This window comes from Clostridioides sp. ES-S-0001-03, assembly GCF_020676075.1.
GTDB lineage: Bacteria > Bacillota > Clostridia > Peptostreptococcales > Peptostreptococcaceae > Clostridioides.
In genome coordinates, this window is record NZ_JACVWJ010000003.1 from 230,685 (window position 1) to 288,355 (window position 57,671).

Below are 57,671 nucleotides of genomic sequence, written 5' to 3' on the forward strand. Positions count from 1 at the left end.
TAGGAGCAAGACCTCAAAAAGCTATGATTGCAAAAAAAGCTAGTGAATTTTTATCTAATAATGAAATTAATGAAGCTAATATAGATAGGGCAATAGAAATAGCTTCAGAGGAATTAACATTTGGTTCTAATATGAGAGCATCTAAAGACTATAGAAAAGCTATGAGTAAAGTACTTTTAAAAAGAGCTATAATGGAGGTTATTTAATGTTAGTAAAGCTTAATATAAATGGAAAAATGAAAAATATTGATATAGAGCCAGAAGAATATTTGGTTGATACCTTAAGAAAAGTTGGCAATTTAAGTGTAAAAAGGGGTTGTGATACAGGTTGTTGTGGTCTCTGTACAGTTTTAATAGATAAGAAACCTACATTATCTTGTGCGACATTAACCTTGAGAGTTTTAAATAAAGAGATAACTACAATTGAAGGTTTAGAAAATGAAGTTAAAGAATTTAGTGAAGTTTTGGTAAAAGAAGGAGCTGAACAATGTGGTTTCTGCTCTCCTGGTTTTATACTTACTGTACTTGCAATGAAAGATGAGCTTAAGAACCCTACAGACGAAGAAATAAAACATTATTTAACAGGAAATTTATGTAGATGTACAGGATATATGGGACAGTTAAGAGCTATCAAAACTTATCTGGAGGTAAAGTAGAATATGAATATAGTTGGAAAAGGAATTGAAAAAATAGATGGAATGAGTATAACAACAGGAAAACCTGTATATACTGATGATTTAGCAGCAAAAGATGCTTTAATAGTAAAGATACTTAGAAGCCCTTATGCTTATGCAAAGATAAAAGATATAGATACATCAAAGGCAGAAATGGTTGATGGTGTTGAATGTATTTTAACATATAAAGATGTACCAAAATCTAGATTTACACTTGCTGGTCAAACCTATCCAGAGCCATCACCTTATGATAGGCTAATTCTTGAAGATGTTGTGAGATATGTTGGTGATGAGGTAGCTATAGTTGCAGCTATAGATGAAAAAAGTGCAGTTAAAGCAATGAATCTTATAAAGGTAAATTATGAAGTACTAACACCTGTTTTGAATTTTGAAGAGGCAATCGGAAATAAAACTATAGTACATGATGAAGATAGACATTGTAATTTTGAAATAGGTATGCAGAGAGAAAAGAATATAGTGTCACATCATGACTATACAAAAGGTGATATAGAAGAAGTATTAAGTAATTGTGACATAGTGATTGAAGAAACATATTATACTCAAGCTCAAGCCCATGCAATGATGGAGACGTATAGATCATATAACTATTTAGATCATGCTGGAAGACTAGTTGTAGTAAGTTCAACTCAAATACCATTTCATGTTAAAAGACATCTATCCCGTGCATTAGAACTACCAGCTAGTAAAATTAGAGTTATAAAACCTAGAATTGGTGGTGGCTTTGGTGGTAAACAAACTGCTTGTGTTGAGATTTTTTCAGCTATTGTAACTTTAAAAACAGGTAAGCCAGCTAAAATAATATATGATAGAAAAGAAACTTTTAATTGTTCGACTAGTAGACATGCAATGAAACTAAAAGTTCGACTAGGTGCTACTAATGATGGAATAATAAAGGCTATCGATATAAATGCACTTTCAGATACAGGAGCATATGGAGAACATGCTTCTACAACTATTGGCTTAGTTGGGGAAAAGACTTTACCAATGTATAATAAGGTTGAGGCAACAAGATTTATCGCAGATGTAGTTTATACTAATAAAATGCCAGCAGGTGCACTTAGAGGGTATGGAGCTTCTCAAGGCTGTTTCGCTGTTGAATCAACTATAAACATGTTAGCTGACAAATTAAAAATGGACCCAACGGACTTGAGATTAAAAAATGTAGTAACACAAGGTGAAACTACCTTTGCATATGGAAAAACTTTAAATAGTGTAGACTTAGTAAAATGTATAAATAAAGGGAAAGAACTTATCGGATGGGATGAAAAATATCCTTGTAAGCATCTTGAAAATGGAAAAGTTAGAAGTGTGGGTATGGCAATTACTATGCAGGGTTCTGGTATACAAGGGCTTGATAAATCTTCAGCTGAAATAAAACTAAATGACTGTGGAGACTATACACTTATGATAGGTTCTACTGATATGGGTACAGGAAGTGACACAATTCTAGCTCAAATGGCTGCTGAAATTCTTGAGACAAGTATTGAAAATATAACAGTTATATCAGCAGATACAGATTTGGTCCCATATGACCCAGGTTCATATGCTTCAAGTACCACTTATGTAACTGGGATGGCAGTAGTTAAGGCAGCTCAGGATTTAAGGGATAAAATAATATCTGCTGGAGCAACTAAACTAGGTGTAGATAAAGACGAATTAGAATTTGATGGTATAAAATTAACTAGTAAAGAATGCAGTACTTCGTTATTTGACATAGCAGTTGACTCTACAATTGGACCAAATACTAATCAATTAATAGGTCTCGCATCTCATGGTAGTCCAGTATCACCACCACCTTTTATAGCTGGTTTTGCAGAAACTGAAATTGATAAAGAAACTGGAAAAGTTGACTTATTAAATTATGTAGCCATAGTGGACTGTGGAACAGTTATAAATAAAAACTTAGCAAAGATACAGGTTGAAGGTGGAATTGTTCAAGGTATTGGAATGGCAATGTTTGAAGAAGTTAGATATACAGAAAAAGGTAACATGGATACAAACACATTTATGCAATATAAGATTCCAGCTAGATGTGATATTGGAAATGTGGAAGTTGATTTTGTTGAAAACTATGAGCCAACAGGACCTTTTGGAGCTAAATCTGTTGGAGAGGTTGTTATAAATACACCTTTACCAGCAATACAAGAAGCTGTTTTTAATGGTGTTGGGGTTAGAGTAAATACACTTCCTATTACACCTGAAAAAGTTTTTATGGAAATGAATAAGTAAGTATTTTATACAGATTTTAGACTAGTTTTACATGTTAAACAACCAGTTATGTCATACCTGTTGAAAGATATTTAATAAGTAGTTATTATAATATTATGAAACTTTACTTGTAAAATATAAAATTAACTAAGGGGATGATGTTTTGGCTGGAAATCTAAATAATATGAGAGCAGTAAATAATTTTAGAGGAGATAATAACATTTTAGAATGTTTAGTCAGCTTTGAGGGTCGTTCAATAAGTCAGAGAAAAGCAAGGGTATTTTTTAAGGAAATGAAGAATCAAATAGAAATCGACTTCGTAGAAGAAGAAATTTCTAAACTTGTTGAAAATGTTGTTTTAAATACATCATATCAAGAAATGTTATATGATGAAATAGAGAAACAGCTGGAAATTGATTGTGTAGGAACTTGGATGATATTATCTAAATTAAAAGATGCTAGAGTTCATTGATTTTAAAATAAATTATTAGAGCCTAATTTTAAGGCTCTTTTTTAATGTTTTTAATTAAGATATAAACTTATTTTAATTTATATATATGATAATTATAACATATATTTAAAATCTAACTATTTAATTTTATATGTATTCTATTGTATAATATAAATTAGATTAATAAAATAGTTCGTTAAAATAATTTATTTATTTTAAATTATTGTTTAAGTTTATAAATTTTGTATAAAATAAAATTATATTATTAATTTTTAGCAATAAAATTTTCACTAGGAGAGATATATGAGAAGAAATAGTACCAATATAGCAGTAACAGCAGTTGTTACATCAATTTATGCAGTTTTAACTTTATCATTAGGATTTATAAGTTATGGACCAATACAATTTAGGATAGCCGAGATTATGATGCTTCTAGCATTTTTAGATAAGGGATATATAGTAGGTCTTACATTAGGTTGTTTTTTAGCCAATGTAATAGGTCCATATGGTGTACCTGATATAATTTTTGGAACATTTGCCACATTTGTAAGTGCAAGTTTAGTGTATATTACTAGAAAGTTAGGCGGTCAAAATAAAAGCACATTAATTATAGCTTCTATATGGCCTACTATCATAAATGCAATTGTAGTTGGATTAATGTTAAATATATTTTTTGGACTTCCTCTAATATTATCGATGATACAAGTAGGTTTTGGAGAATTTGTAGTAGTAACCTTGGTAGGAGTACCATTCTTTTGTTTTTTAATGAAAAAATATAGAAATATCATTGATATTAAGTTTTAGAGTGCAGAAAGTTATTTTGTAGATTAAAAATTAGTGTGAATTAAGAATAGTATTATTATAAGGGGGATTTTATTTGTCAAAGATAAAGAGATTAACTGATGTTTGGACATATATTAATGATAGACAAAAGTTTACAATCAAAGAGTTGTCAGAGAAGTTTAATCTTTCAACTAAAACTATTCAACGATATTTAATAGAATTAAATGAAATGGGGCTTCCAATTAAAGCAGAAAAAGGTAGAAATGGAGGTTATAGGGTATTAAATAATAGCTATATACCTCCTGTTATATTTACAGAAAAAGAAGTTATGTCTATAGTTTTTGCATTTAAGTCACTACAAGTTTACAATTTTTCACACATAAAAAAAGAAATTGATTCTATAATTAAAAAAATAAATTATAATCGTGAAAGTAGTGCAAAAATAGGTATAAACAACATTGAAAAATATATTGAGTTTATAGCTAATTATAAAAATATTGATGCCAATATTGTGACTGAATTTTTCAGGTCTTCATCAAACTCTTGTGTTTTAAATATCAAATATAAATCTGGAAATCAGTTGCTGGAGAAAAAAATATGCCCAATAGGTATATATTTAAATGAAGGATTTTGGTTTTCACCAGTGTATGACTATGAAAGTGATAATATTATACTAATACGTATAGACAAAGTACTGGAAATTGAAAAAGTAGGAGAGTCTAAAAAAGCATGTATAAGTTTGAAAAGTTGGCTAGATTCAGTATATAGCAAGTTAAATGAAGAGATGGCAATTACTAAGAAAACTAGTGAAATTGTTCATTTGCATGTATTACTCACAAAAGAAGGTATTTCTAAAATAACTAGAAGTTTTTTAGATTTGGATATAGAATTAAATGAAAATGGAAGTGGAACAATTAGTAAATTTATAAAGTATGAAGAAATAGATTGGTGGATATCTACATTATTTTCAATAGGAAAAGATGCTAAAGTTATAGAACCAAAATTTATGAATAAATTACTTTATGATAGGGCTAAAGAGTTAAAATATTTTTATGAAGAAAATATGATATAATATTTAAAAATGTTAAAATTAAATAATTATTAAGGAGATATATATTATAATGGAAAGTTTTAATAAGAATGCTAAGATAATTGGTATTGGAGCTAAAGGTATTAATATAATAAATGAAATAGAAGAAAAAGTAAAAATAAATATGGATATAGAAAAAATTACTATGAATCAAGAGGTTGAAAAAGAATATGTTAGAAGTCTTTTAGATGGAGTTGACATATTATTTTTAGCATATTCAACTGAAGATAAACAAAGTCGAGAAGTTATAAAAGCTATTTCATACATGTCTAATGAAAGACGAATTTTATCTATAGGTATAAATTCTTCAGAAGAAGAAAATAAAGATGACTTAGGAATTAATAGAGAATTTAAAGTCAATGAAAATAGTATTTTAAAATTTGTTGATTTGATGAATGTTATGATAGAATCTATTTCAGACTCTTGTATGATAAATATAGATATAACTGATTTAAAAGAAGCTATTATAAGTGATAAAGGGATTAAGTATTCTTTTGAAGAATTTGAAGATTCAAAACAGCACAGTGAAATAGTAGATATTTTATTTGAAAATATGGAACATTTTGGTGAAGAATTTATTGGGAAAAAAGGTATAGTTTTTGTTGAAGGAAATGATAAATTTTCACTAGTTGAATTAAATGATTTGATGAATAATATTCAAAGTAAGGTAGAAGAAGGCTATGAAATAATATTTTCTTTATACTTAAAAGAAAATTTAGATGGAAAGATTAAAGTGGGAATGTTATATAATTAATGTATTTTAGATATTAAGGAGAAGTATATGTCTGAAAATATAAATGTTACAGAGTATTGGCTAATGGAAGAATTTTTTTATCAAGAGACAGATACACCACAAATTTTTAAAGAAGAAAGCATAATTGCATTGGGATTTGATATAAAAATAAATTTAAAAAAAGTGCTTAATATGGGAAAAAAATCTGAAAAATACATTAATGAGAACTGTAATGACAAAGATTTTATAAAAAAATTTATTTCAGTTAAAAAAGGAGATTATTTTCTATATAAGGCATATCAAAATGTAGAAGGAAAAATTAAGTATAGTGTTCTTATTGGTATTGTTGAAGAAAGTTTTGAAAATGGTTATGAATTAAGTCATATCTTGGGTCATACATTACCTATAAAATGGATGTACACATTTGATACAGTTTTAAATTGTAAAATATATACGAGTGAGTTTTATAAATTAAATAATGAAGATATAAATACATATTTAGACATTATTAAATTGCAACATAATAAATCATTAAAAAAAAGAATAGAAGAAAATGACAATAATAAATGGTACCTAAAAAACTATTATTATATAGATGTAGATAAGTGTGTAGAGAATGAAGAACTGTTTATTCAACCTACTAATTTAGAACAATTAGAAAACTTGAAAAATATAAATACAGATGATTATATTCTAGTATATAATAGCGAAAAAGTAAGTTACGAAAATGACCATACAATGAAAAGCTTATTTGGTGTTTGTCAAGTTAAAGAGGGTTTTGATAAAGACAAAATAACTACTTCAGAAGGTGGATGTTTTTTACCTGTAGAATGGATAGAAAATGAAAAAGAGAATATTGATGGAAATGCATGGGTTATCTTTGAAAATAATAATTTAGTTGAAAAATATATAAAAAGATGTATTAATAAAATTCCATTAAATACCATACTTTATGGTCCACCAGGGACGGGTAAAACATATAATGCAAAACAAATAGTTTATAATTTAATAAATGAAACTAGTTTAAAAAATAATGATTGTACAAGTTATGTAGATTATAAAAATAATGTAGAATTTTGTACTTTTCATCAATCATATGGATATGAAGAGTTTATAGAAGGTCTCAAATCCGATGGTGAAGGTAATTTTAAGCCAGAAGATGGTATATTGAAGGAAATATCTATAGAAGCATGTTACGATGGGTTGAAACTTGAAAAGAAGCTAAATCTTGAGTTAGAAAAAGATACTTTAACTATAGAAGATGTAAAGGCAAGAAAAAAGATGTTGGTGCTTGATAATATAGAAGATGTCGAGAACTTTAATTTTGAAGAATCAGAAAACTATGTTTTAATAATAGATGAAATCAATAGAGGAAATATATCTAAAATATTTGGGGAATTAATAACATTATTAGAAGATGATAAAAGACTTACTAAATCAAATCAAACTATCGTAAAACTACCATATTCAAAAGAAAGATTTTCTCTACCTCCAAATTTATATATAATTGGTACTATGAATACATCAGATAAATCCATAGCTCTTTTAGATATAGCTTTGAGAAGAAGATTTGCTTTTGAAGAAATTATGCCAGACTATGATTTATTGTCTGTTGTAGATGGAATAGATGTTAAAAATATGCTATATACAATTAATAAGAGAATAGAGTTTTTATATGATAGAGACCATGTTATTGGACAGGCCTACTTACTAAATGTAGAAAATATTGATGATATAGTGGCCGTATTTAGAAAAAAAATAATACCACTTCTTCAAGAATATTTCTATTATGACTCAGAAAAAGTAGGACTTATTTTAGGTGGTATAGGTAAAAATGAAAAGGACAAATATATTGTTTATAAGGAAGAAATCACAGCATCTAAATTATTTAAAAATAATAATTCATCAATAATGGAAAGTAAAGTTAATTATTGTATAAAACGAAATATATCTATTGAGGAGTTAAAAAATATATATGAGTAAAAATATATATGTAAAGGAAACTTATGAATGGATAAAAGTAGGTAATGGTGAAAATGAACTTACAGAAACTGAATATGAAAAATTACTTAAATATCTGGATAATAATAATGATGTGTTAAAGAGTAATATAATAGATATCAGATATAAAAAACTGAGATTCATAAATTATGTAGGTGTTATATATTTTGAAAATGTAATATTGGAGATACTTCCAAAGCTGTCATTAAGTAATGATATTGTAAAAGATAGAGAAATGCTATTACAAATGCTTTCTACATGTAATAAGATTCCAATTATAATAAACGAAAATATAAAATCAAGTTTAAAAAATTATAATCTCATGAATTTTTTTGTTATGTATTTTATTGAAAGTATGCAAATGCAAATTAAGAGAGGGATTTATTTTGAATATATAAATAAGATAGATAATTCGAATGTTGTAAAAGGCAAGATATTAATAAGTAAATATGCAAGAGAAAAAAATATATCTCCAATGAAAATAAAATGTGAATATGATGAGTATAGCGAAAATAATTTTTTGAATCAAGTTTTAAAAAAGGCATGTATATCTATATTATGTAAAGTAAATGACAATTTAATTCAAAATAAGATAAAAAAAATTTTGAGTTATTTTTATAATGTGGACTTAGTTTATATAAATAGAGAAGAACTATTGGATTACAAATTTTATAAAAATAATGATAGATTTAAAGATTGTTACTCATTGGCGAAACTTATACTTTTAAATTTATCGATGGATAACAGCGAAAATAATCAAGATGCATTTTCTATATTATTTGAAATAAACATTTTATATGAAGAATATATCGGAAACTTAATAAAAAATATATGGAATAATGAATTTAGAGAAACGTATATACAAGATAAAAGTAAATTTCTTTTAAAAAATGAGCAAACAGGAAAGAAAACTTTTAATTTAAGACCAGATATAGTTTTATATGATTCAAAATATGAATCTGAAATCATAATTGATACAAAATGGAAAGCTATTGAAGTGGATTCAAATATCTTCTATAGATCAAGTGATATATATCAGATGTATGCATATATAACATCTTATGAAAATGCAAAAAGGTGTATATTATTATATCCTTGTATTAAAAAAGATAAAAATTATAGCTCTTGGAGATTATTGGAGTCGTTTAAAGGTAAATTTATAGAAGCAAAAACTGTAAGATTGGATAATATAAAAAACACCATATCTGATTTGAAAAAAATAATTTTTAATTATAAATTTTAAAAATAAGAATTATAAAAATAATAAAAATACATTGTATAAAGCAATAAACAATTTTATAGCATATAAGAACTATAAAAAAATAATAAATGAAAATTTTTGTAAACTATTTTAGATGTTAAACATGGCACTATAATTGCTTATTTAGCATAGAATGCTTGCAAAATAAAGAAAGTATACCTGCTAAATTGAAATTTAAGTAGGTATATTTTTTCTTAAGCTTCATTTGAAAATTAAAATATTATTGTAAAATTATAACTAAGCTTTTCTGTTATGATATAATTAAATAGATAATTTAAATGATGATTATATATAATACTTATTTGGAGTTGATATTTTATGGATAAACACAGTGATTCAGTAATGTATGGTGGAATGGAAGTATACAATATTTGGGGAACAACAACAGTAGACTCTATAATTGGGGAGTCTGATGTAATGCTTGCTCTTAAAAATAGAATTTGTAAAATTGGAAATAGTGATTCTACTGTAGCGATAACTGGAGAAAGTGGCACTGGAAAAGAGTTAATAGCAAGAGCCATTCATCTCGCAGGAAACAGAGGGAATAAAACATTCGTTGCTATAAACTGTGCTGCTATACCAGAGCCCTTGCTAGAAAGTGAACTTTTTGGGTATACAAAAGGAGCTTTTAGTGGGGCAGATTCAAAAGGCAAAATTGGTAAATTTGAATTAGCTAATGGAGGAGTTGTATTTCTAGATGAGATAGGGGATATGCCAATTCAATTACAATCAAAGCTTTTGAGAGTGTTACAGGAAAAGAAGTTTACAAGAATAGGTTCAAATGAACTAATTGATATAGATGTTAGAATTATATCAGCTACTAATAGAGATTTATTTGAGTTGGTTAAAGAAAATAAATTTAGAGAAGACTTATATTATAGATTGAATGTAATACCTCTAGAAGTACCTCCTCTTAGAGATAGAGGAGATGATATACAAATATTAATAAATAATTTTATAGATAAATATTCAAGGAAGATGAAAAAAAATGTATACCATATAGAGCCAGATGTAGAACATATGCTGCTTAAATATCCGTGGCCAGGAAATATAAGAGAATTAGAAAACACTATAGAATTGGCTTTAAATCTTCTTGAAGAAGATGGGATAATACATAAAGGTATAATAAATAGAAAGATAATTGAATATTTTAAGTTAAACAAAATAAATATAAAATTACTTGAGGAAAGTGACTATGAAATAAATATGGAACAAGATATACTTACCCTTGAAGAATTTGAGAGAGCATATATAAAAAAGGTATTAAAGTTTTATGGAAATGATACTAAATCTAAAAAGTTAGCTGCTAAAAAGCTTGGAATATCGCTAGCAACATTGTATAGAAAGATAGATGTATAGTAATTATTCTTTTAATTCTCAATTCTAAAATTTGAAATTATAAAATTGATAAAAATCACTTGAAAAACTATTTTCTAAGTGATTTTTTTTGTAATAAGATTTTATTATCCAAAAATAAAAAAAATTTGAAAGAATTTAAAAAAAGAAATGCTTTATCAAATTATTAAATACTAACAAATATAATAAAAATTATATATGTAAAACAATTTTGTTAAAATATTGGCATTATAATTGCTTCATATTAAATCAAGATGACAAAATAAAAAAGAAAGGATGTTGAATAATAACTGTCATTAAAAAATAGTTGGGAGTGATAACCTTGAGTAAATATCAAAAAAGTGTATCTATGTTTGATATTGATGGAAGGCCACCAATTTTAAAGTGTTTACCACTATCAATGCAGCATATACTAGCAATGATAGTTGGAACTGTCACAGTACCTATAGTTGTGGGAGGAGCTGTTGGTGCTAGTGCCACACAAATAACACTTTTAGTGCAATATGCATTAATAATAGCTGGAATATCAACACTTATACAACTATATCCAATAGTAAATATTGGTTCAAGATTGCCTATAATTTTTGGAGTCGGTTTTACTTATGTGCCAACACTCGTAGCAGTTGGAGGAAGTTATGGACTAGCGAGCATATTGGGAGCACAATTAATAGGGGGAGTGGCTACAGTATTAATAGGAATATTTATAAAAAAGATAAGAAAATTTTTTCCTAATATAGTTGCAGGAACAGTAGTTTTTACAATTGGATTATCTTTATATCCTATAGCAATAAATTATATGGCAGGTGGTGTAAATAGCCCTACTTATGGCTCTATGCAAAATTGGGCAGTAGCAGCTATAACACTAGTGGTAGTTATAGGTCTTAGTCAATTTGCAAAAGGTTATGCAAAATTGGCAGCAATATTTTTGGGAATTATAGTTGGATATTGTGTATCTTTAGTTTTGGGCATAATAAATTTTGACCCTATTAGAGAGGCAGCTTGGTTTGCTATACCTAAGCCACTTGAATTTGGACTTAAATTTGATATACCAGTAGTAATCTCTGTAGTAATTGTAAGTATAATCAATGCTGTTCAAGCAATTGGAGATTTGTCAGCTACTACAATGGGAGGTATGGATAGAAATATAACAGATAAAGAACTGTCAAGTGGAGTAATAGGAAGTGGAATTTGTACTATGATAGGTGCTTTGTTTGGAGGTTTACCACCATCATCATATAGTCAAAATGTAGGTATGGTAGCTATGAACAAAGTAATAAGCAGATTTGTACTTGGAATAGCTGGTATATTTATGTTATTATCGGGGTTTGTACCTAAGTTTGGTGCATTGATGACAACTATACCATATTCTGTTTTAGGAGGGGCTACAATATCTATATTCAGTATGATAACAATGACAGGTATAAAGTTAATTATTACAGAAGAATTGTCATCAAGGAATATTACTATTGTAGGTTTGGCAATAGCTTTAGGTATGGGAATAACATCAGTTCCGGCAGCACAGGAAGCATTTCCTCCATTTGTAAAGTTAGTATTTGGAGAATCTCCAATAGTAATTGCGACATTGGTTGCATTTGTTTTAAATCTAATAATACCAAATAAAAGTCTAGAAGATGAAGCTAAAGAAAGAGCTGTTATGGAAAAGGCTAATTAAAAAATGATAATTTAAAAGGGTTGTTTAAATTATTTTATTATGAGATTGTTAGATTACTTCAGATAGCTATTCATTTTAATAAGAAATTTAATAAAGAGTATACATCAGACATTTAATGTTTAGTCAAAAAGAAAATCGGGGAGGGTATATTTGCACGTTTGTTAAATTTTTATAAAAATAGCTCAGTTTAGCTGTGGTTATCGGTTGAGCAATAAATTCATGGTCATAAAAATATTTATAGAAAATAATTATAAAATATTTAGTCAAGATATTTATGTATGGGAGGATTTATTTTATGAAAACACGTAATACTTCAAAATATGATGTGGATGGGATACCACCACTAAAGGAATCGGTACCTTTAGCTTTACAACATTTGTTAGCAATGATAGTAGGAAATATGGTGCCTGCAATATTAATAGCAAACGTGGTAGGACTTAACCAGGGGCAAGCGACGATGTTGATTCAAGGCTCTATGTTAGCAGCAGGTTTGGCAACGTTTTTACAATTATATCCAATACCTTTATTTAAAGGATTTAAATTAGGTTCAAGATTACCTGTAATGATGGGAATGAGTTATGTATTTTTAGGGGCCTGTCTTTCTGTAGCAGCTAAAGACGGTTTAGCAGCTCTATTTGGAGCACAAATTGCTGCTGGGGTAATCGTATTCTTTGTAGGATTTGCAGTTAAGAAAATTAGACATATATTCACTTCTATAGTTTCTGGAACTATAATAGCATGTATGGGACTTGGATTATTTGCAACAGCTATAAAGAATTTAGCAGGAGGAGAAGGTGCACAAACATTTGGAAGTCCAATAAATTTTATAGTAGGAGTTATAGTTGCTTTTGTAATAATAATGATAAATAAGTATGGTAAAGGCTTAGTTAAAAACTCTTCAATATTAATTGGAATATTAGTAGGATATGCTATATCTTTAGTTTTAGGATTAGTTGATTTTTCTGCAGTTAAAGGTGCAGCTATAGTATCTTTGCCAACACCAGCAGCTTTTGGATTGGAATTTAGACCAGAGTTAATAGTAATGTTTACTATTATTTACATAATAGGTATAGCTGATATGATGGGTGCGTGTACAATAGCAACAATAGGTGCAATGGACAGAGAGGTAACTGATGAAGAGTTATCATCAGTTGTTTTAGGAAACTCTGTAACTTCTATAATTTCATCACTATTTGCAGCTCTTCCAACTGGAGTATTCAGCCAAAACACAGTAATTGTATCTATGAATAAAGTTACAAGTAGATTTGTAATAGCATTAGGAGCACTTGTATTATTGCTAGCAGGAATATCTCCAGCATTAGGAGCAATAATGACAACTATACCATCTTGTGTTGTTGGTGGAGCAACTTTAGTAGTATTTTCATCAATAGCAATGTCTGGTTTTTCTATTATGAGTATGGATGGTTTTACTGAAGAAAATAATCTTATAGCAGGAGTATCTATAGCAACAAGCATGGGTCTTACAACTGCTCCACAAGTTTTAGACCAATTTCCAGCAACAATTGGAACTGTCCTAGGAGGCTCAAGTATAGTTTCTGGAGCAATAATAGCTATATTACTTCAAACACTATTTAAACTAAAAGGAAGTAAGAAAGCTGAAAACGTTACTTCAAATCTTGAGGAAAATATTGGATAAATGTATTAGATATGATATGAGAAAGCTATGTGATAAAATGTTGTAATGAAAGTATTAAAAGGGGGATTTAAGATGATTGATATACTAATAAAAAATGCAATAGTTGTTACAGTTAATAAAAATAGAGAAGTTATATTTGATGGAGCAATAGCTATTCAAGGTGACAGAATCTTAGATATAGGAAATACAGATGATGTTGAGGTGAAGTATACTGATGTTAAAAAGGTTATAGATGCTAAAGGAAAAGTGATATTCCCTGGATTTATAAACACTCATAATCATCTATTCCAAGTATTATTAAAAGGTCTAGGAGACGACATGGCACTTCATGAATGGTTAAACACAATGATGTTTCCATCAGCAAAGTTCTTGACAGAACAAGATACCTATGATGCTGCAATGCTTGGATGTATGGAAGGTTTAAAAAGTGGTATAACTACAATGGTTGATTATATGCATACACATAATAGACCAGGACTTACAGATGGAATAGTAAAAGCATATAAAGATTTAGGTATAAGAGGAGTAGTTGGTAGGGGCTGTATAGATTTAGGTATTCATAAAGAGCTTATAGAAGACGTGGAAACGGTTGAAAAGGATTTGAGAAGAGTATTTGAAAAATATCATAATTCAGAAAATGGAAGAATAAAAATTTGTGTAGCACCTTCTTCAATGTGGGCTATATCTGAAGAAATGGGTAAAATGCTTTGGAATATAGTCAAAGAGTATGATTCATACTTCACAGTTCATATTTCTGAAACTGAATTTGCAAGAACAGCAACAAAAGATATACATGGGGAAATAGATATAAAATTACTTGAAAAATGGGGAATAGTAGGTCCAGAGGTTGTAGCAGTGCATTGTGTATGTATAACTGATGAGGACATGGAAATGCTTAAAAAGTATGATATAAAAGTTTCTCATAATGTTGCAAGTAATATGTATCTTGCTTCTGGTGTTGCACCTGTTCCAGAAATGTTAAAGAAGGGTATAAATGTAAGCTTAGGTCTTGATGGTGCAGCAAGTAACAATGCACAAGATATGGTAGAACTTATGAAATTAACAGCTTTACAACATAAGGTAAACAATTGTGACCCTCTTGCAATTTCTGCAGAAAAAGTCCTTGAAATGGCTACAATTGAGGGAGCAAGAACTCTTAGAATGGAAGATGAAATAGGTTCTTTAGAGGTTGGAAAAAAAGCTGATTTAGTAATATTTAACTCAATGCTTTCTCCAAAATCAATACCTCTTCACAATCCTGTATCAACTTTGGTATACTCAGCTAGTATGCACAATGTAGAAAGTGTCTTAGTTGATGGAAATATAATACTTGAAAATGGTAGAGTTACTACAATTGAAAGTGAAGAACAAGTCTTATTGAATGCTCAACATGCAGCAGAAGAATTATGTAAGAGAGCTAATGTAACTAATAGAATGGAAGGGCATAAGTGGAATAGCTTATACTAGTATAAAAACAAACTTGTAATAATATTCTATTACAACATTAGTTTATCTGTAGGAGGAGAAAATGGAAAAAATAAAATTAAATATTAATGATTACATGTATGAAGTAGAAGTTGAAAAGAATGAAACTCTTTTGCATGTACTTCGTGAAAAATTAAATCTAACTGGAGCGAAACAAGGTTGTAATAGTGGCAGTTGTGGAGCATGTAAAGTTTTGATAGATGGAGTAGATATAAAATCTTGTAAACTTCTTGCAAGGAACTGTGAAGATAAAGTTATATACACTATAGAAAGTTTTGCTAATGGAGAAAATCTTCATCCAATACAAGAAGCTTTTATAGAAGTTGGAGCTGTACAATGTGGATATTGCACTCCTGGCATGATTATAACTACACAAGCTCTTTTAAATAGAAATTCATCTCCTAGTGAAGATGAGATTAGAGAGGCTTTTAAAGAAAATCTCTGCAGATGCACAGGATATATAAAAATTATAGAAGCTGTAAAATTATCTGCAGCTAGATTAGGAGGTAGATAGTTATGGAAAAAGTCATAGGAAAATCATACCCTCTAAAAGATGCAGCTTTAAAAGTTACTGGTCAAATGAAGTATGTAGCAGACATGAAACCGCAAAATGCACTTCATGCTAAAATGCTTTTAAGCCCAGTAGCACATGCAAAAATAAAAAGTATAGATACAAGTGAAGCCGAGAAAATCGTTGGAGTTAGAGCCATAGCTACACATCTAAATACATCACAGAGAAAATATAATGGTTCTTTACGATTTTATGAACATAATATACCTGAAAATGAAGTTATTTTTTCAGATACAGTTAGATTTGTAGGTGACCGTGTAGCAGCAGTTGCAGCAGAAACACCAGAAATAGCAGAAAAAGCTGTAAAACTTATAAAAGTAGAATATGAAGAATTACCAGCTATATTTACTATACAAGATGCAATAAAAGAAGATGCTATATGTATACACGGAGATTCAAACATGGTTTCTCAAAATAATATAAATGGTGGAGATGTAGAAAAAGGTTTTAAAGAATGTGACTACATCTTTGAAGACGAATACTCTACTCCTGCTATACATCATAGTGCAATAGAAACTCACAGCGTAATTGCACATTATGATTATAATGATAAATTGATTGTACATACACCTTGCCAAAATACATTTGGTTTTAGAATAATATTATCTCAAATTTTTGGGATGTCATTAAATAAGATAAGAGTTATAAGACCTGCTATTGGAGGTTCATTTGGTGGGAAATTAGAAATGACAATTGAGCCAGTAGCAGCAGCATTGTCAAAAATGACGAGAAGACCAGTCAAAATGGTTCTTACAAGAAAAGAGTCTATGATATCAACAAGAACTCGTCATGGGTCTTTTGTAAAACTAAAAACTGGTGTAAATAAAGATGGAGAAGTAATAGCACAGGAGATAAAAATATACACAAATACAGGTGCATATGCATCAAGTGCATTAAATGTTATAGGAGCACTTAGCCATAAAGTGTTTAAAGTCTATAAAATACCAAATATAAAATTTACTGGAATACCAGTATATACAAATACACCAATAGCAGGTGCCATGAGAGGTTATGGTTCACCTCAAATATTTATGGCTCAACAAGCTCAATTTGCAAAAATAGCTAAGAAAATAGGTATGGATTTAGTAGATTTTCAAAATAAGAATGCTGTAGAGCCAGATGATGTTGATATAATCTTCCACGGTTCTCTTGGCAATCCTAGAGTTCTTGATTGTATTGAACAAGGTAAAAAAATGTTTAAATGGGATGAGAAGAAAGCTCTTCCAAAAGAAGAAGGAAATTATTTAAGAGGTATAGGTATGGCAATAGGTGCACATGGTAATGGAGTTTTTGGTGCACATAGAGATGTTGTCACATTGACTCTTAAATTAAACGAAGATGGTACACTAACACTACTTACGGGAGCACATGATATGGGTAATGGTGTTGTAACTATGCAAACAATGATGGTAGCTGAAGTTTTGGGAATAACTCCTGATAAAGTTGATACTTTTGAAACTGATACTGATGCATGTACATTTAATCTTGGAGATTATGCAAGTAGAGGTGTATTTGTAGAAGGTGGAGGAGCTAAAAAGACAGCAGAAAAATTAAAGACTTTAATACTGGAAGAAGCAGAAAAATTACTCGAAATTTCAAAAGAAGAGCTATATCTAGATAATGGATATGTAATCAGTAAACTTGATGAAAATATTAAAGCATCATTATCTGATGTTGCAGTATATAGTCAAAGTAAGTCTTTGAGAGAATTGACAGTTGTTGAAGATTACTCTTCTCCAGCAGGTATTACTTCTTATGGTGTACATTTTGCTGAAGTTTTAGTAGATAAAGAAACTAAAGATGTAAAAGTAGTTGATTTTGTAGCTGTACATGATGTTGGTAGAGTTATAAATCCTCTAAATTTAGAAGGTCAATTAGAAGGCGGAATTCATATGGGGTTAGGTTATGCGTTAAGTGAAGAGCTAGCCTTTGATGAGCAAGGAAGACCTAAAGCTACTGATTTTAAAAATTATAAATTATTTAGAACTGTCGATATGCCAAAGTGTCAAGTTGCATTTGTAAATAGTTATGAAAAAGCTGGACCTTTTGGTGGCAAGAGTATTGGTGAATGTGCAGTTGTACCAGTTGCACCTGCTGTAGCAAATGCAGTATATGATGCAACTAATGTAGAGATACATTCATTGCCAATAAAATTAAAATAATAATACTTAAACTTAAAATGAAACTTTATTAAAGTTATAGAAAGTAATAAAAATAGATTTATTTGATGAGGAGATATTGTTATGGCAAAGATATTAGGTATTTGTGGAAGTCCACGTAAAGGAGCAACAGAATATGCAGTATTAGAAGCTTTGAAAGAAGCTGAAACTATACCTGGTATAGAAACTGAGTATTGGTCAGTTAGAGGGAAAAAAATAAGTCCTTGTGTGCATTGTGATGCATGTATAAGAAAAGAGACTATGTGTATCATAAAAGATGACATACAAGAATTAGAGCAAAAAATATTAGAAGCAGATGGAATTATAGTGGGTTCTCCAGTGTATGATATGAATATAACTGCTCAACTTACAGCAGTATTTAATAGACTTCGTCCTATGTATTTAGTTCATCCAGGAAAACTTCAAAATAAAGTTGGAGCAGCTATAACTACTGGTGGAACTAGATATGGTGGTCAAGAATTAACAAAACTTCCTATAATAAATTTCTTCTTAATGCATGAAATGTTAGTATCTGGAGGATTAGGAGGATGCTATATAGGCGGTACAATATGGAGTAAAGATGGAAAAGCAAAAGGGGCTCAAGAAGACGAAACAGGTATGGACACAGTAAAAAGACTTGGAAAAGGTGCTGCAGAAGCAGTTATGGTTTCTAAGTTTGGTCTTGAAAAATGGAATCTTGTAAAAGAAGAATTAGATGTTAAAAAAGATGAAAAATCACCTCTTAGAGACCATTAAAAAGCAATTACTTCTTCAAAAAAAATAAAGACATATGGATATGTGAGATATAAAGTTGACACTCTAAGGGAAAAGGAAATATAGCATTTTACTTTAATCTGACAGATGATAATTACAAATCTGCAATTATTTATGTGAATGCCAAAAGTAGTGTTGTTTGTTTCACTTTATCACAAAATTCCATAACTGAAAACTAAGTTGATACAGTTACAAACTTATATACATACGAGTTGAATTTTTACTATTCGCTCAATAAAAAATAGTGATGTAATAAAATATTACATCACTATTTTATGTCTTTTATTAAATATTTTATAGATTTATATGTCAAAAAATACATAAGGAATACGTTTTAAGTATTAATTTTTAAATTTTAAAAATGAGAATTAAAAAGTGAGAAGATGAAAAAGGTTTTTTTATTATCAAATTCTATATACATTAGATAACCTAATAGATAAAAGTAAAAAAAGTTGAAAGTATTGCAAATTCTATGCTAAATAGACACAGAAAAATATTTGATATATATTAAGTGTTGGCATGTTAATTGCTAATATATAGAGTATAAAAATTTAACAATAATTTGGAGGTATTTTAGATGCTAAAAGAAATTAAATGGAAAGTAAACAATCTGCCAAAGGGCGATAAAGAAAATTGTATCAAATTTTTAAATGAAGAAGAAATAACTAAGGTTAGAAACTTCCATAAAAGCTTTCCTCAATATAAAGAAACTCCATTAGCAAACCTAGAAGGTTTAGCAAAAAAATTAGGTGTTGCAGGAGTATATGTTAAGGATGAATCTTATAGATTTGGATTAAATGCATTTAAAGTTTTGGGTGGTTCTTACTCTATGGGTAAATACTTAGCTCAAAGATTAGATACAGATATATCAGAGTTAGGATATGAAAAATTAACTTCAGATGAAATAAAAGAAAAATTAGGAGAAATAACTTTCTTTACAGCTACAGATGGAAATCATGGTAGAGGAGTTGCTTGGACAGCTAATAAATTAGGTCAAAAATCTGTTGTATTAATGCCAAAAGGTTCTTCTGAATTTAGATTAAATAAAATCAAGGGAGAAGGTGCAGATGCTAGTATAACAGACTTAAATTATGATGACGCAGTAAGATTAGCTAATGATTATGCAGAAGCTGATGACCATGGAGTAATGGTTCAAGATACAGCATGGGATGGATATGAAGAAATACCAGCATGGATAATGCAAGGATATGGAACTATGGCTCAAGAAGCTATAGAACAATTAAAAGAATATGGAGTAGATAGACCAACGCATGTATTTGTGCAAGCAGGAGTTGGTTCGCTTGCTGGTGCAGTTCAAGGATATGTTGCTTCAATATATGACGAATGCCCAATAACAGTAGTAGTAGAAGCTGATGAGGCAGATTGTTACTATAAATCAGCAGAAGCAGGAGATGGAAAACCAAGATTTGTAGGTGGAGATATGCCAACTATAATGGCAGGTCTTGCTTGTGGAGAACCAAATACTATAGGATTTGAAGTATTAAAAAATCATGCAGCAGCATTCGTTTCAGCACCAGACTGGGTTTCTGCTAAAGGTATGAGAACATTGGGGAATCCTTTAAATGGTGATGAAAAAGTAATCTCTGGAGAGTCTGGAGCGGTTACAACTGGTCTTTTAATAGCAGCTATGGAAAGAGAAGATTTAGCTGACTTAAGAAGAGATTTAAAGTTAGATGAAAATTCAAGAGTACTTTTAATAAGTACAGAAGGAGATACTGACCCTGATAAATACAGAAGTATAGTTTGGGATGGAGAGTATCCAAGCATATAGATAATTATTAAAATATTATCTTTATCAAATAACCATTTACATATTAAAAAGATTATAAGTTCTAAAATTTAGAAATTATATAAATTATAAAGGCTTAAATTAAAATATACATTTATAAAATCTAGGGGGATAACGAAATGCTAAACGAACAAAGAAAACAAGAAGTAACTGAGATATGTCAAAAACTAATCCAAAATCCTAGTTCTTCTGGAAATGAAGAAGGGGTTGTAAAAGCAATAGAAGAATCTTTTGAAAAATTAGGCTTTGATAGCTGGTCAAGAGATAGATATGGAAATATAGTAGGATGCATAAAGGGAAATAGACCAGGTAAAAAAATATTATTTGATGGTCATATAGATACAGTTCCAGTTCCAGATGCAAGTAAATGGAGTGTTCCTCCTTTTGAAGGAAAAATAGTAGATGGAAAGATATATGGTAGAGGAACTTCTGATATGAAAGGTCAGTATACTGCAATGATGTCTGCTGTAGCGTATTTTGCTAAAGATACTAATAAAGACTTTGCTGGTGAATTATATGTAGCAGGAGTTGTTCATGAAGAAATATTTGAAGGAGTTTCAGCTAGAGAAATAAGTAAAGCTGTTAAACCTGATTATGTTGTAATCGGAGAATCTTCAGAACTAAACTTAAAGATTGGTCAAAGAGGTAGAGGAGAAATAGTTGTAGAAACTTTTGGTAAACCAGCTCACTCTGCTAACCCAGAAAAAGGTGTAAATGCAGTTTATAAAATGGCTAATGTAATTCAAAGAATACAACAATTAGTACCTCCAACTCATCCAGTTTTAGGTGATGGAATATTAGTTTTAACAGATATAAAATCTTCTCCATATCCAGGTGCATCAGTGGTGCCAGATTATTGTAAAGCTACTTTTGATAGAAGATTATTAGTTGGAGAAACAAGAGAAGGAGTATTAGCTCCAATACAAGCATTATTAGATGAAATGATGAAAGAAGACTCAGAATTAAATGCAAAAGTTTCTTATGCATCTGAAAAAGCTGACTGTTATACAGGAAATACTATAGAAAGTGAAAGATTCTTCCCAGGTTGGTTATATGATGAAGATGATGAATTTGTTCAAGCAGCATATAAGGGATTAAAAGAAGCTGGAATAGATTCAGAAATAACTCAATATTCATTCTGTACAAATGGAAGTCACTATGCAGGTGAAGCTGGAATAAAAACAATAGGATTTGGTCCTTCTAAAGAAAATCTTGCTCATACAATAGATGAGTACATAGAACAAGAACAATTATTTATAGGAACAGAAGGTTACTATGGAATATTAAAATCTGTATATGGAAAATAATATTTAGTTCACAATAAATTATTTAAATATAGTCTAGAGGTGCTAAATTTAGCACCTTTGGCAAACATAAATTTATGTAAACAATATAAAATTAAAATTCTAAAAGAATCTACTAGAGCTTAAAAGTTAGGAGGTATATATGGGAACAATACTAAGAGGTGGAACTATAATTACCTCTGATAAAACTTATATAAGTGATTTAAGAATAGAAGATGAAAAGATAACTGAAATAGGAAATGATTTAGAAATAAATAATGATAAAGTAATTGATGCTACAGGGAGACTTATAATTCCTGGAGGTATAGATACACATACTCACTTTGATATGAATGCAGGCTCTATAACTACTGCTGATAATTTTAAAACAGGAACAAGAGCGGCTATAGCTGGAGGAACTACCACTATACTAGACTTTGCAGAATCAAGTGAAGGAGAAAATCTAATACAAGGTGTAGAAACATATCATAAAAAAGCAAGTGGAAATTGTTATTGTGATTATGGATTTCACATGACAATCACATGCTTAGATAAAGATACATTTACGCACATGGAAAAGCTTATTTCAGATGGAATAGTATCCTTTAAAATGTATATGGCATATGAAGGTATGAAAGTAGATGATGGAACAATATACAAAGTACTAAAGGAAGCTAAAAGCCTAGGTTGTATAGTTGAATTTCATTGTGAGAATGGAGATTTATTGGATGCATTAATAGAAGAACGTTTACAAAATGGAGATTTAGAACCTAAATATCATCCACTTACAAGACCAAACATAGTTGAGAAAGAGGCTGTTTCAAGACTTGCTGATATAACTGAATTGTCAAACTCAAAATCATATGTAGTTCACCTAAGTTGTAAAGAGTCACTAGAAAGTATAAAGATAGCTAGACAAAAAAATGTAGATATGATAGTAGAAACATGTCCGCAATATCTATTATTAGAAGATAGTTTATATAATAAGGATGAATTTGAGGCAGCTAAATATGTAATGTCTCCTCCACTTAGAAAAAAAGAAGATATAGATTTTCTTTGGAAAGGTTTGTCTGAGGGCGATATTCAGACCGTAGGTACAGACCATTGTTCATTTAATTTTAAAGGTCAAAAAGATTTAGGAATTGATAATTTTAGTAAAATACCAAATGGAGCACCAGGTGTTGAACATAGATTATCTCTTTTATATACATATGGGGTTTTGGAAAATAGAATAAGTGTAAATAAATTTGTAGAAGTTACTTCCACAAATGCTGCTAAAATATTTGGGATGTATCCTAAAAAAGGTGAAATAGCTGTAGGAAGTGATGCAGATATAGTGATTTTAAATACAGATAAAGAAGAAATAATCAGTTATAAGAATCAAAAACAAAATGTAGATTATACTCCATATGAAGGAGTTAAAGTCAGATGTAAAGTTGAAGATGTTTTTTTAAGAGGAAAGCATGTAGTACAAAGTTGTAATATCATGGAGCAACCAGCAGGTCAATATATTAAAAGAAAAATTACTAAATAATGCAGGGGGAAATAAGAATGATGGATATACTTATTAAGAATGCCATAATAGTAACTGTAAACAAAGAGAGAGAAGTTATTTTTGATGGGGCATTAGTAGTAAAAGATAACAAGATTGCAGATATTGGGAATTCTAAAGAAATAGAAAGTAAGTACACTGATGTTAAAAAGGTAATAAATGCTAAGGGCAAAGTCCTATTCCCAGGTTTTATAAATACACATAATCATTTATTCCAAACTTTATTAAAAGGATTAGGAGATGATATGGTACTTAAAGATTGGCTAGAAACTATGACATTTCCAGCAGCCAATTATTTAGAGCCAAAGGACACTTATGATGCTGCAATGCTTGGCTGTGTGGAAGGTCTTAGAAGTGGTATAACAACAATGGTTGACTATATGTACCCTCACAGTAAACAAGGTCTTTGTGATGGAATAATAGATGCTTATAAAGAATTAGGAATAAGAGGAATACTTGGAAGAGGTTGTATGAACACAGGTGCTCAATTTGGAGTTCATCCTGGAATAATGCAAGATGTAGAAACGGTTGAAAAAGATGTAAGAAGATTGTTTGAAAAACACCACAATACAGAGAATGGAAGAATCAAAATAGGAGTAGCTCCAGCAGCAATATGGTCAAATTCTCAAGAAATGCTTGAGATGCTTTGGAGAGTAGTAAAAGAATATGATGATGCTTTATTTACAGTACATATATCAGAAACTCCTTTTGATAGAGAAGCAGCAAAAGAATTGCATGGGCAATATGACATAGATGTTTTAAAGAAATTGGGAATACTTGGACCAAATGTACTTATGGTACATTGTGTATATTTAACTGAAGAGGATATGGAACTTACTAAAAAATATGACATGAAGGTGTCTCATAACACAGCAAGTAATATGTATTTATCTTCAGGAGTTGCACCAGTACCAGAAATGCTTAAAAAAGGAATAACAGTTAGTTTAGGCGTAGATGGAGCTGCTAGCAATAACTCTCAAGATATGCTTGAACTTATGAAATTAACAGCACTTCAACATAAAGTTAATAAATGTGACCCATTAGCAATGTCAGCAGAAAAAGTTCTTGAACTAGCGACTATAGATGGAGCAAGAGCTATTGGAATGGAAGATGAGATAGGTTCACTAGAAATTGGTAAAAAAGCAGATTTACTAATATTTAATCCAATGCTTTCACCAAAAGCAATACCTATGCATAATCCAGTGTCTACATTAGTATATTCTTCTAGCATGAAAAATATAGAGAGTGTTATAGTGGATGGAAATATAATAATGGAAGATTCAAAAATATTAACAACTGATGAAGAAAAAGTATTAAAAGATGCTCAAGATACAGCTGAGAGACTTTGTGTAAGAGGGACTATAAAGAATAGAATGGAAGGCCATAAGTGGAATAGTCTTTATTAATAAATACAATATTATTCTTAAATAAATTAAATATAGTATAGACTTTGGCTTAAAAATATGAGTTTTGAGGTGATTTATTTGATTATCAAATGTACCATAAATAATAAAGAAAAAGAATTGAATGTAAGACCAGATGATTTTTTAGCAGATACATTAAGGGAAAATGGATATGTAAGTGTTAAAAAAGGATGTGATACTGGCTCATGTGGTCTATGTACAGTAATGGTAAATAACAAAGCTGTGCTGTCTTGTAATTATCTTACTGCTAGAGTAGAGGGACAACACATTACAACACTTGAAGGCGTAGTAGATGAAGCTAAGAAATTTGGGGATTTTCTTGCGGATGAAGGCGCTGACCAATGTGGATTTTGTGCTCCTGGATTTATAATGATGGTTTTAGCAATGAAAAGAGAACTTCAAAATCCAACAGAAGAAGAAGTTATAGATTATGTAAATGGAAATCTTTGTAGATGTACAGGATATAAAGGTCAACTAAGAGCAATACATAAATATTTGAACACTTAAATTTTTTAAGTGAAAATTAAATTGATATGGGGAGAGAATATGATAACTATAAAGGAATATGTAGTTCCAAAAAGTTTAGATGAAGCTTATGAACTGCTAATATCAAGAAAAAACAACATAATACTTGGAGGCTGCGGATTTTTAAAACTAGGTAGCAAAAATATTGGTTCAGCAATAGATTTAAAAGACCTAGGTTTAGATTATATAAATGAAACTGAGAATAGTATATTAATTGGAGCAGATACAAGTTTAAGAACTTTAGAATTAAATAAGGTTATTAAAAATTACTGTAGTGGAGTAATTTCAAACGCTGTTTCTAATATAGTAGGAGTTCAATTTAGAAGTGGAGCTAGAGTGGGAGCTAGCGTATTTGCTAAGTATGGATTTTCAGATTTAATACCTTCATTACTAGTAGTAGATGCAAAGGTTAAGTTATATAAAAAAGGGGTTATGAATTTAGCTGATTTTTTAGAAAGTGAGCTTGAAAAAGATATATTAATGGAAATTATATTACCTAAAAAAGATGCTATAGGTGTATTTGATTCAATAAGAAAATGTACAGGTGATTTTGCGGTATTAAATGGGGCAATGTTAAAAGAAGGAAATTCTTATAAAATTGCAATAGGAGCTAGACCAAGAAGAGCAAAGATTGCATACAAAGCAAGTGAAGTGCTAAGCTTAGAAAATGATGCAAACAAAGCTGGAGAGGTATCAAGTGAAGAACTTTCATTTGGAAGTAACATAAGAGGAAGTAAAGAGTATAGAAAAGATATGGCAAAAGCATTAGTTGTTAGAATGTATAATAGTATTGGGGGTGAGTTTAATGGTAAATAAAGAAGTAAGAAAAATAGATAGTGAAGCCATTGTTACTGGTAAACCAATATATACTGAAGATTTAATTTTTCATAGGGATGTTTTGACTGTTAAACTTCTTAGAAGCCCACATGCTTTTGCAAAAATAAAAAATATTGATATAAAAAATGCATTAAAAGTAAAAGGTGTAGTAGATATATTTACTTACAAGGATGTACCAAATTATAGATATTCAATGGTTGGAGAATCATATCCAGAAGCATCACCTCATGACCAATTAATACTTGAAGATATAGTGAGATATGTAGGAGATGAAGTTGCTATAATAGCGGCTGAAGATGAAAGAGCAGCTATTAAAGCAATGAAACTTATAAAAGTTGAATATGAAGTAATGACACCAATATTAGATGCAAGAGAATCAGAAGGTAATAAAATTTTAATACATGAAGAAGATGATTTGTTTTGTCCGTTTGATTTTGGATTAGATGCTACAAAAAATATAGTATCAAGAGAAAAAATGGGTAAAGGTGATGTAGAAAAAGAGTTTAAAGAGTGTGATGTGATAGTAGAAGAATCTTATATGACTCAATCACAAGCACATTGTATGATGGAAACTCATAGAGCTTACACATATATAGATACTAATGGTAGACTAGTAGTAACTTCTGCAAATCAATCAGCTTATCATATGAGAAGACAGGTTTCAAGAGCATTGGGAATACCTCTTTCAAAGGTGAGAGTAATAAAGCCAAGGATAGGTGGAGGTTTTGGTGGAAAAAATATAGCTGTAACAGAGATATATGCGTCATTTGTAACTTGGATGACGAAAAGACCAGCAAAACTTATATATACTAGAGAAGAAACTTTTGCAATGACTAATACTAGACATCAGATGTTTTTTGACATAAAAGTTGGAGCAGATAAAGAAGGAAATATAAAAGCTATAGATATGAAAGCATTAAACAATACAGGTGCTTATGGTGACAATGGACCTTCAGTTTGTTCCGAGTCAGGGCATAATGTGCTTCCAACCTATAATAATGTACCTGCAATAAAGTTTGATGGAAGGACTGTATATACTAACTTAGTTCCAGGGGGAGCATTGAGAGGGTACGGAGCAACTCAAGGTACATTTGCACTTGATTGTGCAATAGACGAATTAGCACATAAACTTAATATGGACCCAACAGAAATAAAATTAAAAAACATTATAAAAAAGCAAACTGAAGGCGGAATAATGAATTTTCCAATAAGAAGTTGTGCACTTGATGAATGTATAATTAGAGGCAAAAAGCTAATTGGATGGGATGAAAAATATCCTGTTATAGATATTGGGAATAATAAAGTAAGAGCTGTTGGAATGTCAGTTGGAACTCATGGTTCTGGTATAGCTAACATAGATATGGCAATAGTAAATATGAGAATGGATGAGGATGGAACTTATAAGTTATTTTCTGGGTCTTCAGATTTAGGAACTGGTTCTGATACAATACTTGCACAAATTGCTGCCAAGACACTAAATACATCTATTGATAGAATTTCTGTTTATACAGGAGATACAGATATGTGTCCATATGATACTGGAGCATATGCATCTTGTACTACTTATGTAACTGGAAATGCTACAATAAAGTCAGCTGAAAGTTTAAAACAAAAGATACTAAAAGTAGCACAGAAGAAATTAGACCTACCAATCGATGATTTAATGCTATATGAAGACAGAGTTTGTTATAGTGAGGATGTAGAAAAGTTTGTTTTATTAAGTGAATTAGGAAGAGAATCTGTTGGTGGTGGAAATCAAGATGTTTTATACTCATCTGAATCTTATGGGATAAAAGAGAGTGCAAAACCATTTTTAGCAGGTTTTGCAGAGATTGAACTAGATAAAACAACAGGTGAATTTAAGGTGATAAACTATGCTTGTTCAACTGATTGTGGTACAGTTATGAATCCTGCACTTGCAAGAATACAAGTTGAAGGAGGAGTAACTCAAGGTATAGGGCTTGCAATGTATGAAGATCCTAGACATGGTTCTGATGGTAAACTTCAGACTTCTAATTTGTTACAGTATAAAGTTCCAACAAAAAAGGATATAGGAAATATATTAGTAGATTTTGTAGATAATTATGACCCAACAGGACCATATGGAGCAAAATCTTTAGGAGAGATAGTTATTCATACGCCAGCACCAGCAATAGCAAATGCAATTTTTAATGCAGTAGGTGTGAATATAAGAGAACTTCCTATAACTTCTGAAAAGGTTTATATGGCTATGAAAAAACTAAATCAGGGAGGTAAATAAATGGTTGCTATAAAAAGTAAATACTTAATATCTTCTGCTGATGAAATATATACAAATTATGCTGTTGTAATAGAAAATGACATTATAAAAGATATATTGCCAAATGAAGAAGTTGAATTAAAATATAAAGATATTTCAGAGATAATAAATAAATCAGATGCCATAGTAATGCCAGGCTTTATCAATGGGCATATGCATCAATATGGAGTGCTTTCTAGAGGAATACCAGCAAATGTACATTTTACTGATTTCGAAGGATTTTTAAATGACTATTGGTGGCCGTTTATAGAAAATAGAATAGGACTAAAGGAAGTAAAAGCCACAACTAAAGCATCTGCAATAGAACTTATAGAATCTGGTGTAGTAGCATTTTGTGACACATTAGAAGCTCCAAATACAGAAAAAGGAACTTTAATTGAGCAAGGGAAGATACTAGAAGAAATAGGAATGAAAGCAGTTTTATCTCTAGAAAGTTGTGAAAGAATAAGTTATGAAAATGGGTTAAGATGTTTAGATGAAAATTCTAATTTAATAAAATGGAGTAGAGAAAACAGTAAATTAATAAATGGAATAATGTGTACACATACTAGTTTCACATGTTCAGATAAATTTATCAAAAAAGCTAAAGAAGATGCAAGAAAATTAGAGGCACCAATGCAATTTCATTTATGTGAGAGTATATATGAACCAAACTACTCTAAAAAACACTTTAATAAAAAAGCAGTTGATTACTACAATGATTTAGATATATTAGATGAGACTGTATTAGCGTCTCAATGTGTAAAAGTAGATGATGAAGAGATAGACATATTAAAGGAGAAAGGTGTAAAGGTAGTTCACATGCCTCTTAGTAATTGTGAAGTAGGTGGCGGTTTTTCTCCAGTTCCACGAATGATTAAAAAAGGCATAAAAGTAGCATTAGGCACAGATGGATATATAAATGATTTTTTTGAAGTTATGAGAGGTGCATTTTTAATGCATAAATCAGTTGAAGAAGATGCATCTGTAATGCCCGCAAGTTTAGTATTTAAGATGGCAACAGAACATGGTGCTTATGCATTGGGACTTCAAAAATCAGGAAAAATAACAGTTGGTAATAAAGCAGATATAATAGTTATGGAAGATGAATTTAAAACTCCTGTAACACTTGATAATATATTTGACCAGATAGTAGTGCAAGGTAAAAAAGAATTTATATCAAATGTATACATAGATGGTAAACATATTTTAAAAGAAAAACAATTGGTTAACTTAGATAAAAAAGCTATTGTTAAAGAAATGAAAGATGTTGCCTGTGAATTCTGGAAGTTTTAATAAATGTAAATAAATATGAAAAGGGGAAGTAAATAATGTATAATTTTTTAGGGAAAGAATTAAAATCACCTTTTATAATAGGTTCAGGTCCGTTGACATATAGTGCAGCTGGATGTAAGATACTAAGTGATGCAGGAGCAGGAGCAGTTGTTACTAAGACAATAAGAAAAGAAAGAGCTATAAATCCAGCACCTCATATGGTGAGAAATACAGCTAATGCTCTTTTAAATAATGAGAAATGGACAGATTTTGAACCAGAGCAATGGATAGATTTTGAAATACCACAAATGAAAAAAGATGGAACTGTATGTATAGCTTCAGTAGGTCATACAATAGAAGAAAGTAGTGAACTAGTAGAAAAGATTGCAAATGCAGGAGCTGATTTTATAGAGCTGGTATCTTATGACTATAGAGATTTAATACCAATGCTTAAGGATGCGAAAGAAAGAGTGAATATACCAGTAATAGTTAAACTTCCTCCTATGATAGATGAAATAGGGGCTTTTGCTAAAAAATTAGAAGAAGCAGGAGCAGATGCAATAACTGCTTGTGATTCTGTAGGACCAGCACTTAGAATAGATATAGAAACTGGCCAACCTTTATTAGGTGGAAATGGAATTGGATATTTAAGTGGAGAAACTATTAAACCAATAACTCTACAAAGAATATATGAAATAAAAAAAGAGGTAAATATACCTATAATTGGATTAGGTGGATGTGTAAGTGGAGATGATGCTTTAGAGATGATTATGGCAGGTGCTGACTTCGTTGGTATATGTTCAGTAGTAATATTAAAAGGAGCTCAAGTAATAGCTAAAATACACAATGACCTAAATTCTAATCTTGACAGACTAGGATATAAAACTATAGAAAATGCTTGTGGGGTAGTACATAAGCATATGGGAGAGGTAAATGAAAGACTTAGTTTTGAATTTACTTATGATGAAGAAAAGTGTACTAAATGTAAGATGTGCGAGAGAGTGTGTGCATATCAAGCTAGAAAATTAAATGACAAGATGGAATTAAATGAAGGTGAATGTAGATATTGTGGTCTTTGTATATCAGTATGTAAACCAAAGGCACTTGGAAGAAAGATTTCATGTCCAGAATTAAATGCATAAGATGTTTTATAAAAAATATAACTTCAAAAGATAAAAATTTATATACAGATAAAGGATACCATATTAAAATGGTATCCTTTTGTTTGTAATTATTATTTTTAGATTTATATCTATATTAATTATTTTTTGTAGTAATTATACATAATAATTTTAATAATTAAATTTATAACAACTATTTTAGAGATATATGTTAACATTGTATAGCATTTGTATAAGATGTTATAATAATTAATAGGGATGGTGATGTAAGTGGAAGATAAAATTTTAGAATTATTACATATTATAAATAAAGATGTGGTTAGCATGAAAAATGACATGTCAGAAGTAAAACAAGAAATAAGTGTAATGAAAGAAGAAATAAGCGAAGTGAAACAAGAAATATGCATAATAAAAAATGACATGTCAGAAGTAAGACAAGAAGTAAGTGTGATGAAAAAAGAAATGAATGAAGTAAAACAAGAAGTAAGTGTAATGAAGAAGGAAATGAGTGAAGTAAAGCAAGAAGTAAGTGTAATGAAGAAGGAAATGAGTGAAGTAAAGCAAGAAGTAAGTGTAATGAAAAAAGAAATGAATGAAGTAAAACAAGAAGTAAGTGTAATGAAAGAAGAAATGAATGAAGTAAAACAAGAAGTAAGTATAATGAAGAAAGAAATGAGCGAAGTAAAACAAAAAATAAGTGTAATGAAAGAAGAAATGAATGAAGTAAAACAAGAAGTAAGTATGATGAAGAAAGAAATAAATGTAGTGAAAGAGAATTTACATGAAGTTAAATTAGAAATGAACTCTATGCAAAATCAAATAAGTAGTGCAAGTAAAGATATAAGTGAAATTAAAGCAGAAAGTATTGTAGTTAATGAAAAACTATATGAAATAGATGTTAAAGTAGATGCCTTAGAATCTGAAGGAAAATCAATTAAAGAACAACAAATTGAACAAAATAGTATTTTAGGAAGTTTATTACATAACTCTGAAATAAATAAAGCTACTCATGATAATATGGAACATAGTATAGCACATATAAAAGGTGATACAAACTCCATAAAAGAAGATGTTTCAGAAATAAGAAGAGATTTAAATTTAGTAGAATTAGCTACAAGCAAAAATTGGAGCGATATTGTAAAATTAAAATCAGCTAGATAATCTTTTAATTACATTAACTTAGCATCCATAAAAGTATAAACTTTCATATAAAAATAGATGCTTATAATAGTCTTACTATTTATTATAAATTTTAGAAATTAAAATAAAAATTTGAGAAAAGATCATTTGAAAAATACTTTTGGTCTTTTTTTTATGTAATTATAAAAATATCATAAAAATAAAATTTAAAATTTGCTTAATAAAAAATTACAGAACAGTTGGAATAAGTAAATTTTTATCAAGGAAAGTATAAAAAAATTATTCTATGCAAATGTATGCAAATATTGGCATTAAAATTGCTATATAGAAATAATAAATAGTAATGTACATAAAGATTGTATTATACAATAGTATTACTATTTTTAATTATAGATATTGGTTTATATCTATATGCTAGATAGAAACTTGTATGTTTTATGTTGCAGATACAAATATAGTAAAGGAGAGTACATGGGTACAACTGAGATACATAGCTTATTAAGTTTTTCTGTCTTATGATGATTATATTATAAAATATTCATAAATATTTTGATTTTCAATTTGAAAATTATTTTATGCTTAAATTAATTATTATGTAATTAATTTAATAACAAAAACAGTGAAAGAGTAAATAATATTATTTACAGGGGGTAATAAAAAAGTATATTAAATAAGTTGTACTTTTAGCCCCGTACATAAAGAAATTTATGTAGGACACAACTTTAAAACCAGTAAATCCTAAAGCCTTGCAACTACAATAAAAGATAGAAAGAAACTTTTATGAATGTGGTGAAAACCAGAAATAATAGCAAGGATGGTATATGGTGAGAGCCTAAGTACTTTACAATGGACATTTGGTCGCCAAGCCTAGAAATAGGAAGGTCAAACGACTATCTCGAAAGAGAGTACACTATAAGCTATTGATAGTGGAAACGGGTTGCTCTTAACAGGTAATGCTGAAGATGAAGAAATAGTCTACGCTCATATGAAAGTATGAGGTCACTTAAGATTAAAGTGGCATCTATAAAGTAGCGTTTATAGTTAAATGTTTAAAACTTACAAGATATAAATACTTATGAAAACTTATAACTTATAATGATTAAGATTGAAAGATTTAGATTGGATTAGAATTGTTGTAAAAAATTTTAAAGTCCATAGCTACAATACTCTTATATTTGTAAAGCACTATAGAACATATACAAAATAATAGAATAAATTTAATTGTTAATAATTAAATTTGTTGTACGTGATTTTTAAGTATAAAAACTTAAATGTATTACTGAGTATAGTAAGATTTATAAAAGTCATTTAATTTAATATATTAAATTTTTAAGTATTTATATAATTCAATAAGTTTTATGTAACGGGAGTTTTTATTATGAAAGCAAAAAGTACATCAAAATTTGAATTAGACGGAATACCACCACTAAAGGAAGCAATACCTTTGGGGTTACAACACTTAATGGCAATGGTAATAGGTAGCTGTTTACCAGCGATACTAGTTGCAAATGCGGCTGGACTTAATCATAAAATGTCTACACTATTAATTCAAGCTGCTTTAATTTTTGCAGGATTATCAACTTTGTTACAATTATATCCAATACCACTATTTAAAGGTTTTAAATTGGGAGGAGGAATACCAGTTATAATGGGAGCTACAGCAATGTTTATAGGAGCTGGAGTTTCTGTTGCAGGCAAGTATGGATTACCTGTCTTATTTGGCTCTCAAATAGTCGCTGGTATAGTGATAATCATAATTGGTTTTGGTCTTAAAAAAATAAGGTTTATATTTACCCCAGTCGTATCTGGTACTATAGTTGCATGTATGGGTCTTGGACTTTTTCCAATAGCTATAAAAACTTAGCTGGAGGTATGGGTAATGAGACATTTGGACAACCAATTAATTTTATAGTTGGAATAGCTGTATCACTTATGATATTAGGATTAAATAAATATGGAAAAGGATTGTTTAAAGATGCATCAATATTAGTTAGCATAGTTTTTGGATATATTTTATCACTAATTTTGGGAATAGTAAATTTTTCTTCAATTCAAGAGTTTACTTTGGTTGCACTTCCAAAACCACTTGCTTTTGGATTGGATATAAAGCTTGAGGTTGTAGTAATGTTTTCAATAATATATTTGGTTGAAATAGCTGATATTATGGGAGCATGTACACTTTCTACAGTAGGAGGACTTAATAGACAAGTTACAGATGAAGAACTTTCTTCTGCTGTTTTAGGAAATGGAGTATTATCTACAATAGGAGCATTATTTTCTGCTACTCCAATGGGAATGTTTGGTCAGAATTCTGCAATCGTTTCTAATACAAAAATTATAAGTAAATTTGTATTAGCTATTGGAGGCATTGGATTATTTCTGGCGGGAGTATCACCTTTATTAGCTAATTTAATCAGAACAATACCTCCTTGTGTGGTTGGAGGAGCAACACTCGTAATATTTTCAACTCTTACAACATCTGGATTAAGACTTGTTAGTATGGATGGTTTTAATCAAGAAAATAGTATGATATTAGGTCTTTCTATGGCAACTGGGATAGGATTTATGGTAGTTCCTCAGGTTCTTGAAAAATCTCCAAAATTTATAGAAACACTACTTGCAGATTCAAGTGTAGTTTCAGGAGCTATGGTTGCTATAATAGTTCAAGGTTTATATATGATAAAATTTTCAAAAGGTAAGGACAATAAAAATAAAAAGGAAAATATATAGAGTAAAAAACTAATAGAATTAAATTAAGTTTACTATATATTTATAAAAATAAAGCAAAGTACTTCGTAGGTTTCAAGTTTTAATAAATATAATATAAGGGGGATAAGATGGTTACTATAAAAGAATATTCTGTTCCACAAAGCCTAGAAGAAGCATATAAAATTTTGATTTCTAAAAAAAATAATGTTATTTTAGGTGGTTGCGGATTTATAAAATTAAGCAATAAAAACATAGGAACAGCCATAGATTTAAAGGATGTAAATCTAGACTATATAAAAGAGGATGAAAAAAATATACTAATAGGAGCAGATACATCTTTGAGAAGTTTAGAAATAAACAAAACTATTAAAAATTATTGTAGTGGAATAGTCTCAGGTGCTGTTTCTAATATAGTTGGTGTTCAATTTAGACAAGGTGCAAGAATTGGAGCTAGTGTATTTTCAAAGTATGGTTTTTCTGACTTGATTACAGCACTTTTAGTTGTTGGTGCGAAGGTAAGGTTATACAATAGTGGAATATTAGAGTTAAATGAGTTTTTGGATAGTGAATTAAATAAAGATATATTAATTGAGGTAATACTTCCTAAGAAAGATGCAGTAGCTGTATTTGATTCAATAAGAAAGTGTACAGGAGATTTTGCTATATTAAATTCAGCTATGTTAAAAGAAAATGATACTTATAAAATAGCAATTGGAGCAAGGCCTCAAAGAGCTAAATTAGCACTTGAAGCAAGTCAAATATTGAGCAAAGAAAAGGATATAGATAAAGCATCTATTATTGTAGGTAAAGAATTAATTTATGGAAGTAATATGAGGGCAAGTAAAGAATATAGAATAGATATGGCAAGTGCACTGCTTAAGAGGATGTATAGTGCTATTGAGGGAGGTAATAAATAATGATTAATAAGGGGATAAGAAAGATAGATAGTACAGCAATTGTGACAGGAAAGCCACTATATACTGAAGACCTTATTATGCATAAAGATGTTTTGACTCTTAAACTTCTTAGAAGCCCACATGCACATGCCAAAATAAAGAATATAGACACGTCAAAAGCTGAAAAAATTCCAGGAGTTGTAGGAATTTATACCTATAAAGATGTACCACAAGTTAGATATTGTGTTCCAGGTCAAACAGAACCAGAAGCATCTCCTTATGATAGAGTTTTACTTGAGGATACAGTTAGATTTGTTGGAGATGAGGTAGCATTAGTAGCAGCAGAAGATGAAAAAACTGCACTTAAAGCTTTAAAAATGATAAAAGTAGAGTATGAGATTTTAAAGCCTGTATTTAATGCAAAAGAAGCAGAAGGAAATGAAGTTATTATACATCCAGAACAAGATATAGTAGAACCGTATCCTTTTGGATTAGATGCAAAAAATAATATAGTATCAAAAGAGTTTTTCGAGTTTGGTGATGTTGAGGCTAAGCTTAAAGAAAGTGAATTTGTGGTAGAAGCATCATATAAGACTCAAAGTCAATCACATTGTATGATGGAAACTCATAGGTCATATGCATATAAAGATATAAATGATAGGATTGTTGTTGTGTCATCATTACAATCACCACACAATGTAAAGAGAATACTTAGAAAAGTATTGGGGATTCCTTCTTCTAAAATAAGGGTGATAAAGCCTAGAATAGGTGGTGGATTTGGAGGAAAGAATATAGCAGCAACCGATATATTTACTGCATTTGTGACTATGAAAACTGGAAGACCAGCAAAATTTGTCTTTACAAGAAGTGAAACCTTTGTAGGTTCTAATAGTAGGCATGAAATGTTTTTTGATGTTAGAGTAGGTGCAGACAAAGAAGGAAATTTAAAGGCGATAGAATTAAAGTCACTAAATAATACAGGTGCCTATGGTGGTAATGGAGTTTCTGTTTCTTCAGAATCAGGTCATAATACATTACCAATATATAATGATATTGATGCTGTTAGATTTGATGCTAGAACAGTATATACTAATAGATTACCAGCAGGTGCACTTAGAGGTTATGGAGCTACACAAGGCATATTTGCAATAGATAGTGCTATTGATGAATTAGCCAATAAGATTGGTATAGATCCTCTTGAATTTAGAGTTAAAAACATAATAGATAGGTACACTAATGGAAAAGCAGCAGAAGAAGAAATTCTAAGCTGTGAATTAAAACAGTGTATAGAAAAAGGGAAAAAATTAATTAATTGGGATGATAAATACCCATGTAAAGATATAGGTAATAACAAGGTAAGAGCAGTAGGAATGGCAGTGGCAAATCATGGTTCTGGTATACCACGTGTAGATATGGCAACAGTGACTATACGAATGGACGAAGATGGGACATATAAGTTATTATCTGGTCTTGCTGATTTAGGTCAAGGTGCTGATACAATTCAAGCACAAATTGCTGCAGAGACTTTAAATACGACTGTAGATAGAATATCTGTTTATACAGGTGATTCAGACCTATGTCCATATGATACAGGTGCGTTTGCTTCTTGTACTACAACAGTTACAGGAAATGCAACAATAAAAACAGCAAATAAATTAAAAGAAATAATACTTTCAGTAGCAGAATCAAAACTAGAGTCTAAAAAAGAGGATTTAGAGTTAAGTAAAGATAGAGTTTTTGTTAAGAATGATGAGAGTAAATTTGTGTTATTAGAGGAATTAGGAAGAGAGTCAGTTGGAGGTATAGGGTTTTCAAGTGACGATGTACCAGTTGTTTTAGAAGCAACAGAATCATTTGGTATGTTAAAAAGAATAAAACCATTTATAGCAGGATTTGCTGAAATAGAACTAGATAAAAATACAGGAGAATATAAGGTAATAAATTTTGCATGTGTACCTGACTGTGGTACGGTTATAAATCCAACATTAGCGAGAATACAAGTAGAAGGTGGAGTAATGATGGGGATAGGGTTTGCAATGTATGAAGACCCTAAATTTGATAAAGATGGAAAGTTATTGACAGACAGTTTCTTGCAGTATAAGGTTCCTACAAAAAAAGAAGTAGGAAATATATTAGTAGATTTTGCTGATAATTTTGACCCAGGAGGGCCTTATGGAGCTAAATCTTTAGGAGAAATAGTTATACATACGCCAGCACCAGCAATTGCAAATGCAATTTTTAATGCTACTGGAGTTCGTATAAGAGAGCTTCCTATAACTTTTGAAAAAGTGTACATGGGGATGAAGAACAACAACAAATAAATTTAATAAATGATATACTATAAAAGTATAAATTTAAGTTATTTTGCAAAATAAAGTAATTTAATAGACATTATATATGGTGCTTTATAAAAATACCATATATAATGTCTAATAGAGTAGGAGTTAAAGGAGGTGAGTTTATGCCAAATAGAACAAAAAACATACATTATGGGACTCAGAGACAACAATTAAAAAATTTAACTAAGAAAGAATATCAGGCTTTGCGAGAGATGTGCTTTTTAGCAAAGAACTTGTATAATGTTGGTACATATAATGTCAGACAACACTACTTTAATCAAGGGGAGCATCTTAATTATGAAGCCAATTATCACGTATGTAAAGAAAATGAAAACTATAAACTACTCAATAGTAATGTAGCACAACAAATACTAAAAGAAGTTGATAGTTCATTTAGGTCATTTTTTGGTTTAATTAAATTAGCTAAAGAAGGCAAGTATGATTTTAGAGGAATAAAATCACCTAAGTATTTAGATAAAGAAGGATTTTTTAGTATAATAATAGGACAAATAAGAATTAAAGATGATGGAATTTTAAATGTGCCTATGTCTCCCGTATTTAAAAAAATGTATGGAAAGGTGAGTATAAAAGTTCCAAATAATATATTAGACAAAAAAGTTAAGGAAATAAGAATAATACCTAAACATAAGGCTAGGTTCTTTGAAATTCAGTATTGTTATGAAATACCGAAATCAGAGGAAGTTTCAAATAAAAAAAATGCACTGGCAATAGATTTAGGTTTAGAAAACTTATGTACTTGTACTACCAACTTAGGTGATAGTTTTATTATAGATGGAAGAAGGCTTAAGTCTGTGAACCAATGGGCAAATAAGCAAAATGATAAAATAGAGGCTTTAAAATTAAAAAAGAATATAAGTTTAATTACAAGAAAACAATTTAAAGTATGGAATAAAAGAAATAATCAGGTTAAAGACTATGTAAATAAAACTTGCTTTTACATAATTGACTACTGTGTAAAAAATAATATTGGCAATTTGATTGTAGGATATAATGCTAAGTTAGAAAAAAGTGATAATATGGAAAAGAAAATATATAGAAATTTTATAAGAATTCCTTTTGGAGAGATAAAAGGAAAACTAGAGTATCTATGTAAAATAAAAAATATTAATTTCATTAGACAAGAAGAAAGTTATACTAGTAAATCAGATTTTTTTGCCAATGATTACCTTCCTGATATTAATTTGGATGATGTACAGAAACACAAATTTAAGGGAGAAAGAATAACACGTGGTCAATATAAATCTAGTGTGGGTATGATTATAAATGCGGATGTAAATGCAAGTCTTAATATATTAAAAAAATCACAAATAGTTGATTTATCTTACTTGCAGAATAATCCTCAGATGTTAAAGCAACCACAAAGAATAAGAATATCTTAATAATAATTAAAAGATAAACTGATAGCGTATAAGCTTACAGCTTAGCGGCGAATTGGATCCGCCTTGTTGTTTACAACAGAATCTATTTACTTTTTAGTTTATAGAATTTCAAAAATCACTTTTACTAAAACAGTTAAATTATAAGTTTCAAATAAATCAAATTTAGGATATTTAAAAGAAATATTTATGAGAGGTGAAAGTGTGAAATTATCAGATATGATAGGAGCAAATGAAATAATAACTGTAGTTGGAGCAGGAGGAAAAACTTCATTTATAAAATACTTTGCGAATTTTTATAGAGATAAGCTAAAAGTTTTACTTACAACAACTACTAAAATATATTTACCTGATGAAAAAGACTATGACAATATATTTATGACAATAGATGGAACTTCTATTCCATCTATTTGTCATGGAGTAACAGTATGTGGAAGCTGTATAAATAATGAAAATAAAATAGTAGGAATCAAGTTATCTGATTTAGAAAAAATGATAGACAAATTTGATTTGGTATTGATAGAAGGTGATGGTTCAAAGAGAAAAAAACTTAAAGGTTGGAATGATGGAGAACCAGTAGTATATTGTAAAACTACAAAAACTATAGGTATATTAGATATAACTTCATTTGGAATGGATATTAATGAAGAAAATATACATAGGTTAGATGAATTTAAAAAAATAACTAATTTAAATATGCGTAATATAAATGATAATTCTACAGTAAATCTTGATAATTTAAAAAATGTAGTATTAAATCCAAAAGGATTGTTTAAAAATTATCATGGAAAAAAAATATTATTTATTAATAAAGTCGAAAATGAAATGTATGAAAGTTTAGCTATAAATTTAATTAAAATTATTAAAGAGCATGAAAATGAAATAGACATATTTTATGGAAGTATAAAACGAAATTTTTGTATAAGATATTGAAGTATTAAAATAATTTATGTGATATTATATATATAGATAATATCAATAAAGATACTATAAAATCATAACAATATCAATACATTATAAATGTTAAGGAATGATATATATGATAAATGCAGTAATAATGGCGTCAGGATTTGCCAGAAGAATGGGAGAAAATAAACTTTTACTGGAATATGATGGATGTTCCATAATAGAACATGTACTTAAAGCAGTTAGTAAAATTAATTTTCATCAAGTTGTAGTTGTAAGTCAATATAAAGAAGTTTTAGCATTGTGCAATAAATATGGCTTTAAATATGTAGATAATAAAGATGCAAATATAGGTCAGAGTGAATCCATAAAACTGGGAATTTTAAATAGCTCAGAATGTGATGGATACATGTTTTTTGTGGGAGACCAACCATTTATTGATGATTTATATATAGATAAAATTATAAATACTTTTAAATTAGATAGAGATTTTATAGTAATTCCAAGATGCAAAGATGTATGTGGAAATCCAGTTGTATTTCCATTTAGTAAAAAAGAGGAATTATTGGCACTTAAAGAAGATGAAAAAGGGAAAACTATTTTAAAAAATTCATCAAAAATAAAATATGTAGAAGTTCCCGAAAAAATGTTATTAGATATTGATACAAAAGTGGATTATGAAAGAATAGGGGGCAAATTATGAAATTAATAAAAACTATAGATGCTGTTGGACAAGTTTTATGTCATGACATTACTCAAATAATACCAGGAGAATTTAAAGGAAGAAAATTTAAAAAGGGACATGTAGTAAAAGAAGAAGACATTCCAGTTTTATTATCTCTTGGTAAAGACAACTTATATGTATGGGAAAAATCAGAGGGAATGATTCATGAAAATGAAGGAGCTTTATTTTTAAAAGAATTAACTGCTGGAGAAAATTTAGATTTCAGTGAAATAAAAGAAGGAAAGATAGATTTTATAGCAGCATGTGATGGGCTTTTAAAAATAGATGTCGATGCACTTTTTGATTTAAATTGTGTTGGCGAAATAATGATGGCAACTCTTCATAATAATTTTGTAGTAAATAAAGGGTTGAAAGTAGCTGGAACAAGAGTCATACCTTTAGTTATAGATGAGAAAAAACTAGAAGAGGCAAAAAAAGTAGTTGATAACAGAAAGATAGTCAATGTGATACCTTTTAAACCTAAAAAAGTAGGAATTGTTACCACTGGTAATGAAGTGTTTTACAGTAGAATTGTTGATAAATTTGGACCAGTAATAGAAGAAAAAGTAAAGGGGTTTGGATGTGAAGTTATAGGTCAAACTATATGTCCAGATGATAAGGATATCATAAAAAATGCAATAAAAGAATTTATAAGTCAAGGAGCAGAACTTATCTGTTGTACTGGTGGAATGAGTGTAGACCCAGATGATGTCACACCAACAGCTATAAAAGAGACTGGAGCTGATTTAGTTACATATGGGTCACCAATATTACCAGGAGCAATGTTTTTACTTGCTTACTATGGAGAAGTTCCAATTATGGGTATACCAGGGTGTGCAATGTATCATAAAACTACAGTGTTTGATATAGTTCTATCTAGGATTTTAATAGATGAAAAACTTGACAAATATGATATAGCTAAATATGGTCATGGTGGTCTTTGTATGAACTGTGATGTATGTACTTACCCTGCATGTAATTTTGCTAAAATATAAAACCATAAAAATAGAGTACTTACAAACTTAGGTACTCTTTTTAAGTATTAATTATACAGAAAATATATTTTTACTAATAGCTAAAACAGTTTAAAGATTCAAATAAAGTATTTAGAGTGTGTAAAAGAATTAATAAAGTTGCAATTTGATTTTTTTATAAGTATAATATAATAGATTGTTAATTTTTATGAAACTTACAATCTTTAATACAATTTTAATAAATATTTCACGAATTTGGTATAAAAAATATGCTGTTTACGTGAGAATAAAAATGTTATCAAAATTTTATGATAAAATAAATTATGAACAAAAAGAAAGGAAAATACATTAATGTTACAAGTTACAGGTGTTGGACTTAGATTTGGTGATAAGGAACTATTTAAAGATGTTAACTTAAAATTCACTAAAGGAAATTGCTATGGAATAATAGGAGCTAATGGTGCGGGAAAATCTACTTTTTTAAAAATATTATCAGGAGAAATAGAACCAAATACAGGGAATGTGTCTATAACTGATAAAGAAAGAATGTCAGTTTTAAAACAGGACCACTTCGAATATGAGGAAGAAACTGTTTTAAATGTTGTTATAAGAGGTCATGAAAGACTTTGGAGTATAATGCATGAAAAAGATGCTTTATATATGAAAGAAGATTTCAGCGAAGAAGATGGAATAAAAGCTGCTGAACTTGAAGGTGAGTTTGCAGAACTTGATGGATGGGATGCAGAAACTAACGCTGAAAAAATACTTATGGGTCTTGGTATAACTAAGGATATGCATTACAAACAAATGAAAGAATTAGTTGGTGGAGAGAAGGTTAAAGTGTTATTAGCACAATCACTTTTTGGAAAACCTGAAATACTATTAATGGATGAGCCTACAAACCACTTGGATTTTAAATCAATAAATTGGTTAAATAATTTTATAATGGATTTAGAAGAGTCTATAGTTATAATAGTATCACATGATAGACATTTCTTAAATCAAATATGTACTAATATAGTTGATGTTGACTTTGGTAAAATACAGATGTATGTTGGAAACTACGACTTCTGGTATGAATCAAGTCAATTAGCATTACAACTTGCTAAAGACCAAAACAAAAAGACTGAGGAAAAGATAGCTCAATTAAAGGAATTCATAGCTAGATTTAGTTCTAATGCTTCAAAAGCTAAACAAGCTACATCTAGAAAGAAACAATTAGACAAATTAGAAATTGAAGATATACAACCATCAAGAAGAAGATATCCATATGTAGGATTTACACCTTCTAGGGAAATTGGTAATGAAGTTTTAGAAGTACACAATTTAACTAAAACTATAGATGGAGTTAAAGTACTTGATAATGTTTCATTTAGATTGGATAGAGATGACAAAGTAGTATTTATGGGTGATGAAATAGCTACTACTGCACTTTTAAATATAGTTATGGGAGAACTTGAACCAGATAGTGGAGAATATAAATGGGGAGTAACTACTTCTCAAGATTATCTTCCAAAAAACCATAATAAGTTTTTTGATGGAGTAGAGTATTCTCTAGTTGACTGGCTTAGACAGTTTTCTGAAGAAAAAAGTGAGAGTTTTATAAGAGGATTTTTAGGTAGAATGTTATTCTCTGGAGAAGAAGCTTTAAAAGAAGCTCAAGTTATATCTGGAGGAGAAAAAGTCAGATGTATGCTTAGTAAGCTAATGCTTTCAAATGCAAATGTACTTGTGTTAGATGACCCTACTAACCACTTAGACTTAGAAAGTATAACTTCTGTTAACAAAGGACTTGAAAAATTCCCTGGGGTGCTTTTATTTACTTCTCATGACCATGAGTTTATATCTACTATAGCAAATAGAATTATAGAGATAACTCCAAATGGAATAATGGATAGAAAGATGGATTTTGATGAGTATTTAGAAAGTAAAGAGATACAAGACCAATTAGCTAAAATGTATGGGAAAGATAAATAATTGTTAGTTTAAATATTATTTTTACTAATTATAATTATTAGAATAAAAACCTTTTAATGTTTGAGAATACGCTATAGAAGTATGTAGGTATTTAATCAAATATTAGGAGGTTTTTTATTTAGTATATATATTGTAGTAAATAGGGTTGTAGAGATAACTCAAATAGAACTACGGATAGAAAGATGTATGGATTTTTATTATAAAAAGTACATGTCTCCAAATCAAAATTGATTGTTTACATTGGGTCAAATTACAATAATGTTTGGAGACATAATAAGAAAAAGTTATATAATATAATTTCATAAGTCTATAGACATTCTCTTTTATGATAATGTATTTTTTGTAAGGTTATAGGTGTTACTTTTTCATCATAAAAATCTTCTGCTTTACTAGTAACAATACCACCTAAGCTACAAATGATTTTAACTGTTGTGTTACGTGCTTCCATAAAAATTTCATCAACATCTTGAGAAAATAAATTAAGTTTATAACGCTAAAACTATTTTGTAATAAATATATTTTAACTCTTCTATTATAAAATTAAATTTGAATATTAATTTAACTTTAATTTTATTAGTAGTAAAAATTAATTTTATAGATGATAAAGGCTAGAGTAGTTATAATTAAAAAATGTAATATTAGTTGGCATTAAATAAGTTCTCAGAAATTTTGTCAGATGCTTCTTTATCCATTTCTTTTAGAACATGGGAATAAACATTTAAGGTTGTATTTATATTTGAATGACCAACTCTTTCTGAGATAACTTTTATAGGTACCTTAGAATTTATAAGTAAAGTAACATGTGAATGTCTTAAATCATGAAATCTAATGTGTGGCAAGTCATTCTTTTCTAAAAATCTTTTGAATTTTTTACTCATAACATCTTCAGCAATAGGTTCACATTTTTTATTGAAAAATAACAAGTCATGACTATTTCTAATAGAAGACTTTAATAAGTTTTTATTTTGTTTTATCTTATATTCCTTTAGTAAAAAGATTAATTCCTTTGGAGCAGATATTTTTCTAATAGAGCTTTCAGTCTTTGGTTCTTTAAGAATTACAGAGCCATTAATTCGAGCTGTTATCTTATTTACAGTTATTGTATTCTCTTCAAAATCAATATTATCCCAAGTCAAACCTAAAACTTCTGAAATTCTAAGACCTAAACCAACTGCTAAATTAATAGGTAATTCCATATATGTATTTTTTGACAATTTCAACAATTTTATCATTTGTTCTTTGTCATAAATTTCATTTTTAAATTTTTTATATCTTGGAGCTTCTATATTATCCATAATATTTTCTTTTACTAATTTGAGTCTATATGCTCTTTTTATTGCAAGTTTCAATATATTTATATGAATCTTAATTGATTGAGGATTCAATTTATGAGATAGTTTATCAATGTAGTTCTGTATATGAATTGGATGTAAATCCTGTATTTTATATTTACCAATAGAGGGATTAATATAATTCTTACAAATACTAACATAATTGTTGTATGTAGCTAATGATATATTTTCACTGTACTTTTTTAAAAAATCTAATAGAAATTCTGAGACAGTGATTTCGTTTGGAATTAAAAAGCCATCTTTATACAGACTTTCCTTTACTTCATTTAACCTTTTGCTCGCATCTCTTTTTTTATCAAAAATACCCATGTTCTTTTGTTTTCTTTTTCCAGTATCTTCATCTGTAAATTCAAGATAAACTACATAATTCTTGTTTCGTTTTCTAATAAATGCATTCATATATAACCCACCAATCAAAATTTTATACATTTATTATAACATATGGATAAACTCAAAAATAGTTTTTGAAATAAATTTATGGCTATTTCAAATATTGATATTTATTGATTATAAAATGAGTATATTATCTTAAATATTAGAATTTTAATTTAATAATCTGTTATACTTATATATATAAATAAAATTTATTATTTACTTTTGGGTTTTTTATGTTTGATTGGTACTGAAAATATAAGTTTTTTATATTAATAAATTTGAATTGTATATTTTGAATAAAACCTTTGACTGGGAAAGTTTATTAATATAGTATTTAATTATGTATAAGTTTGAGAGGAGTGTAAAATCATATGACTATTACTAAAATACCACCAGCGGAATTAAAGGTCATGAAATTTATTTGGGGATCAGATTTTACAGTAACATCAAAAGATGTCATTGAAGCTATGGAAAAACTATATGATTGGAAGCAAACTACAACACTAACACTTTTATCAAGATTAGTAAATAAGAAGTTCTTGGATGCTAAAAAGATAGATAGACATACACATTATACAGTTATTATTGGAGAAGCTGAATATTTACATTTTGAAACAAAAACTTTTCTAGATAATATGCATGGAAGTTCTATTGAAAGCTTTATGAAAGCATTGTTCAAAAAGGGGGTAAATGAGGAGGAATTAAATTCTGTTGAAAAATGGGTAAAAGACATTAAGAAAGATGAATAGTTTGTTTGAGATCAATAGCAAGAATAACTTTAAACATATATTTTTTGTAGTAATTGTATGTTTAAATGTATGAACATTTAAGCATTTAATAGTATATAAAAACTAAGGCTTATTAGTTATTTTTAAGATGAATTTAATTATCATAAAATAAATAGTTTTTACAATAATTAGTAAAATGAATTAAAAGTGAAGTAAACTGTAAAATACATAGATTTATTTATTAAGTATCCCTAGTTTTCTAATGCATTTTAATACTATAAGTCTAATATAAAATCAAATTTATTGATATTTAATTTTATATTAGACTTATAGTTAATCGGAGCTTAGCTAAATATCGATTATTAAAATAGAAAACTAAAATTTTTTTATTATTTATACAAATTGATTATTTTTTAGGTATATTAAAAGTTGTAATTTTATTTTTATATTGATTATTTATAGTATATTAAATGACAATGTATTAGATTATCTTGTTGTTTAAATAAGTATTTATAAGTATAAAATAAATATTACTAAAATAGATATTAATAGCCATTAAAATAAAAAGAAAAGTTCCTAATTTTTAGGAACTTTTTATTTGTTTAGTATAATGTATGAGTTTTTGCTTCAGCAATAGCTCTTGCTGCACTTTTAGGATTTTCTATATTCTCTTTTTTATAGAAATTAATTACTTCTTCTAAATCTTTATTTTCAATGTCATCTTTTCTATTTTCAAGAATATAATTTATGATTGATTCGTTTATAAAGTTTGATAAATCTGTATTTTCATTATTAGTCATTTTGTATACTTCTTGTAATAAAATTTCATTAACTTCAACTGTAATTTGTTTTGTATTTTTTATCATATTAATCACCTCTTAAAAAAATTATAGCATTTCAAAAAAATAAAATCAATATGTTTTAAAATTATAGAATTTTAATTCTTAAATTCTTAAAAATAGAAAAATTAAATAGAAGTGGTTTTGAGCTATTAAAAAGATTAATAAAAAAAATATTTAGTCATAAAAGCCTTATACTATATGATTCTAAGATGAAGGATTTATAAAGGTTTAGGGTGAATTAAGTATAAGACAACTTCTTAAAGCAAATGAGTATGGCATTTAAATCTAAATGTAGACATATAATATTAAATATGCTAATATATCAAAATAATAAGGGGGGAATTTATGAAGCTTAAAGAAGCATTGATTACATGTGTTGTATGTAGTGTATGTTTAACTCCATTATTGGTAAATGGAGAAACAAAAATAGATGCAGAGCATTGTAAAGAATCTATAGTAAATATAGATACTATAGTAACTTCAGGTAAAAACTTTAATTCTAAATATAATCAAGGTATGGAAGACTATAAAAGCAGTGATGAGTATAAATTGAAAGTGCAAAAAGAGAGACTAGAAAACCAGCTAGGAATCAAAATAAAGGATTTAATTCCTATAACATTTGAAGTGAGTTATTATACCAGCCTTAACCAAGAAAATGGATATGGAGCTATAACTGCTACAGGAGATGATTTAGAAGATGGTTTTGTGGCAAACAATCACTTAAGTTTTGGAACTAAGATTATTGTAGATGGTAAAGTAAAAACCGTTATGGATAGGGGGTCTAGTAAGTATTTTAGTAATTCTAATGCGATAGATGTATTTGTACCCAAATGGAGTAACGAAAGTGAATCAGAGTATTATGACAGGGTTAATAATATGGGAAGGCACTATAAAAAAGGATACATCATTATGGAATAATAGTTCTTCTTCAAGTAATATGTATTGATTGCAATATTTATTACATATATAATAGATATTAAGTTAATTAATACAACAATGTATATTACTGGGAGGGCAATATGGAACAAACTTTTATAAATGGGAAAATAAACTTATTAATGGAAAATTATAAAGCATTAAATGAAGTTAAAGGTTCTTGGCAAATGGGGTTAATTCAACATAGTTGTGCACTTGCATTTACGCTTAAGAACAAGAGGATAAGCCCTAGATTAGTAGAAGAGCGAATAGAGCTTATTAAAAAAAATACTGGATTATTCTCTAACTTTAGAGGATATAACATATTTTATATTGCAACACTACTTTCATTTGAATCAAATCCAGAAAGTAGTTTTAAGATGATTTTAGAGATATATAAAAATCTTAAAAATGAAAAGTTTTGGGGAGATACATATTTACCACTTACAGCATCAATAGTCTATGAAAATAGAGATAAAATGGATTATATTACATGTATATCAAAAATGAAAACAGTATACGAATATATGAAGAAAAAACATCCATTTTTAACATCTAGTGATGACTATTGTAATATAGCACTTATTGCAATTCATTCAAAAAATTTAGAAGAAGATTTAGGATACATAGAAAAATGCTATGAATTTCTAAATAAAAATGGTTTTTATAAAGGAAATGACTTACAAGCACTATCTCAAATTCTTTTATTTAGCGAAGATAGAACAATGGGTAAATGCAAAAAAACTATTGAACTTAAAAAAGCATTTAAAGAGAATGATTGTAAGTTAAATTATTATGGGTATCCAATAATAGGAGCAATTTCGTTATTAGATTATAAAGAAAATGAAATAATAGAAAATATAAAAAATGTTTCCAATAGACTTAAAGAAGAAAAAGGTTTTGGGAATTGGTCTTTAGGAAAAAGCAATAGAGTAATGATTAGTTCTGCTGTTGTGGCTTCTATTTATGCAGATTCAATACAAAAAGAAAATAATATAGATTCTATAGCTAATAATATATTTTTAAATATTATTATTGCTATTCAAGTTGCTTGTGTAATGGCAGCTACAAGTGCAGCTATAGCATCTTCTTCATCAAATTAGTGACATTATTTATTAAAATTGGATATAATAAACTTAATAATACAATTTATATGTTTAAAAAAGAATATGATATTACACTTAAATTAATTGTGATATTTAATAAAATAAAGCATATAATTAATATATAGATTTCAGAAAATATATAATACTACATACAAATATATAATACTACATACAATATAGGGAAAGTAGAAAAATACATCTACTTTCCTTTTTAATTATAAATTATGAGTTAGTCTTATAAAAAAATTTATGGAAAATTTATTTAAAGTTTTATATTGTATTTTTTCTTAGATGTACTAAAATAAAACTATAAAGAAAATAAAATTTATAACAAACTAATACATATTGAAAATAAGGGGGAAGTTGAGATGGATCAAAATCTAAATTGGCTTAAAGAAAAAAGAATAGAAAAAACAATAAAATCTCTAGAAAGTAATAACATGAAAGGGTATCTAGTAAATAATAAAGAAGAGCTTCTTAAAAAAATTGAAGAAATAGTAGAAGTAGGTTCTTTAGTAGGTTGTGGTGGCTCTATGACTTTATTTGAGACAGGAGTTATTGACTTTATAAGAGAAAAATATGATTTTCTTGATAGATATGCAAAAGATATTAAACCAGAAGAAATGAAAGAAATATACAGAAAATCATTTTGTGCAGATGCTTATTTTACAAGTACTAATGCAATAACAGAAAATGGAGAGCTCTATAATTTAGATGGAAATGGAAATAGAGTAGCTGCTATGATATATGGACCAGACAAAGTAATAGTTGTAGCAGGTGTAAATAAAATAGTTAAAGATGTAGATGAAGCTATAAAAAGAACTAAAACAATAGCCGCTCCAGCAAATTGCAAGAGACTGAATACAAATACTGGATGTAAGACTACTGGCATATGTATAGATTGTTCAAGTCCAGGAAGAATTTGCTGTAGCTATACACTTATAAAAAGACAATTAGCACCAGAAAGAATACATGTAATTTTCTTAAACGAGGACTTTGGATATTAAAAGAATAAAATAAGTAAGGAGAAATAATGAAAAAAGTAAAACTTATATACAATCCTAATTCAGGTGAAAAAAAAATATTATCAAATTTAGATACTATTATAGAATTATATCAAAAACAAAATTATTTATTGATACCCTATAGATTGAATATTAAAGAGCCTGTAAATAATGCATTTAAAGAAGTAGATAGTTCCTATGACCATATACTAATAGCAGGTGGCGATGGAACTATAGATTTAGTTGTAAATTCAATGAAAGAGTTAGATATAAAGATTCCAATCGGAATTTTACCTACAGGAACTGCAAATGATTTTTCAAATGCTCTTCAAATTCCATTTGATATAAAAGAAGCTATAAAGGAAATCATAAATTCAAAGCCAAAGAAAATAGACATAGGGAAGGTAAATAATAAATACTTTATAAATGTCGCAAGTGCAGGTATGTTTACTGATGTATCACAAAGAATAAGCACAGACTTAAAGAATTCGTTTGGAAGAATTTCTTATTATATAAAGGGAATAGAAGAAGCATTGTATATGAGGAAGTTTAAGATAAAAGTATATTCCAAAGAGATGAATTATGATGGAGATATGTATCTTATGCTGATTTTTAATGGAAAAACAGCAGGAAATATAAATTTAGCATATAAAGCTGAAATAGATGATGGATATTTAGATGTAATTATTTTTAAAGGAATGCCAATTCCAAAATCAATACCAGTTTTGATAAGTGTGCTTAGAGGTGATTACTTAGATCAATATAATGGAAATGAAATATTGTATTTTAAAACTAAAAAAGTAGATATAGAATGTAAAGATTCTCTTATAACAGACATTGATGGGGAAAAAGGTCCAGATTTTCCTCTCAATATAGAATGTATAAAAGATGGAATAGAGGTTATGGGAATCTGTAGTGGAAAAAGTTAATTATTTAAAATAAATGATGAAGACTAAAATAAAAAATTACTTCTAACTAAATTTATTTATAGTAGAAGTAATTTATATCTTAAGTCTTCATTTTTTAGTTATAACAATTATTTAGCAGGTTTAAAAGAGCTTTTTAAAGGAACTATTCTATTGAACACAAGTTTTTCCTTAGTTGTATATTTATTATCTATACTAAAGAACCCATTTCTAACAAATTGGAATTTATCAAAAGGTTTAGCATCTTTTACTTGTGTAGGCTCAACGAAACCTTGTAATATTTCTAATGAATTAGGATTTATCTGTTCTAAGAAATGCTTTCCTTCATTTTCAGGTAAATCATCAAGAATCAATGGCTCAAACAATCTAAATTCACATGGTATAGCTGATTTAGCATCAACCCAATGTATTGTAGATTTTACTTTACGACCTGTAAATCCAGAACCACTCTTAGTTTCAGGGTCATAAGTACCATGTATTTCAACTACATTTCCATTTTCATCCTTAATTACATCCGTACATTTTACGAAATAAGCTCCTTTTAAACGAACTTCATTTCCTGGGAAAAATCTGAAATATTTTTTAATAGGTTCTTCCATAAAATCATCTTGTTCTATATATAATTCTCTAGAAAAAGGAACTAATCTTTTACCTTGAGATTCATCTTTAGCATTGTTTTCTATTTCAAGCATTTCAACCTTATCTTCTGGGTAGTTGGTTATAACTAGCTTTAAAGGTCTTAAAACTCCCATAGCAAGTGGAGCCTTTGGCTGTAAGTTTTCTCTTAGGAAATAATCAAGCATTTGACTGTCTACTGTAGAGTTAACTTTCGATACTCCTATTTCACTACAAAAATTACGTAAAGCTTCAGCAGTATATCCCTTACGTCTAATTCCAGATATAGTAGGAACACGAGGGTCATCCCAACCATCAACAATTCCTTCGTCTACAAGTTGTTTTAATTTTCTTTTACTCATAACAGTATTGTTTATGTTAAGTCTAGCAAATTCTATTTGTCTAGGTACATTTTCCACTTCACATTCTCTGACAAACCAGTCATAAAGAGGTCTTTGGTCTTCAAACTCCAAAGTACATATAGAGTGAGTTATTCCTTCAATTGCATCTTCAATTGGATGAGCAAAAGCATACATAGGATATATACACCATTTATCTCCTGTATTATGATGTGTTGAATGAGCTATTCTGTATATAATTGGGTCTCTAAGGTTTATATTTGGAGAAGACATATCTATTTTAGCTCTTAATGTTTTTTCTCCATCTTTAAATTCACCATTTTTCATTCTTTCAAATAAATCTAGGTTTTCTTCAATAGTTCTATTTCTATAAGGGCTTTCTTTACCAGGTTCAGTAAGAGTGCCACGATACTCCCTCATTTCATCTTGTGTTAATTCACACACATAAGCTTTACCTTTTTTTATTAGGATTAAAGCTCTTTTGTACATTTCATCAAAGTAGTTAGATGCAAAATTTAATTCACTCCAATCAAATCCTAACCACTTAACATCTTCTTTTATGGATTCTACATATTCAACATCTTCTTTTAATGGATTTGTATCATCAAATCTTAAATTAGCCTTTCCATTAAATTCTTTAGCTAGTCCAAAGTTAAGACATATACTTTTTGCATGACCAATATGTAAATATCCGTTTGGTTCAGGTGGAAAACGAGTTATTATACTGTCATGTTTTCCTGTTTCTAGGTCATTTATAATAATATTTTTTATAAAGTTAGATGAGTTCGTTTCATTTGACATATTTTCATACCTCCTATTTAATTTGCTTATAATACAGAACACTACACTGTATTGCATAATATTAATTTTAATCCAAGATTAGAAAAAAATAAAGGTGTAATTAAGAGTATTATGCAAAATATTAACTTTTATACTAAAAACATGTTTTTTTACAGTTTATTTACAAAAAAGCAGATTAGTTGAATTAATCTTTAAAAGACTGTATTATAATATGTATATTGTTAAGAATATTATGTGAAGTTAGTTATCTAAATTTATTTTAAATCTGTTGGCAGATTTGTAAAGGAGACGATTATGGGAAGGATTGCAAAGATTATATTAAGCTTAATTGTTATTATTTTAGTGTTAACAGGTATTGTTGTATACATATTAACACCAAAAGAGAGATATGATGTTAGTTCACAAAATAATAAAATCATAGACGAAGAGTATTTATCAAAAGGTTCATATATAAATTCTATGGAAATAGTAAAAAATCCACTTAGAATGGTTGGAAAAGTATCTGTTTCCGAAGAAGAGTTTAGAAATCTAATATATACATTAATGAATAAACATGGAATTAAAGAATTTGAAAATAATTTTGTTGAGATGAAGGATGGAAAAATAAAAGTGGCAGGTCCATATAAGGTCTTTGGTCTAATCAATAGCCAATATGAGCTTGAACTAAAACCCACTTTAAAAAATGAAGATTTGGTTGTAAGTCTTGAAAATGTAAAGATTGGAAAATTTAAAATAAGTGATAAAATGCTAGAAAAAATACTAAGTAATTACAATAAAAAGGTTCCATTTGAGGTTAATGGAAATAAAATTACTTTAGAAAAAAGTTATCTTTATCCAGTAACACTTAAAAATATATCTATAAAAAAAGGAAATGTTGATTTGGATATGGAAGTAGAAATAGATTTAAAATCACAAATAAATGGAGCATTAGGTTATCTAAAGGATTCTGGAAAAGCTCAGGATATACTAAATCATTTGATTAATTTAAAGAAAACATCTGTTGGTTAAAAATATAGAAAATTTATATTTATATTTTTATTATATTTTATATAATATTAAAGCACTTTAAAATCAAAATTTGTAAAATAGCCTTTATTATGTTAGAATATTTTATGACATTAAGTTGTAAGTGTATAATATTATTTAATTACTAGATTGGGGGGAAATGATGAATAAAATTTATATTGTAACAACATATACAGGAACTGTATTATCTTATTTAATAAGAAATATAAGTAAAAAACTGTATACACATGTGTCAATATCATTAAATGAAAATTTAAAGCCAATGTATTCTTTTGGGAGATTAAATCCAAGAAATCCATTTATTGGAGGCTTTGTTGAAGAAAATATAAATCAAGGCTTATATGCTATAAGAAAAAATACTGTATGTAGAGTATATTCATTAGAAGTATGTAATTCACAATATGAAAATCTATTTAAAAATATAAAATTAATTAGTGATTATAGAGAAGATTACTATTATGATATAATGGCATTGATATATTTATCTATGAATATTCACAGAAAAGTTGAATATAAATACGTATGTTCAAACTTTGTTGCTGATATGTTAGAAAAAAGTGAAATAGATATTTTGAATAAAGAAGCATTTGAAGTAACACCAAATGATTTCTATAATTTAAATGGTTTAACTTTAGAGTATGAAGGTTTATTGTCAGAATATAATTCTAAACAGCATTCTTATGTATCCAAAATGGCAAACATATAAAAAATTTATTTTAAAATTTATCATATAAAAATATTGCTAAATAATTAGGCTGAAGATGGTAGTTTAACTTCGAGAGGATTAAGAATTCGTAAATCTTAGTTAGAACACTTTCTTCAGTTTTTGATTTTCTGTAGTTATTTACATGATTATAATATTTTTTTGAGATATACATCAAATATAAATAAATAGTGGTACAAAAGTATAAAGATATCTTAATACATAATAAATATGATAAATATTTATTTTTTGTAAATATATGGATATAATAGTAATAATAATATTTTATAGAGAGGAGTATTAAATGAAACGATATCTTAAAACATATGGAGTTTCACTCATAATTGTAGCAATTTATGCATTTATTAAATTACCTGTACTTAGACTGGACTTCACATCTTTATTTTCAGTAGGAATAATATTTTTTGTTGTAGCAGGAATATTAGATATGATGCTAGATAGAAATGAAAGAACATCTAAACTTGCTAAATATAATTTCTCAATAGCAATAGCTTTACTTGTATATGTTGTAGTTGTACCTTTTATAGCCTCTACACCTGTACTTCATGCAAAAGCCTATAAAGACTTATTAGGAAAGGTGACTGAGAGTAAATTTACTGATGATATGAGTCCTGTCAGTGTAAATGACATTCGTCTTGTAGATGAAGACATGGCAATGAAATTAGGTGATAAAAAACTTGGAGAAGTTCCAGCTATAGGTAGTGTATCAAAATTAGGAAAGTTTCATATACAAAATGTAGATGGAGAGTTGTACTGGGTAGCACCTCTTGTGCATAGAGATATAATTAAATGGGTTACATCTTTAAGTGGTACAAGTGGATATGTAAAGGTATCAGCAAGTAATCCTCAAGATGTTCAACTAGTTCAAGAAATAGATGGAAAACCAATAAAGATAGTATATCAACCAGAAGCTTATTTACATCAAGATTTACAAAGACATTTATACATACATGGTATTGTAAATGTTGGTATGACAGATTTTACTCTTGAAATAAATGATGAAGGAAGACCTTATTGGGTTGTAAGTTTATATGAACATAAAATTGGTTATGGAGGAGCAAATGCCACAGGCATAGCTACCGTTGATGCAGAAACTGGAAAAATAAATGTCTATAATGTTAAAAATACACCTAAATGGGTAGATAGAATACAACCACAAAAATTTGTAACAGACCAAATTCAAGACTGGGGTGTTTATGTCAATGGATTTTTAAATTCTGTTATATCAGAAAAGGGAGTACTAGTGCCAACAGAAGGGACATCGCTAGTCTATGGAAATGACAATAGGTCATATTGGTATACAGGTATAACATCGTCTGGTGGAGATGAATCTACAATTGGATTTATGCTTGTTGACTCTAGGACTAAAGAAGCTAAACTGTATAAGCAGCCAGGAGCAACTGAGACAGCTGCGATGAAATCAGCTGAAGGTAATGTTCAAGAAAAGAATTATGAAGCTACATTCCCTGTTATGTACAATATATTAGGTCAGCCAACATATGTATCATCTTTAAAAGATAAAGCTGGTCTTGTAAAGAGAGTAGCTTTTGTATCTGTTGAAGATTATAATGTACTTGGTCTAGGGGAAGATAAAAATGAAGCTTTAAGAAATTATAAAGATTCATTAGAATCTAAAGGCAATGACTTAAAGCTTGATAATGATATGAAAGATGAAGTTATAGAAGGTGTAGTAACTAGAATAAGTCCTGATGTGCGAGGAGGAAATACTAATTACTATGTAACTTTAGATTCTAATAAAGAGATAATATTTAAAGCTACCTCAAAAGTATCTAGCGAATTACCATTGACTCAAGTTGGAGATAAAGTTAAAATATCATATTCAAAAGAAGAGTCTGGTGTAATTGAAATGTCAGAATTTGATAACTTAAATATTGCAAATTTTGATGATAAAAAAGCAAAACAAGAGACAGGAACTAATGAAGATACAAATTCACAAGATTCTGAAAGTCAAAGCAATGTGTAACTTAGTAAAAAAACTGTAGATAGTGTTTAGTGCATTAATAGCTAGTTTTTATAGAGATAAATTCTATAAAAACTAGCTATTTTATTTTAATTCTTTGTAAATTTAATGTCATAAATTTAATATAATATTAGTACAACTTTGCAAATAATACTTCAAGGAGAATGTACTATGACGAATATGGAAAAAGAGATATTGCTTTTAATTAGCAGGGTTAGATGTGTTACAGAAGCTCAATTTAGAAAGATTTATGGAGACCAAAAAAGATACAATAAAAAAAATTTCAAAAAAACATTGAGAAAAATGTGTAGTGAGTATACACTAAAAAAATATCCATGTGATGTGGATTATCGTAACTATAAGGACCTCTCATATGTTTACTATTTGAATGGTAGTAAGCTTTTTAAGGGAGATGATTTAATAAAGGCTCTAGTAGGGTCAGAACTAGTTGTTAGAATTAATACTGCAGGTTGTGATGTAAAAAGATTTTATCGAAATGTTAGTGTAGATGATGTTAAATATGATTTATTTATTGAATATACAGATCAATTTGGCAATATAAAGCAGGTTTTAGTAGATGTTGATTTAAATAATGAAATAGATGTTTCTAAATATGAGAATCTCTCTAGAAAAATAGATAAATCTACAATTCCATTTTTTAGAGTACCAAATATTTTGGTGGTTACACCAGATAATTTATCTGAATTAAATGACTTAGAGAAAGAAGATAATGAATATAGTATAAATTTTATAGATTTAGGATTAAATAAACTATTTAATTGTATATAAGATATTTTAGAAAATAAAGTTTTTGATTTGCCACATTTTGTAAAAAAATTGTTGCAATATTATATA

Annotated in this window: 46 protein-coding genes and 1 pseudogene (1 of these 47 only partly in view); 43 read left to right on the forward strand and 4 right to left on the reverse strand. The window is 28.6% G+C overall.

Annotated features, from left to right (window positions below; genetic code table 11):
* From IC174_RS07555 to IC174_RS07720, 34 genes and pseudogenes are all read left to right on the forward strand, one after another.
* Window positions 1–206, forward strand: partial view of an FAD binding domain-containing protein gene (locus tag IC174_RS07555; protein WP_227482570.1) — the 3' portion only. 583 nt of this gene lie to the left of the window's left edge; only the last 206 of its 789 coding nucleotides appear in the window; its start codon lies off the left edge, out of view; the stop codon is at window positions 204–206.
* Entirely contained in the window at window positions 206–655 is a 450-nt protein-coding gene (locus tag IC174_RS07560) for a (2Fe-2S)-binding protein (protein WP_227434748.1), read from the forward strand. Before IC174_RS07555 ends, IC174_RS07560 begins: the two co-directional genes overlap by 1 nt.
* Window positions 656–658: 3 nt before the next feature.
* Window positions 659–2,923, forward strand: a complete 2,265-nt coding sequence (locus IC174_RS07565; protein ID WP_227434747.1) for a xanthine dehydrogenase family protein molybdopterin-binding subunit — start codon at window positions 659–661, stop codon at window positions 2,921–2,923.
* Window positions 2,924–3,065: 142 nt separating this feature from the next.
* Window positions 3,066–3,374 carry a hypothetical protein gene (locus tag IC174_RS07570; protein ID WP_227434746.1) on the forward strand — a complete coding sequence of 103 codons (309 nt, stop codon included), beginning with the start codon at window positions 3,066–3,068 and terminating at the stop codon, window positions 3,372–3,374.
* Between the two features lie 282 nt (window positions 3,375–3,656).
* The gene (locus IC174_RS07575; protein ID WP_227434745.1) at window positions 3,657–4,157 is read left to right on the forward strand and encodes a QueT transporter family protein; all 501 of its coding nucleotides are present in this window, start codon (window positions 3,657–3,659) and stop codon (window positions 4,155–4,157) included.
* A 73-nt stretch (window positions 4,158–4,230) separates the two neighbouring features.
* The gene (locus IC174_RS07580) at window positions 4,231–5,208 is read left to right on the forward strand and encodes a helix-turn-helix transcriptional regulator (protein ID WP_227482571.1); all 978 of its coding nucleotides are present in this window, start codon (window positions 4,231–4,233) and stop codon (window positions 5,206–5,208) included.
* 49 nt (window positions 5,209–5,257) lie between these two features.
* A complete protein-coding gene (locus IC174_RS07585; RefSeq protein ID WP_227482572.1) occupies window positions 5,258–5,980 on the forward strand; it encodes a cell division protein in 723 nt (240 codons plus the stop codon).
* Between the two features lie 27 nt (window positions 5,981–6,007).
* Window positions 6,008–7,942, forward strand: a complete 1,935-nt coding sequence (locus IC174_RS07590; RefSeq protein WP_227482573.1) for an McrB family protein — start codon at window positions 6,008–6,010, stop codon at window positions 7,940–7,942.
* Entirely contained in the window at window positions 7,935–9,203 is a 1,269-nt protein-coding gene (locus IC174_RS07595; RefSeq protein WP_227482574.1) for an McrC family protein, read from the forward strand. Before IC174_RS07590 ends, IC174_RS07595 begins: the two co-directional genes overlap by 8 nt.
* A gap of 336 nt (window positions 9,204–9,539) precedes the next feature.
* The gene (locus tag IC174_RS07600; protein ID WP_227434740.1) at window positions 9,540–10,580 is read left to right on the forward strand and encodes a sigma-54 interaction domain-containing protein; all 1,041 of its coding nucleotides are present in this window, start codon (window positions 9,540–9,542) and stop codon (window positions 10,578–10,580) included.
* A 346-nt stretch (window positions 10,581–10,926) separates the two neighbouring features.
* The gene (locus tag IC174_RS07605) at window positions 10,927–12,249 is read left to right on the forward strand and encodes a uracil-xanthine permease family protein (protein WP_227434942.1); all 1,323 of its coding nucleotides are present in this window, start codon (window positions 10,927–10,929) and stop codon (window positions 12,247–12,249) included.
* A 295-nt stretch (window positions 12,250–12,544) separates the two neighbouring features.
* Window positions 12,545–13,906: a uracil-xanthine permease family protein gene (locus tag IC174_RS07610; RefSeq protein ID WP_227434739.1), complete on the forward strand. Its 1,362-nt coding sequence runs from the start codon at window positions 12,545–12,547 to the stop codon at window positions 13,904–13,906.
* Between the two features lie 72 nt (window positions 13,907–13,978).
* Window positions 13,979–15,373: an amidohydrolase family protein gene (locus IC174_RS07615; RefSeq protein WP_227434738.1), complete on the forward strand. Its 1,395-nt coding sequence runs from the start codon at window positions 13,979–13,981 to the stop codon at window positions 15,371–15,373.
* Between the two features lie 61 nt (window positions 15,374–15,434).
* Window positions 15,435–15,905 carry a (2Fe-2S)-binding protein gene (locus IC174_RS07620; protein ID WP_227434737.1) on the forward strand — a complete coding sequence of 157 codons (471 nt, stop codon included), beginning with the start codon at window positions 15,435–15,437 and terminating at the stop codon, window positions 15,903–15,905.
* Window positions 15,906–15,907: 2 nt separating this feature from the next.
* Window positions 15,908–18,124, forward strand: coding sequence for a xanthine dehydrogenase family protein molybdopterin-binding subunit (locus tag IC174_RS07625; RefSeq protein WP_227434736.1), 2,217 nt, complete (start codon window positions 15,908–15,910; stop codon window positions 18,122–18,124).
* A gap of 81 nt (window positions 18,125–18,205) precedes the next feature.
* Window positions 18,206–18,877 carry a flavodoxin family protein gene (locus IC174_RS07630; RefSeq protein ID WP_227434735.1) on the forward strand — a complete coding sequence of 224 codons (672 nt, stop codon included), beginning with the start codon at window positions 18,206–18,208 and terminating at the stop codon, window positions 18,875–18,877.
* Between the two features lie 595 nt (window positions 18,878–19,472).
* Entirely contained in the window at window positions 19,473–20,687 is a 1,215-nt protein-coding gene (dpaL, locus tag IC174_RS07635; protein ID WP_227434734.1) for a diaminopropionate ammonia-lyase, read from the forward strand.
* Between the two features lie 137 nt (window positions 20,688–20,824).
* Window positions 20,825–22,012 carry a YgeY family selenium metabolism-linked hydrolase gene (locus IC174_RS07640; RefSeq protein ID WP_227482575.1) on the forward strand — a complete coding sequence of 396 codons (1,188 nt, stop codon included), beginning with the start codon at window positions 20,825–20,827 and terminating at the stop codon, window positions 22,010–22,012.
* 139 nt (window positions 22,013–22,151) lie between these two features.
* Entirely contained in the window at window positions 22,152–23,522 is a 1,371-nt protein-coding gene (gene hydA / locus IC174_RS07645) for a dihydropyrimidinase (protein ID WP_227482576.1), read from the forward strand.
* Between the two features lie 17 nt (window positions 23,523–23,539).
* Window positions 23,540–24,946: an amidohydrolase family protein gene (locus tag IC174_RS07650; protein ID WP_227434961.1), complete on the forward strand. Its 1,407-nt coding sequence runs from the start codon at window positions 23,540–23,542 to the stop codon at window positions 24,944–24,946.
* Window positions 24,947–25,024: 78 nt separating this feature from the next.
* The gene (locus IC174_RS07655) at window positions 25,025–25,471 is read left to right on the forward strand and encodes a (2Fe-2S)-binding protein (protein ID WP_227434963.1); all 447 of its coding nucleotides are present in this window, start codon (window positions 25,025–25,027) and stop codon (window positions 25,469–25,471) included.
* Between the two features lie 39 nt (window positions 25,472–25,510).
* Window positions 25,511–26,305 (forward strand): FAD binding domain-containing protein, encoded by a 795-nt coding sequence (locus IC174_RS07660; RefSeq protein WP_227434965.1) that lies wholly within the window; start codon window positions 25,511–25,513, stop codon window positions 26,303–26,305.
* Window positions 26,295–28,586, forward strand: a complete 2,292-nt coding sequence (locus IC174_RS07665) for a xanthine dehydrogenase family protein molybdopterin-binding subunit (RefSeq protein WP_227434972.1) — start codon at window positions 26,295–26,297, stop codon at window positions 28,584–28,586. Before IC174_RS07660 ends, IC174_RS07665 begins: the two co-directional genes overlap by 11 nt.
* On the forward strand, window positions 28,587–29,900 hold the full coding sequence (locus IC174_RS07670) for an amidohydrolase family protein (RefSeq protein ID WP_227482577.1): 1,314 nt from the start codon (window positions 28,587–28,589) through the stop codon (window positions 29,898–29,900).
* A gap of 35 nt (window positions 29,901–29,935) precedes the next feature.
* Window positions 29,936–31,021 (forward strand): dihydroorotate dehydrogenase, encoded by a 1,086-nt coding sequence (locus IC174_RS07675; protein WP_227434977.1) that lies wholly within the window; start codon window positions 29,936–29,938, stop codon window positions 31,019–31,021.
* Window positions 31,022–31,270: 249 nt separating this feature from the next.
* The gene (locus IC174_RS07680) at window positions 31,271–32,161 is read left to right on the forward strand and encodes a hypothetical protein (RefSeq protein ID WP_227482578.1); all 891 of its coding nucleotides are present in this window, start codon (window positions 31,271–31,273) and stop codon (window positions 32,159–32,161) included.
* 1,447 nt (window positions 32,162–33,608) lie between these two features.
* A pseudogene (locus tag IC174_RS21090) lies at window positions 33,609–34,870 on the forward strand (uracil-xanthine permease family protein).
* A 107-nt stretch (window positions 34,871–34,977) separates the two neighbouring features.
* Entirely contained in the window at window positions 34,978–35,766 is a 789-nt protein-coding gene (locus IC174_RS07690; protein ID WP_227482579.1) for an FAD binding domain-containing protein, read from the forward strand.
* The gene (locus tag IC174_RS07695) at window positions 35,766–38,066 is read left to right on the forward strand and encodes a xanthine dehydrogenase family protein molybdopterin-binding subunit (RefSeq protein ID WP_227482580.1); all 2,301 of its coding nucleotides are present in this window, start codon (window positions 35,766–35,768) and stop codon (window positions 38,064–38,066) included. The genes IC174_RS07690 and IC174_RS07695 overlap by 1 nt, the downstream gene beginning before the upstream one ends.
* Before the next feature lie 140 nt (window positions 38,067–38,206).
* Entirely contained in the window at window positions 38,207–39,484 is a 1,278-nt protein-coding gene (locus IC174_RS07700; RefSeq protein WP_227482581.1) for a transposase, read from the forward strand.
* Between the two features lie 201 nt (window positions 39,485–39,685).
* Window positions 39,686–40,414, forward strand: a complete 729-nt coding sequence (yqeC, locus tag IC174_RS07705; RefSeq protein WP_227482582.1) for a selenium cofactor biosynthesis protein YqeC — start codon at window positions 39,686–39,688, stop codon at window positions 40,412–40,414.
* Window positions 40,415–40,520: 106 nt separating this feature from the next.
* Window positions 40,521–41,090 (forward strand): molybdenum cofactor cytidylyltransferase, encoded by a 570-nt coding sequence (gene mocA / locus IC174_RS07710; protein WP_227482583.1) that lies wholly within the window; start codon window positions 40,521–40,523, stop codon window positions 41,088–41,090.
* Window positions 41,087–42,106, forward strand: coding sequence for a molybdopterin-binding protein (locus IC174_RS07715; protein ID WP_227482584.1), 1,020 nt, complete (start codon window positions 41,087–41,089; stop codon window positions 42,104–42,106). The genes mocA and IC174_RS07715 overlap by 4 nt, the downstream gene beginning before the upstream one ends.
* A gap of 330 nt (window positions 42,107–42,436) precedes the next feature.
* Window positions 42,437–44,062 carry an ATP-binding cassette domain-containing protein gene (locus IC174_RS07720; protein ID WP_227482585.1) on the forward strand — a complete coding sequence of 542 codons (1,626 nt, stop codon included), beginning with the start codon at window positions 42,437–42,439 and terminating at the stop codon, window positions 44,060–44,062.
* Between the two features lie 307 nt (window positions 44,063–44,369).
* Here the strand turns inward: IC174_RS07720 and IC174_RS07725 are convergent, their stop codons facing one another.
* Together IC174_RS07725 and IC174_RS07730 are read right to left on the reverse strand one after the other, a co-directional pair.
* A complete protein-coding gene (locus IC174_RS07725) occupies window positions 44,370–44,510 on the reverse strand; it encodes a hypothetical protein (RefSeq protein ID WP_227482586.1) in 141 nt (46 codons plus the stop codon).
* Between the two features lie 190 nt (window positions 44,511–44,700).
* Window positions 44,701–45,813 carry a tyrosine-type recombinase/integrase gene (locus IC174_RS07730; protein ID WP_227482587.1) on the reverse strand — a complete coding sequence of 371 codons (1,113 nt, stop codon included), beginning with the start codon at window positions 45,811–45,813 and terminating at the stop codon, window positions 44,701–44,703.
* A 347-nt stretch (window positions 45,814–46,160) separates the two neighbouring features.
* Between IC174_RS07730 and IC174_RS07735 the strand changes: the two genes are divergently transcribed.
* A complete protein-coding gene (locus IC174_RS07735; RefSeq protein ID WP_227434997.1) occupies window positions 46,161–46,538 on the forward strand; it encodes a BlaI/MecI/CopY family transcriptional regulator in 378 nt (125 codons plus the stop codon).
* Between the two features lie 581 nt (window positions 46,539–47,119).
* On the opposite strand, the gene IC174_RS07740 is transcribed toward IC174_RS07735, so the two are convergent.
* Window positions 47,120–47,383 (reverse strand): hypothetical protein, encoded by a 264-nt coding sequence (locus tag IC174_RS07740; protein ID WP_227434999.1) that lies wholly within the window; start codon window positions 47,381–47,383, stop codon window positions 47,120–47,122.
* Window positions 47,384–47,704: 321 nt separating this feature from the next.
* Between IC174_RS07740 and IC174_RS07745 the strand changes: the two genes are divergently transcribed.
* The 4 genes from IC174_RS07745 (at window position 47,705) to IC174_RS07760 (ending at window position 51,313) form a co-directional block, all read left to right on the forward strand.
* Complete coding sequence (locus IC174_RS07745) at window positions 47,705–48,277, forward strand: hypothetical protein (protein WP_227435000.1); 573 nt, start codon at window positions 47,705–47,707, stop codon at window positions 48,275–48,277.
* A 101-nt stretch (window positions 48,278–48,378) separates the two neighbouring features.
* Window positions 48,379–49,377 (forward strand): DUF4003 domain-containing protein, encoded by a 999-nt coding sequence (locus IC174_RS07750; protein WP_227482588.1) that lies wholly within the window; start codon window positions 48,379–48,381, stop codon window positions 49,375–49,377.
* 371 nt (window positions 49,378–49,748) lie between these two features.
* On the forward strand, window positions 49,749–50,387 hold the full coding sequence (locus IC174_RS07755) for a lactate utilization protein (protein WP_227435003.1): 639 nt from the start codon (window positions 49,749–49,751) through the stop codon (window positions 50,385–50,387).
* Between the two features lie 26 nt (window positions 50,388–50,413).
* Window positions 50,414–51,313 carry a YegS/Rv2252/BmrU family lipid kinase gene (locus IC174_RS07760; RefSeq protein WP_227435009.1) on the forward strand — a complete coding sequence of 300 codons (900 nt, stop codon included), beginning with the start codon at window positions 50,414–50,416 and terminating at the stop codon, window positions 51,311–51,313.
* Window positions 51,314–51,420: 107 nt separating this feature from the next.
* Here IC174_RS07760 and IC174_RS07765 read toward each other — a convergent pair whose 3' ends face one another.
* Complete coding sequence (locus IC174_RS07765; protein WP_227482589.1) at window positions 51,421–53,085, reverse strand: glutamine--tRNA ligase/YqeY domain fusion protein; 1,665 nt, start codon at window positions 53,083–53,085, stop codon at window positions 51,421–51,423.
* Window positions 53,086–53,379: 294 nt separating this feature from the next.
* Here IC174_RS07765 and IC174_RS07770 point away from each other — a divergent pair, with 294 nt between their 5' ends.
* The 4 genes from IC174_RS07770 (at window position 53,380) to IC174_RS07785 (ending at window position 57,605) form a co-directional block, all read left to right on the forward strand.
* The gene (locus IC174_RS07770) at window positions 53,380–54,093 is read left to right on the forward strand and encodes a DUF2140 domain-containing protein (RefSeq protein WP_227482590.1); all 714 of its coding nucleotides are present in this window, start codon (window positions 53,380–53,382) and stop codon (window positions 54,091–54,093) included.
* A 160-nt stretch (window positions 54,094–54,253) separates the two neighbouring features.
* Window positions 54,254–54,817, forward strand: a complete 564-nt coding sequence (locus IC174_RS07775) for a hypothetical protein (protein WP_227482591.1) — start codon at window positions 54,254–54,256, stop codon at window positions 54,815–54,817.
* A 301-nt stretch (window positions 54,818–55,118) separates the two neighbouring features.
* Window positions 55,119–56,819 (forward strand): hypothetical protein, encoded by a 1,701-nt coding sequence (locus IC174_RS07780; protein WP_227482592.1) that lies wholly within the window; start codon window positions 55,119–55,121, stop codon window positions 56,817–56,819.
* 168 nt (window positions 56,820–56,987) lie between these two features.
* Window positions 56,988–57,605, forward strand: coding sequence for a hypothetical protein (locus IC174_RS07785; RefSeq protein WP_227435022.1), 618 nt, complete (start codon window positions 56,988–56,990; stop codon window positions 57,603–57,605).
* Window positions 57,606–57,671: the final 66 nt, after the last annotated feature.

Coding starts and splice junctions, on each gene's coding strand:
- IC174_RS07740 (WP_227434999.1), bottom strand. CDS start 47,383: ATGATAAAAAATACAAAACAAATTACAGTTGAAGTTAATGAAATTTTA.
- IC174_RS07690 (WP_227482579.1), top strand. CDS start 34,978: ATGGTTACTATAAAAGAATATTCTGTTCCACAAAGCCTAGAAGAAGCA.
- IC174_RS07585 (WP_227482572.1), top strand. CDS start 5,258: ATGGAAAGTTTTAATAAGAATGCTAAGATAATTGGTATTGGAGCTAAA.
- IC174_RS07590 (WP_227482573.1), top strand. CDS start 6,008: ATGTCTGAAAATATAAATGTTACAGAGTATTGGCTAATGGAAGAATTT.
- IC174_RS07750 (WP_227482588.1), top strand. CDS start 48,379: ATGGAACAAACTTTTATAAATGGGAAAATAAACTTATTAATGGAAAAT.
- IC174_RS07615 (WP_227434738.1), top strand. CDS start 13,979: ATGATTGATATACTAATAAAAAATGCAATAGTTGTTACAGTTAATAAA.
- IC174_RS07780 (WP_227482592.1), top strand. CDS start 55,119: ATGAAACGATATCTTAAAACATATGGAGTTTCACTCATAATTGTAGCA.
- IC174_RS07745 (WP_227435000.1), top strand. CDS start 47,705: ATGAAGCTTAAAGAAGCATTGATTACATGTGTTGTATGTAGTGTATGT.
- IC174_RS07755 (WP_227435003.1), top strand. CDS start 49,749: ATGGATCAAAATCTAAATTGGCTTAAAGAAAAAAGAATAGAAAAAACA.
- IC174_RS07725 (WP_227482586.1), bottom strand. CDS start 44,510: ATGGAAGCACGTAACACAACAGTTAAAATCATTTGTAGCTTAGGTGGT.
- IC174_RS07620 (WP_227434737.1), top strand. CDS start 15,435: ATGGAAAAAATAAAATTAAATATTAATGATTACATGTATGAAGTAGAA.
- IC174_RS07575 (WP_227434745.1), top strand. CDS start 3,657: ATGAGAAGAAATAGTACCAATATAGCAGTAACAGCAGTTGTTACATCA.
- IC174_RS07760 (WP_227435009.1), top strand. CDS start 50,414: ATGAAAAAAGTAAAACTTATATACAATCCTAATTCAGGTGAAAAAAAA.
- IC174_RS07770 (WP_227482590.1), top strand. CDS start 53,380: ATGGGAAGGATTGCAAAGATTATATTAAGCTTAATTGTTATTATTTTA.
- IC174_RS07785 (WP_227435022.1), top strand. CDS start 56,988: ATGACGAATATGGAAAAAGAGATATTGCTTTTAATTAGCAGGGTTAGA.
- IC174_RS07665 (WP_227434972.1), top strand. CDS start 26,295: ATGGTAAATAAAGAAGTAAGAAAAATAGATAGTGAAGCCATTGTTACT.
- IC174_RS07730 (WP_227482587.1), bottom strand. CDS start 45,813: ATGAATGCATTTATTAGAAAACGAAACAAGAATTATGTAGTTTATCTT.
- IC174_RS07765 (WP_227482589.1), bottom strand. CDS start 53,085: ATGTCAAATGAAACGAACTCATCTAACTTTATAAAAAATATTATTATA.
- IC174_RS07715 (WP_227482584.1), top strand. CDS start 41,087: ATGAAATTAATAAAAACTATAGATGCTGTTGGACAAGTTTTATGTCAT.
- IC174_RS07605 (WP_227434942.1), top strand. CDS start 10,927: ATGTTTGATATTGATGGAAGGCCACCAATTTTAAAGTGTTTACCACTA.
- IC174_RS07775 (WP_227482591.1), top strand. CDS start 54,254: ATGAATAAAATTTATATTGTAACAACATATACAGGAACTGTATTATCT.
- IC174_RS07595 (WP_227482574.1), top strand. CDS start 7,935: ATGAGTAAAAATATATATGTAAAGGAAACTTATGAATGGATAAAAGTA.
- IC174_RS07625 (WP_227434736.1), top strand. CDS start 15,908: ATGGAAAAAGTCATAGGAAAATCATACCCTCTAAAAGATGCAGCTTTA.
- IC174_RS07640 (WP_227482575.1), top strand. CDS start 20,825: ATGCTAAACGAACAAAGAAAACAAGAAGTAACTGAGATATGTCAAAAA.
- IC174_RS07700 (WP_227482581.1), top strand. CDS start 38,207: ATGCCAAATAGAACAAAAAACATACATTATGGGACTCAGAGACAACAA.
- mocA (WP_227482583.1), top strand. CDS start 40,521: ATGATAAATGCAGTAATAATGGCGTCAGGATTTGCCAGAAGAATGGGA.
- IC174_RS07670 (WP_227482577.1), top strand. CDS start 28,587: ATGGTTGCTATAAAAAGTAAATACTTAATATCTTCTGCTGATGAAATA.
- IC174_RS07695 (WP_227482580.1), top strand. CDS start 35,766: ATGATTAATAAGGGGATAAGAAAGATAGATAGTACAGCAATTGTGACA.
- IC174_RS07720 (WP_227482585.1), top strand. CDS start 42,437: ATGTTACAAGTTACAGGTGTTGGACTTAGATTTGGTGATAAGGAACTA.
- IC174_RS07560 (WP_227434748.1), top strand. CDS start 206: ATGTTAGTAAAGCTTAATATAAATGGAAAAATGAAAAATATTGATATA.
- IC174_RS07650 (WP_227434961.1), top strand. CDS start 23,540: ATGATGGATATACTTATTAAGAATGCCATAATAGTAACTGTAAACAAA.
- IC174_RS07675 (WP_227434977.1), top strand. CDS start 29,936: ATGTATAATTTTTTAGGGAAAGAATTAAAATCACCTTTTATAATAGGT.
- hydA (WP_227482576.1), top strand. CDS start 22,152: ATGGGAACAATACTAAGAGGTGGAACTATAATTACCTCTGATAAAACT.
- IC174_RS07735 (WP_227434997.1), top strand. CDS start 46,161: ATGACTATTACTAAAATACCACCAGCGGAATTAAAGGTCATGAAATTT.
- IC174_RS07600 (WP_227434740.1), top strand. CDS start 9,540: ATGGATAAACACAGTGATTCAGTAATGTATGGTGGAATGGAAGTATAC.
- dpaL (WP_227434734.1), top strand. CDS start 19,473: ATGCTAAAAGAAATTAAATGGAAAGTAAACAATCTGCCAAAGGGCGAT.
- IC174_RS07565 (WP_227434747.1), top strand. CDS start 659: ATGAATATAGTTGGAAAAGGAATTGAAAAAATAGATGGAATGAGTATA.
- IC174_RS07610 (WP_227434739.1), top strand. CDS start 12,545: ATGAAAACACGTAATACTTCAAAATATGATGTGGATGGGATACCACCA.
- IC174_RS07630 (WP_227434735.1), top strand. CDS start 18,206: ATGGCAAAGATATTAGGTATTTGTGGAAGTCCACGTAAAGGAGCAACA.
- IC174_RS07660 (WP_227434965.1), top strand. CDS start 25,511: ATGATAACTATAAAGGAATATGTAGTTCCAAAAAGTTTAGATGAAGCT.